Here is a 57,671-nt window from a genome sequence, read left to right as displayed (position 1 = left end):
GCGGGGCGAGGTCACCAAGTTACGGGCAATCTGCAGGCGCTGGCGCATGCCGCCGGAAAAAGCGCGCGGCTGGTCGTCGATGCGGTCGGCATTGATCTCGACGCGTCCGAGCCAGTCAATGGCGGTCGCGCGGATATTGCCGTAGTGGCGATCGCCGACGGCCATCAGCCGCTCGCCGACATTAGCCCCGGCTGAAACCGTCATGCGAAGTCCATCGGCCGGGTTCTGGTGCACAAAACCCCAGTCGGTGCGCATCAGGAAGCGCCGCTCGGCCTCGTTCATATGGAAGAGCTCGCGGTATTGCCCGTCGCGCATGTGGTACTCGATGCTACCGGTGGTCGGCATCAGTCGGGTCGATAGGCAGTTCAGCAACGTCGTCTTGCCGGAACCGGATTCCCCGACGATGGCAAGCACTTCGCCCGGCCAGAGGTCGAACGAGACATTGCGGCAGCCGATGCGGCTCCCATAGAATTTCGAGATGTCCTTGACCCTGAGGAGTGGCGTCTCGGTCATGGCTTTACCTCCGCAGCGTCGCTTCTATGTGCAGGGAAAAGAGAGTGCCTCATTCCGCGGCCTCCTTGGCGGGTGCCAGCATCTCGCCGACATGCCCATGGGCCCGGCGATCCTCGCAATGGTCGGTGTCGGAGCAGACGAACATCCGCCCGCCCTTGTCGTCGAGGATGACCTCGTCAAGGTAAACGTCCTCCGCGCCGCACAGTGCGCAGGGCTTGTCGAAGCTCTGGATCTCGAAGGGATGATCCTCGAAGTCGAGGCTGACCACGTCGGTATAGGGCGGCACGGCATAGATCCGCTTCTCGCGACCGGCGCCGAATAGCTGCAAGGCTTCCGACTGGTGCATTTTCGGGTTGTCGAACTTCGGCGTCGGCGACGGGTCCATGACATAGCGGCCCTGAACCTTGACCGGATAGGCATAGGTCGTGGCAATCCGGCCGTTTCGGGCGATGTCCTCGTAGAGCTTGACGTGCATCAGGCCGTATTCTTCCAGCGCATGCATCTTGCGCGTCTCGGTCTCGCGCGGCTCCAGGAAGCGCAATGGCTCCGGCTGCGGCACCTGGTAGACCAGCACCTGATTGGGTCCGAGTTTCTCTTCAGGAATGCGGTGGCGGGTCTGGATGATCGTCGCTTCGCTGGTGCGGGTAGTGACGGCAACATTGGCGACCTTCTGGAAGAAGGCTCGGATCGACACGGCATTGGTCGTGTCGTCTGCGCCCTGGTCGATGACCTTGAGAACGTCGTCAGGGCCGATGATCGACGCCGTCACCTGCACGCCGCCGGTGCCCCAGCCATAGGGCATCGGCATTTCGCGCGAGGCGAACGGCACCTGGTAGCCGGGGATCGCAATCGCCTTGAGGATGGCGCGGCGGATCATCCGTTTGGTCTGTTCGTCGAGATAGGCAAAGTTGTACGTTGCAAGTGCGCTCATTCGGCAGCCTCCTGAAGGGGTTCCTGGCCGGCCTTGCGTGCCTTTTCAAAATCGCTGCGCATGCGGCGGACGAGATCGAGCTCAGCCTGGAAGTCGACATAGTGCGGCAGCTTGAGATGCTCGACGAAGCCGGTAGCCTGGACATTGTCGGAATGCGAGATGACGAATTCCTCGTCCTGCGCCGGTGCGGTCACGTCCTCGCCGAGTTCCTCGGCCCTCAGCGCCCGGTCGACCAGCGACATGGCCATCGCCTTGCGCTCGCTCTGGCCGAACACGAGGCCGTACCCGCGCGTAAACTGCGGCGGCGCCTTGGCCGATCCCTTGAACTGGTTGACCATCTGGCATTCCGTGACCTGGATGGTGCCGAGCGAGACCGCGAAGCCGAGTTCCGGCACGTCGAGTTCGACCTCGACCTCGCCGATGCGGATCTCGCCGGTGAACGGATGGTTGCGGCCATATCCACGCTGGGTGGAATAGCCGAGCGCCAGCAGAAAGCCCTCGTCGCCGCGTGCCAGGGCCTGCAGCCGAAGGTCGCGCGTCATCGGGAATTCCATGGGCTCGCGCGTCAGGTCGCCGGTCTCGTGGTCTTCCGGCATGTCGCCATCTGCTTCGATCAGGCCTTCTTCCGCAAGGATTTCCGATACCCGCATGACGCGGTCATCTTCGGCCTGGCGCTGCGCGCCTTGCTCGACTGCTTCGTCTCCCAGCAGCGAGGGATCGAGCAGGCGATGGGTGTAGTCGAAGGTAGGCCCGAGCAACTGGCCGCCCGGCAGATCCTTGTAGGTCGCCGAAATACGCCGCTCTATCTTCATCGCGGCGGTATCGATCGGCTGTGAATAGCCAAAACGCGGCAGCGTCGTGCGGTAGGCGCGCAGGATGAAGATCGCCTCGATCATGTCGCCGCGCGACTGGCGGACGGCCAGCGCTGCCAGGGTCCGGTCGTAGAGCGAGGCTTCGGCCATGACGCGATCGACGGCGAGCGAAAGCTGCGCGACGATCTGGTCTATGCCGATGGCCGGCAGCGTGCGGTCACCTCGACGGCGGTCGGCGAGCAGCCGGTGGGCATTGGCGATGGCGGCTTCGCCACCCTTGACGGCAACATACATCGGTCAGATCTCCGTTGCAGTGATTTTGGTCGTACGCGGCAGGCAGACGAAATGCTTGCCCGCTGTCAGGACGATATCGGCGCCGCGCGGGAAAATGGCGCGGTTGTCATTCCAGAGCCGCAGGAAGCTCTCGGGAAGACCGATAGGTGCAATCGTCGCGATTCCCCTGATGCCTGGCCCGGAAAGAGCGAGCGGTCGTCCGCCCTCCAGAGCCTTGACTTCCAGCACGATGGTTGCCGAGCGATCCGGATATTCCTGGCTGCCCGATGCGAACTGGCTGAAAGACGACAGCATCGTGCCGTCCTCCAGGAAGACAAAGCGCGCTTCCAGCTTGTCTCCGAGCGAAGCGCCCGTGTTGAAGGCCAGCCAGGCTGGCAGCGCAGACCGTGCGAGGGATGCCGACAGCCAGACGGGCGTCTCGTGATCGCAGAGCGTCAGCGCAATTGCGCCCGCAGCAATACCAAGCGGAGCGGGTGGGGCAATCTCCGGGCCGATCGTCTGGATCGTGCCGGGGCGCGCCATGCCGTCCATGATCGCCTTGAAGACGCTCTGGCTTTCGAAAACCGGGTTGGCAAAGCCGCCGCTGAATGTGTCGGGATTGACGCTCATTGATCTTCTCCGCGCACCATGGTGAAGAAATCGACGCGCGTTGCTGCAGTTTCCGCCGCCTTTTGGTGGTCGGCCGCTGCAATTCGCTCCGCAACAGGCGTCAGGATCGCCTGCTCGACGAAATCCCTCGTATCGGGCTCCTGCCACAAGGCGTCGAAGATCGCTGCCAGCCGCGCCCGCTCCATGTCGGTGCCGAGCGCCTGTGCATGACCGACGGTCCCGGAGGGGAGCCTGAACGTCGCCCGCGTGACGGTTACTTCGCCAAGGTTGAACATGGCGCCGCCGCCGCCGATGCGACCGCGGACCATCACAAGCCCGGTTTCGGGCCCGCGCACGGCAGTTGCCACCGGCTTTTGGGCCAGTGTTTCCCAGACGGCTTCCAGCTCTTCGCCTTCCGCCTTGGCCAGCAGGTCCGTGACGCGCTTGCGGGTGCGGAGTTCCCGGGCGGCCGCCTCGTGTCTTTGCGCCGAATTCATCTCTCGTCTCCAAATGTCTATTGATATAGACAACCATACAAGCTATTTGTAGCTTTAAGGGCGCGGGATGACAAGCGTGTGACGGGATGGGGAAGAATGGCAGTTCAGAAACAGGTGCAGCGGCAGACCGGAGTGGCCCTTTGGCGGCAGATTGCCGATCGCATCAGAGCGTCGATCAATCACGGAGATTTCGATGATTCCGGCATGGTGCCGGCGGAAACGGCGTTGGCCTTGCAGTTTGGTGTCAACCGCCACACGGTGAGAAGCGCGCTTGCGGCGCTGGCGCAGGAGGGTGTTGTGCGCGCCGTGCAGGGACGCGGTACGATGGTCGAGCGCAAGGAAAAGCTGAAATTCCCGATATCCCGCCGCACCCGATTCTCGCAAGGGGTTGGAAATCAGGCAAAGGAAGCGCGCGGCGTGCTGATCGACGTGGCCTGCGAGACCGCCGGCGCCGACATCGCGGGCTGGCTGAAAATTAAGCCGGGGACCCCCGTTGTTCGGCTGGAAACGCTGGGCACCGTGGACAAGCGGCCCGTATCGCGCTCCACAAGCTGGTTTCCTGCGGATCGTTTTGCCAATATCGGCGAAGCCTATCGCCGGACGGGCTCGGTTACGCGATCATTTGCGGAGATGGGCCTGGAGGACTACGTCCGTGCCATCACCGAAATCACCGCCATGCATGCAGAAACAGCCGATGTCGCCGATCTCGAATTGTCGCCGGGCGCAATCGTCATGATAACGCGAGCCCTCAATACAGAACTCGGCGGCGCGCCGGTCCAGTATTCCATCACCCGCTTCGCAGCAGATCGTGTCCAGTTCACCATAGAAAACTAGGGTTCTGCGGCGTTGAGTCGGGTTTTCAGGCATCCCCCGATGGGGACGCCTGGTTTTTAACTGACTTTAGTGAGCGGCAGACATATCGCCGAGAACTTCTTTCGACGCGACCGTCGAGTCGGCCTTCAGCTTGTAGACCATAGGGACCCCGGTCGCGAGGTTGAGCGCCAGGATCTGCTCCTTGCTGAGGCGATCGAGCACCATCACCAGCGAACGTAGCGAATTGCCGTGGGCAGCAACCAGCACCTTCTGGCCAGCCAGCACGCGCGGCAGGATTTCGGTGAGATAATAGGGCCAGACGCGTGCGCCGGTGTCACGAAGGCTTTCGCCACCGGGTGGCGGGATGTCATAGGAACGGCGCCAGATATGCACCTGCTCTTCGCCCCACTTGGCGCGCGCATCGTCCTTGTTGAGGCCGGAGAGATCGCCGTAGTCGCGCTCGTTCAGGGCCTGGTCGCGGATCGTTTCCAGGCTGGGCTGGCCGACCTTGTCGAGAATGAGCTTCAGTGTGTGCTGGGCGCGGGTGAGGGCCGAGGTGAAGGCGACGTCGAAGGTGATGCCATAATCGGCCAGCGCCTGTCCCCCAGCCGTGGCTTCCTCGATGCCGAGCGCCGTCAGATCGGGGTCTTTCCAGCCGGTGAAAAGGTTCTTCAGGTTCCAGTCGCTCTGGCCATGGCGAACGAGGACGAGGGTACCGCTCATATTTTATTCCTCCGTAACAGTATCAGCGTGAAGAAAGCCCGAGCACGTCGAGCATGGAATAGAGATCAGGTTTCTGGTCGCGCGCCCACAGCGCCGCCTTGACGGCGCCGCGCGCAAAGATGGAGCGATCCCCCGCGGAATGCGACAGGGTGACCATTTCGCCTTCCCCGGCGAGGATGACGGAGTGGTCGCCGATGACCGAGCCGCCGCGCAGCGTCGCAAAGCCGATGCTGCCACTCGCCCGCGCTCCGGTGTGCCCGTCGCGAACCCGGACGGAATTGTCGGCAAGATCAATCCCGCGCCCGTTGGCGGCCGCCTTGCCGAGCAGCATCGCTGTGCCTGAGGGAGCGTCGACCTTATGCTTGTGGTGCATCTCGAGGACCTCGATGTCCCACTCGTCGGCCGGCAAGGCATGCGCCGCCTGTTCGACGAGAACACTGAGAAGATTGACGCCGAGGCTCATATTGCCGGACTTGACGATCCGGGCGTGACGCGCAGCAGCTGAAATCTTTGCCTCGTCGTCCAGAGAACAACCGGTGGTGCCGATAACATGGACGACGCGCGCCTGCGCGGCGAGACCAGCGTAGACGATCGTCGTTTCCGGCCGTGTAAAGTCGATGACGCCGTCGGCGTGCAGGAAGGCGGTTAGCGGATCGTCGGTCAGCAACACGCCGACCGGACCGAGCCCGGCGATCTCGCCGGCGTCCTTGCCGAGAAATGGAGACCCCTCGCGCCCGACGGCCGCGTGCAGCGTTGCACCTTCGGTGGCATGGATGATGCGGATCAGCGCCTGGCCCATTCGGCCTGACGCCCCCACCACAACCAGTTTCATGGCCTGTTCGCTCATAGGATCGATTTGCTCTGCGTCTTGCGGGTCCGTGTCCGCACCGGTGCTTTCACAGGCGCCTGGAGATTGTTGAGGCGAGCGTAAAGGCCCTCCGGCGATTTTGCCAGTGTCTCGTGATTACCTTCCTCGACGACGCGGCCCTGCTGCATGACCACGATTTTTGCGGCCCGCACGACAGTCGAAAGCCGGTGAGCGATCACCACCACGGTGCGCCCGCTCATCGCTTCATCCAGCGCCCTTTGGACAGCCGCCTCGGACTCGGTATCGAGTGCGGAGGTAGCCTCGTCGAGCAGGAGGATCGGAGCATTGCGCACGAGCGCGCGGGCAATCGAGACGCGCTGGCGCTGGCCGCCGGACAATGTCACGCCGTTTTCACCGACCGGCGTATCGTAGCCCTGAGGCTGCGCCATGATGAAATCGTGCGCGTAGGCAAGCCGTGCCGCCTGTTCGACCTCGGCATCGGTCGATTCCGGCCGGCCGTAACGGATGTTGTCGCGGATTGTACCCTCGAAAAGGTAGGGCTGTTGGGAGACGTAGGCGAGGTGCTGGCGCAGCGACTGCTTGGTGATGTGGCTGATATCCTGCCCATCGATGAAGATTTGCCCGGCAGCGGGGTCGTAGAAGCGCGGAATGAGATTGATGACCGTCGATTTGCCAGCCCCGGAAGGACCGACCAGCGCCGTCGTCTTGCCACCCTCGGCCACGAAGTTAACCTTGTCGAGAACAGGCTTGCCATTCGCATAACCGAACGTCACATCGCGAAACTCGATCCGCGCCTCGGTGATCGTCAGTTGCTTGGCGTCGGGCAGGTCCCGCTGGCGGGTCTCCATGTCGAGCAGTTCGTAGATCATGCTCGCATTGACTACGGCACGCTCCATCTGCACCTGCAGCTTGGCCAACCGGCGCGCCGGATCATAGGCCATGAGCAAGGATACAACGAAGGAGAAAAATGCGCCTGGAGGGACGTTATAGTAGATCGCTCGATAGGCCGCATAGGCGAAGATGCTGCCGACTGCCACACCGGCAAAGGTCTCCGTCAGTGGTCCGTTGCGCTCCGAAAGCCGGGCAATGCGGTTCTGACGATGTTCGGCCGTAGTGATGAGCTTCTGGATCTTGCGTTCCAGTTGCTCCTCCATGGTGAATGCCTTGACGATGGCAATCCCCTGGATCGTCTCCTGCATGGCGCCGAGCACGTGGCTGTTGAGATTCACAGCCTCTCGCGTTGCCGACCGCAACCGCTTTGACACGTAACGAAGAGCGTAGAGAAGCGGCGGTGCCATGACAAACACGGCAAGACTGAGGATCGGGTCCTGGTAGACCATATTGGCGAGCAGGGCGACGAATGTCAGCAGGTCGCGCGCTGTCGACGTGATCGTCAGGTTCATGACGTCGCGGATGCCGGACACGTTCTGGCTGACCTGCGCCGCAACCTTGGCAGACCTCGCCTCGCTGAAATAGCCGACCGAGAGCGTCATCAGGTGCGCGTAGATCCGACGCTGGTATCGGGCAATGATGTTATTGCCGATCTTGCTCAGAATGACCGACTGGAAATAGCCGGCGAAACCGCGCACCAGGAACGCTGCAAAAATGCCGACGCAGACAAGCCAGACGATATCGGCGTTGCGATCGACAAATGCCTGGTCGATGATGATCTTCATGATGAAGGCGATAAAGCCCGTGGATACAGCGACCAGGATCAGGCAGATGATCGCGATCGTGTAGCCCTTGATATGATCCCGACCGTTTTCTGCGATCACCCGCTTGAGAACGCCGGTCACAGTCTCGCTGTTAACAACAACTTTTTTGGTCTCGGGCGATTTCAAAAATCGACTTCCTGTCTGAACCGAGCGAGCGGCTGATGCCCGCACTTCGGGCGGTTCTATAAAGCGTTCGGCTGGGTTTGGCTAGCGCACTCAGCGGCGCCAGCGACGCCCTTCCGTCGAGAGGCCGAACTTCTGGGGCATGCGGGCATAGGAGGAAAGGCCCTCGAGGGCGGCCAGCGGATGGGTTACGACATAGGTCGGTATGGAGCGAAGCATGGCGCTGTGCGGCGCCTTGTCCTCGAAGGCTGCACGGAATTCCGGCTTCTTCAGCGCCGGAATGATCTTCTGGGAAATGCCGCCCGACAGATAGACGCCACCGCGTGCCATGAACAGCAGCGCGATGTCGCCAGCCAGCCTGCCGAGGTAGGTGACGAACAACGTCAGCGTCTCCACAGCCAGCCGATCGCTGCCGGCAAGGCCGTGGTTGGTGATATCGGCCGGTTCCTTCAGCGTCGGCTCGACGCCCTCGACATGGCAGAGTGCCCTGTAGAGGTTCTGCAGGCCACGACCGCAGATGATCTGCTCTGCCGAAATGCGGCCTTCGATGGCCTCGAGATGCGGCCAGATCTGCAGGTCGCGCTTGCTGCGGGGCCCGATATCGATATGGCCGCCTTCGCCAGGCGCTGGGATCCAGGAGTTCTTGGCGTGGATAAGGCCCGCGACACCGAGGCCGGTGCCCGGTCCAAGCACGGCGCGTGACGCAATCAACCCGTCGCGGGCGGCGCCGATAGGCTCGCGGCCGTCGTCTGCGAGGTTGGAGATGGCCAGCGCCTGGGCTTCGAAGTCGTTGATGATCAGCACGTCTTCCATGCCGAGATCGGTGATCATTGTCCGAGGGCGAACGATCCAGTCGGAATTCGTGAGCGGAATTTCGTCGCCATTGATCGGGCCGGCAACGGCAAGGATCGCCGAGCGTGGAACGACGGTGCTCTTCGATAAAACACCCTCACGGATGGCATCGTCGATCGTTGCGTAATCGGCGGCATGCATGATCGGAAACGGCTTCGCCTCGCTGTAAGCATCCACCTGAATGGAGAAACGAGCATTGGTGCCGCCGATATCGCCCATCAGAACGGGAAAGGGCAGGGGAACATCACTATGGTTGAGCTTAGGCATGGGCCCTATCCGTGGTCAGCCGCCGGCAGGCGGATTGGTCAAAGGGTGGCTATCAGTCGTTCGGCGGTGGCTTCGTTGAGTGCCATCGGAATGTCGTAGACGATGGCAAGGCGCATCAGCGCTTTCACATCGACATCATGCGGCATCGGCGTCAACGGGTCGACGAAGAAAATCAGCGCGTCCACCTCAGCCGTTGCGATCATGGCGCCGATCTGCTGGTCGCCGCCGAGCGGACCGCTTTTCAGGCGGATGACATCGAGGTCAGGACAGGCCGCCAGCACGCGCGCTCCGGTCGTGCCGGTGGCAAAGATCTGCCATTTTGCCAGCATCGATTCGAACCGCCGGGCGAAGTCTGCCATGGCCGTTTTTTTCTCGTCATGCGCAATCAGCGCGATGCGTTTAACTTCTGCCATGACATGCCTCCCGCCACGCCTTAAATCGATTTGCAGCTTTCCTATACCATGCCAGTGCTCATTGAAAGTCTTGGCGAAAGACGTTGCCCGCAGATTTTCCCGGTAGTCATTGTGCAGCCGGCAAGGCGTCCGGCTCGGCCCCACTGGGCGCTGCACTGCCGGGGGCGGTGGTCCGTGCGGAAGACACCGGCGGCGCCGCCAACGTCGCTTTGCAGGCGGCCGGCAGGTCTGCCACCATGATTTCGCGCGGCTTCACCGGCACTGCATTGGGCTTCGGGACAGGCTTCGCCCACGGTGCCGGCGTGAACCACCAGGCAAGGCTCTTGTCGCAACCGTCCCCCGCCTTCACCGGTGCCTGCGCCGTGCAGCCGATATCCCCGGCGGGGCAGCGCAATCGTATATGAAAATGCGCATCGTGGCCGTATTCCGGCCGCAGCTTGCCGAGTGCGGTTCGGTCGCCGGTCCAGGTCTCGCACATCTTCTTCTTGATCGCCGGATTGACGAAGATCCGCTCGACCTCGGGGTAGCTTGCGGCGCGCATCAATAGTCGTACACGGGCCTGCGTCCAAAGGCCGGGATCGACCGTCAGGAACTTGTCCTTGGCCAGCATGCTGGTGAACGGCATGGTTTCGCGCTCGGCTGCTGTCAATGTCCGCTTCGGCATCGGCATCAGCCAGATATCGGCGTCAAGGCCGATCTGGTGCGAGGCGTGGCCGCTGAACATCGGTCCGCCGCGAGGCTGCGAGATATCGCCCACCAGAAGCCCGGGCCATCCGTCGAGCCTTGCTGCGTCCTGGGACAGCCGTTCGATCACGGAGATGGTCTCGGGCCTCCCCCAGCGTCTGTTGCGCGAAGGCCGCATTACCTGCCAGGTCGGACCATCCGTCGGCAGGGCGACTGCCCCGGCCAGGCAGCCCTTCGCATAAAACCCAATCGACTGCGGCGGGCCCAGTGTCGGCAGCGCGACGGCGCCGAAGAGAGCCTTGGCACTGCCGGGCGTCGGAACTGCTGGCTCTGCGGCAGCGCCGCCGAGTGTAGCGGCAATGGCGATCGTTGCGACCATGACGGCGCTGCAGAAGGTACGAAGTGTCCGGGCCGGGCGAAAAGTCATGCAGTTCCTTGGGTTGGGTCGGCCGATGCCGATGTGATTTGCGATTGAGCCTAGCGCGAAAAGCCCGCTTGGTGAATCGATCTTTGCGCAGAGGCATTCCCATATCGAAAGGTTCGTACAGCAACCACCAACGGGACTTGCGGATGGTACGACCACGACGAAATCTCTCAGCACCTATATTTCGCCTGTATTTCGCCTATCCTGCGGTCATCGCGAATCTTGGGGTATGTGAATGGCATTGTCGTTGTCGAAGACGGGTTCGGTTTTTCTATTGATTTCCCTGCTGGCCTTGCCGGTTGTCTCCCGCGCCGAAGACGCCCAGTTCCGGATCGGCACCGCCATTCTCGGCGACCTGAAATACGCCCCGGGCTTCAAGCATTTCGACTACGTCAATCCCGATGCGCCCAAAGGCGGCGATCTGAAGCTGTCGGCAGACGGCACCTTCGACACGTTCAACCCGCTGTTGAAGAAAGGCGAGACGGCCGCAGGGCTCTCGCTGGTCTTCGATACGCTGCTGAAACATTCGAGCGACGAAACTGGCTCGGCGTACGGCTTGCTGGCAGAAGGCGTCTCCTATCCGGACGATATGTCTAGCGCGACCTTCAGGCTGCGGGCCGAGGCTAAATGGGCCGACGGGACACCGGTAACACCGGATGACGTGATTTTTAGCTTCGACAAGGCCAAAGAGTTGGACCCACTAAACATGAGCTACTACGCCCATGTCACGAAGGCTGAAAAAACCGGCGATCGCGACGTGACGTTTTCGTTCGATGAAAAGAACAATCGCGAACTGCCGCAGATTCTTGGAGATTTTGCGATCGTCCCGAAGCTTTGGTGGCAGGCGAACGGCGCCGACGGAAAACCGCGCGATATCTCGCGCACGACCCTCGAACCGGTCATGGGGTCTGGACCCTACAAAATAGCGGCCTTTTCGCCGGGCTCGACGATCCGCTACGAACTGCGTGACGATTATTGGGGCAAGAATCTCCCAGTCAACGTCGGCCAGGACAACTTCCGGACCATCACCTACACCTATTACGGCGACCGAGATGTCGAGTTTGAGGGTTTCCGCGCCGGCAACGTCGATTACTGGCAGGACAACCAAGCCAGCCGCTGGGCGACCGGCTACAATTTTCCAGCCGCCAAGGATGGCCGCGTCAAGCGGGAGGATCTCCCGAACCCACTGCGCGCCGTCGGTATCATGCAGGCATTGGTGCCGAACATGAGGCGCGAGCAGTTCAAGAGCCCCTATGTCCGCGAGGCGCTGAATTACGCCTATGACTTCGAAGAACTGAACCGCACCGTATTCTTCAACCAATACAAGCGGATAAACAGCTATTTCTTCGGCACGGAACTGGCATCTTCGGGGTTGCCGGAGGGCCGGGAGCTGCAAATCCTGGATGGCGTCAGGGACAGGCTGTCGCCCACGGTCTTCACCACACCCTATACAAATCCGGTGAACGGCGACCCACAGAAGTTTCGCGATAACCTTCGCCATGCCATCGAACTCTTCAAGCAGGGCGGATACGTCCTGAAGGGCAACCAGATGGTCGACGCCAAGACCGGCCGGCCCTTTGCATTCGAAATCCTCCTGAGTAGTCCGATGCTGGAAAAGGCTGTACTGCCTTACGCGCAGAACCTGAAAAAGATCGGCATCGATGTCCGCGTCCGCACTGTCGACCCGTCGCAATACAGTAACCGCGTCCGAAGCTTCGACTACGACATGATCTGGAATGTCTGGGGCCAGACCCTCAACCCGGGCAACGAGCAGGGGAATTTCTGGGGATCCGCCTCGGCCGATCGACAGGGTTCGCAGAACTTTGCGGGAATAGCCGATCCCGCGATCGATACGCTGATCAAGCAAGTCGTCCTTGCCAAGGACCGGGAAGAAAAGAACGTCGCCACCAGAGCGCTCGACCGGACGCTGCTGGCGGGCCATTACGTGATCCCGCTCTACTACGCGTCCAGCGTTCACATAGCCTATTGGGACAAGTTCGACCGGCCCGCCAGCCTGCCGGAATATTCGGTCGGCTTTCCGGACGTCTGGTGGTCGAAGTCGGCCGCAAAATGAGCGGCTCTTGCATTGGCGGAGCGGCTGGGGTCCAAATGGCCCTGACCGAATCAGCAGGATTTATGCTTGGCGATGACGGGTTTCGACCGGCGGAGCGCCGGTCGCGAAGGGACGATGCCTTGATCGAGATAGCAGCGCAGGACAGTCAGAAAAACGCCGGCAGAACCGGGGTTGTGGCCTGATGGGCGCCTATATCCTGCGCCGGCTTCTGCTGATGATTCCGACCGTCATCGGCATCATGGCGATCTCCTTTACCGTCGTGCAATTTGCCCCCGGCGGACCCGTCGAGCAGGTCGTGGCTCAACTCACCGGACAGAGCGACAGCGCCTCCGACCGCCTCTCCGGCGGTGGCGACCAGATGGCTCAGCAATCCTTCGATGACGGCAATTCCCGCTATCGCGGCGCGCAGGGGCTCGATCCGGAACTGATCGCCAAATTGGAGAAACAGTTCGGTTTCGACAAGCCACCGCTTACCCGCTTCCTCGACATGATGTGGAACTACATCCGCTTCGATTTCGGCGAAAGTTTCTTCCGCAACACATCGGTGATCGACCTCATCATCGACAAGATGCCGGTGTCGATTTCTCTGGGCCTCTGGATCATGTTGTTTTCCTACACGATCTCTATCCCGCTCGGCATCCGCAAGGCGGTGAAAGACGGCTCCAGTTTCGACGTCTGGACCTCTGGCATCATCATCGTCGGCTACGCAGTCCCGAGCTTCCTGTTCGGCATCCTCTTGATCGTCGTTTTTGCCGGTGGTTCGTTCTTCGACTGGTTTCCCCTGCGCGGCCTCGTCTCCGACAATTTCGCCGATCTTCCCTGGTGGCAGAAGCCGCTCGACTATTTCTGGCACCTGCTGCTGCCATTGGTTTCCCTGTCGCTCGCTGCCTTTGCCACGACGACGCTGCTCACCAAGAATTCCTTCATCGAGGAAATCAAGAAGCAATATGTGACGACGGCGCGCGCAAAGGGTCTCACAGAACATCGCGTGCTCTATGGCCATGTGTTCCGCAACGCCATGCTGATCGTCATTGCCGGTTTTCCCGGTGCCTTTATCTCCGCCTTTTTCACCGGCTCGCTGCTCATCGAAAACATATTCTCGCTCGATGGCTTGGGCCGTCTCGGCTACCTTTCCGTCGTCAATCGCGACTATCCGATCGTCTTTGCGACGCTCTATATCTTTTCACTGATGGGCCTATTCGTCGGACTTATTTCCGATCTTCTCTACACCTGGATCGATCCTCGCATCGATTTCGATCGGAGGGATATCTGAGATGGATACACCGATCTCCACTGCCGCAGCCACTCCCGTCAGGCCGCCGCGCAAGGGCCTATTGTCGCCGCCGAACCTGCGCCGATGGGAAAATTTCAAGGCAAACCGGCGCGGCTACTGGTCGTTCTGGCTGTTCCTGCTGTTGTTCGTTCTGAGCATGGGCGCTGAATTCCTTGCGAACGATCGCCCGATCGTCGCTTCCTACAAAGGCGAGATTCTGTTTCCGATCTTCGTCAACTATCCGGAGGACAAGTTCGGCGGGTTCCTGGCCCAGACCGACTATCGCTCCTCCTTCATCACAGACGAAATCGAGGCACACGGCTGGATGCTCTGGCCGCCCATTCGCTATTCCTATCAGACGGTCAATTCCAATATACCGCGCTCGGCGCCGACGCCGCCTTTTTGGCTGATGAGCAAAGATGAGCGCTGCGCCGCCTATCCGCAGAAGGCTGCCGATCCCGATTGCCGGCTTGGCAACATGAACTGGCTCGGCACCGACGACCAGGCCCGCGACGTCATGGCGCGGATGATCTACGGCTTCCGTGTTTCCGTGCTGTTCGGCCTCGCATTGACCATCTGCTCGGCAATTGTTGGGGTCACGGCCGGCGCCGTCCAGGGCTATTTCGGCGGCTGGACCGATCTGCTGCTGCAGCGTTTCATCGAGATCTGGTCGTCGATGCCGGTGCTCTACATCCTGCTGATCATTGCCGCCATCCTGCCGCCCGGCTTCTTCGTGCTGCTTGGCATCATGCTGCTGTTTTCCTGGGTCGGCTTCGTCGGCATCGTCAGGGCTGAATTCCTGCGCGCCCGCAATTTCGAATATGTCCGGGCCGCCCGCGCGCTCGGCGTCAACAACCGCACGATCATGGTCCGCCACCTGTTACCGAACGCGATGGTGGCGACGCTGACCTTCCTGCCCTTTATTCTCTCCGGCTCGATCACGACGCTCACGTCACTCGATTTCCTCGGCTTCGGCATGCCGCCCGGTTCGCCGTCGCTCGGCGAAATGATCGCGCAGGGCAAATCCAACCTCCAGGCCCCGTGGCTCGGCCTGACGGCTTTCTTCACGATGTCGATCATGCTGTCATTGCTGATCTTCGTCGGCGAAGCCGTGCGCGATGCCTTCGATCCGAGGAAGACGTTCAGGTGAAGGCTTGGGCTCGTCATCACGCTCCGATCGGGTTAGGATCTTGTGTCCACTGCATGGAAAGGTTGAACCATGAACAAGCTCGTGCGTGACCATTATCCTGTATCGAAACTGCCGGAAGATCTGCGAGAGGGCTTCAATCCGGTAGGGACTGTCCGCGTGGTCATAGAGGTTGAAGATCGCGTTCCCGCTCTGCACGTCGAAACAAAGCCGATGACCGGCAAAGACGTTGCCGAAGCCATCAGAAGTTATAAAGCGCTCGGTAGGCCATCCGTGACGACCGAGGAGGCCGTCGCACGTATCCGCGCATTGCGCGACGAGTGGGATGATTGATGGCGTTCGGGACGATCTATCTGGATACCAATATTTTCGTCATAGCTTTCGAAGCTGAAGATGAAATCAGTGAAAAGCTGTCAGAGATTTTTGGCAATATCGACAGCCGGCCGGGTGCGCGCTTTGCTACCAGCGAGCTCACATTGTCCGAACTTCTTGTTCGGCCCATGAGAGACAACGACCCTCAAGCAGTCTTGCGCTATGAAGCACTCATCAGACCAAGTGCTTGGATGGAGGTGATCCCCGTTCGAAGGACCGTTCTTACCTCCGCGGCTTTTCTTCGCGCCCATAGCACTTATCTGAAGCTGCCGGACGCGATCCATGTTGCGACGGCCATGGAAGCAAACTGTTCGCATATCCTCACCAATGATCATGGTATCAAGGGTCAGTACGCACTTCCTGGCAGCGAAAACGTACTGGGCCAAGCTGCACCGCTGCTCGACATTCTCCGCCCGGACGAACCCACCTTGACATCCCTCCTGCAAAGCCTGGCCTCATGACCGAACCGCTCCTGTCCGTCCGCAATCTCTCCGTCGCTTTCCATCAGGGTGGACGAACCACGACGGCTGTCGATGGCATATCCTTTGATATCCGGAAGGGCGAGGTGCTGGCGCTGGTCGGGGAATCGGGCTCCGGCAAGTCGGTCTCGGCCAATTCGATATTGCGCTTGCTGCCCTACCCGTCGGCAAGCCACCCCTCCGGAGAGATCCTGTTCAAGGGCATGGACCTTTTGAAAGCCACGGATAACCAGCTGCGCGCTGTGCGTGGCAACGACATCACCATGATCTTCCAGGAGCCGATGACGTCGCTCAATCCGCTGCATTCGATCGAGAAGCAGATCGGCGAGGTTCTGGCACTTCACCAGGGCCTGACGGGGCAGGCGGCCCGCGTCCGCATTCTCGAATTGCTCGATCAGGTCGGCATTCGCGATGCCGAAAAGCGGCTGAAAGCCTACCCTCATGAGTTATCCGGTGGTCAGCGCCAGCGCGTGATGATCGCCATGGCGCTCGCCAATCGGCCGGAACTGCTGATCGCCGACGAGCCGACGACGGCGCTCGACGTCACCGTCCAGGCGCAGATCCTAAAGCTGCTGCGCGATCTCAAGGGGCAGCACGGCATGTCGATGCTGTTCATCACCCATGACCTCGGCATTGTCCGAAAGTTTGCCGACCGGGTCTGTGTCATGACCAATGGGCAGATCGTCGAAACCGGGAGTGTCGAAGATGTCTTCAGCCGCCCGCAGCATGACTATACGCGCCATCTTCTGGCAGCCGAGCCACGCGGCGAGCCGCCCTTGGCGGATGCCAGCAAGCCGGTGGTCATGCAGGGGTCGGATATCCGGGTCTGGTTTCCGATCAAGTCAGGACTGATGCGCAAGGTCGTCGATCACGTCAAGGCGGTGGATGGCATCGACCTGACCTTGCGCGCCGGCCAGACGCTTGGCGTCGTCGGCGAGTCCGGTTCCGGCAAGACGACGCTCGGCCTCGCACTGGCGCGGCTGATTTCCTCGAAGGGTCGTATCAGCTTCGTCGGTCGTGATATCGAGGCCTATTCCTTCACGGAGATGCGACCGCTGCGCAACCAGTTGCAGGTCGTCTTCCAGGATCCCTATGGCTCGCTCAGTCCGCGAATGTCGGTCGGCGACATCATCGCCGAGGGATTGAAGGTGCATGAGCGCGGCCTCAGCTCAGATGAACGGGATCAGCGCGTCTGCTGGGCGTTGGAGGAGGTCGGTCTCGACCCGCTAACCCGCTGGCGTTTCCCGCACGAGTTTTCCGGCGGCCAGCGGCAACGTATCGCCATCGCCCGCGCTATGGTGCTGAAGCCCCGCTTCGTCATGCTGGACGAACCAACATCGGCACTCGACATGAGCGTCCAAGCCCAGGTGGTCGATCTCCTCCGCGATCTCCAGCGCAAGCACGACCTGGCTTACCTGTTCATCAGCCACGATCTGAAGGTGGTCAAGGCGCTGGCCAACGATCTTATCGTCATGCGCTCCGGCAAGGTGGTGGAGCAGGGCGCATCGGCAGATGTATTCCGCAATCCGCAGCACGAATATACACGTGCGCTGCTCGCCGCTGCATTCGATATCGAGGCTGTGCCGACGCCAGCTTTGCAGCACTAGGGCCGGCCGATCCTTGCACGGGTGGAACCTTCGGCAGGAACGTCCGTTCTGTGTTGTTTAGGGCAGCGCAGGGCGGCAGCGCTTCGTCAACTAAAGGAGGAGAGAATGGCAACCATCGATCCAAAGAACCGCTGGCAGGAGCCGGAAAGCTCAAGCGTACCCGAAGGCGGGCTTCCCGCCACAAAGGCGCGGCAGGGTCGCGTCGGGCGCCGAGTTCTGACTGTTCTCGTGGCAGCTCTCGTCCTCTCCTTCATCGTCTGGATCCCCGTCGAGATCTGGGGCAGCCACAAGGCCGAACAGGCATCTCCTACAACGACAACAGAGACCCAGTCACCCACCGCCCCGGCTAAACCGGCACCATAGCCGCGCTACGAGCAGGAGCTTGGCACGGTCGGTTGGTCAAAACTTCAGCAGCCCTGCACGCGAGAAAAGCGGCAGGGCACGAATTTGCATCAATCTTTGTTCTGCGACTGGACTCTTCCGCAGCATTTTTTGATAAGAATAGCCGCGACCCCGACCTGCTTTGCTTAACGCCTGCAGCGGGGACGTGCAGAGCAGCATGCAGTGATACGGGACGAGCAGCATGACCAAGACGGATATCGCCAACCGCGTCTACAATCACGCCTGGAAACTCGATCCGATCATCCGCAGCCTGATCGATACCGACTTCTACAAATTGCTGATGCTGCAGATGATCTGGAAGCTTTATCCGGATGTTGATGCCACGTTTTCGCTCATCAACCGTACCCGCACAGTGCGCCTCGCCGACGAGATCGATGAGAACGATCTGCGTGAGCAGCTCGATCATGCGCGCACCCTGCGCCTCTCCAAGAAAGAGATGATCTGGCTCGCCGGTAACTCGTTCTACGGTCGCGCGCAGATCTTCGAGCCCGAATTTCTGACCTGGCTGTCGCACTTTCAGCTTCCTGAGTACGAGCTGACGAAAAAGGACGGCCAATACGTCCTGAATTTCCACGGTTCGTGGAAAGAGACGACGATGTGGGAAATCCCGGCGCTCGCCATCATCAACGAACTGCGCTCGCGTGCAGCCATGAAGGCGCTTGGGCCCTTCACGCTCGATGTTCTCTACGCGCGCGCCAAGGCCAAGATGTGGGGCAAGGTCGAGCGCCTGCGCGAGTTGCCAAACCTGCGGATTTCCGACTTCGGGACGCGGCGGCGTCACAGCTTCCTGTGGCAGCGTTGGTGTGTAGAGGCCTTGAAGGAAGGTGTGGGGCAAGCTTTTACCGGCACTAGCAATGTGCTTTTGGCCATGGACTCGGACCTGGAAGCCGTTGGCACGAATGCCCACGAATTGCCGATGGTGGCGGCAGCACTTGCGCAAACCGACCAGGAGCTGGCGAATGCGCCCTACAAGGTACTGCGCGACTGGAACCGGCTCTATGGCGGAAATCTTCTGATTGTCCTTCCCGATGCCTTCGGCACGGCCGCGTTCCTTCGCGATGCCCCTGAATGGGTGGCGGACTGGACCGGCTTCCGTCCGGATAGCGCCCCTCCCATCGAAGGCGGCGAGAAGATCATTGCCTGGTGGGAAAAGATGGGCCGCGATCCGCGCCAGAAGCTGCTGATCTTTTCAGACGGCATGGATGTCGATGCGATCATCGACACCTATCGCCATTTCGATGGACGGGCACGCATGGGCTTCGGCTGGGGCACCAACCTCACAAACGACTTCGCCGGCTGCGCCCCGACAGAGATCCGCGGCCTTGCGCCCATTTCTGTCGTCTGCAAGGTGATCGAGGCCAATGGCCGCCCCGCCGTAAAACTCTCCGACAATCCGCAAAAGGCGACCGGCGAACCTTCCGAAGTCGAGAGATACCTGAAATTCTTCGGAACTGAGGAGAGGGTCGAGCAGCCGGTCCTCGTCTGAAGCTACATGGCTGTAAAGCCGTTGTCGACGAACAGATGGGCGCCATTGACGAAGTTGGAGTCGTCGCTCGCAAGGTATAGCGCTGCCCGAGCGACATCCTCGGGCTCGCCGATGCGGCCCTGCTGGGCAGCGATTGCCGCATCCGAGACATCGACGCCGAGGGCCTGCAATTCGGCAACTTCCTTCAAGCCATGGGGGGTGCGGATGAAACCGGGGCAAACAGCATTGCAGCGGATATTTCGGTCGCGAAACTCCACCGCAATCGCTCTTGCAAACATGTGCACAGCCCCCTTCGTCGTATCGTAAAGTACCTCCATAGGCGTCGCTGCCACGGCAGAAATCGAGGAGGTGCAGACGATGGAGCCGCCGCCGGCTGCGAGCATCTGCGGCAGCACGGCTTTCGTCATCAGAAACATCGAGCGGACGTTGACGGCATGCAGCCATTCCCAGTCCTCGAGCGTCGTTTCCAGAAACGGTTTGATGACGATGGTGCCGGCATGGTTGAAAAGGACCGTCGTCGGCCCGAAGGCTTTTTCCACGGCTGCGACGGCAGCGTTAACCTCTGCCTCCTGAGAGACGTCGGCAGTCCAGTGATCCGCGATGCCTCCCCGTCTCCGGATATCTGCGACGGTTTCCGCTGCGGCATCGCCATTGCGGTCGATGATCGCCACTTTGGCGCCCTCTGCAGCAAAGAGCCTCGAGGACGCTCCGCCCATGCCGGTCGCGCCTCCCGAAATGATCGCAACCTTGTCCTTCAGCCTGCCCGCCATTCTTGCTCTCCACCATTCGAGATGTCCTAGACGACTACGATAGTGATCCCACCTGGCTTGGCAACGCAATCGAACGCCGGAGAACGTTTATTGGTTCACATATCGGGGGGAGCGCGAGTTAGCTCAACGAGAGCCAACCGCTAAGCGCATAGCGCATAGCTGCCCTGCGAATTTCTGCCTAGGTTTTGAGCAAAATATCGGTATAGTCATTTTTATCGAAGCAATGCACCTCCTCCCGCAAAGCTTCGATGGTACGGAAAGCCTACTCCTCCTCCCAGGGTTTTCCGTAGGATCGGCAACACTCCTCCTCCCAGTTGTCGATCGGTTCTTTTCGAAAGCCTGCCGCACCTCCTCCCGCGGCAGGCTTTTTCGTTTTGGGATGATCAATTTTCGCTAGGCAACTGCCTTCTCAGGCAAAAAGATCAAAGACGTATCGAGCGGCTTTACGTCTGTCTTGGGGTCTCCGGGATGACCCAGAAATACGTAGCCAGCCGCGACGATGCAGGCCACGGCAAAAATCACTGCAACAAAGACCTTGAACCGGCCACGAACCATATTGCCACGAACCATGATGTACTCCTTGTAAGGTTATGCCCGTCAAACCGTTTGAGCGGCTAATCGGTTCCCGTTTACGCGGCATTGTTTTCGTTCGCTTCTTTCCATTGCGCCTGCGTGGATCAACATTCGTGCCTGTCCTCCTTCTTGCGCAGGCGCTGCCGGCACCCCCGGCGAGCGGGCGGCCCGGCCTTGGGTCTCGGAACAAATTTCGCTCTCAGCCAGTTAGGCGACCAAACCTTCCTGATGCGTTTGTATGTCTTGAGAGAAAGTACGCCTGTGAGCCTCGCCCATTTCGGCCCCGTCTTTACCGCCAGCGGCATGCTTTTCCGTCTATGGGCGCCCCGCCAACAGGCTGTATCCCTGCGAATAGGCGATGTGGCGCCGGTCCCCATGGCTGCCGGTGTCGATGGCTGGTTCAGCGTCAACATAGATGGCGCCGGGGACGGCACCGCTTACAAGTTCGTTCTCGAGGATGGCCTGGAAGTTCCTGACCCCGCGTCCCGGTTTCAGCCTGACGGCCCGCATGGCCCGAGTGAGGTGGTCGACCCCAAATCTTATGTGTGGAGATCAACGGGTTGGGCCGGGCTGGCGTGGGAAGAGGCGGTTGTCTATGAACTGCATGTCGGCACATTCACGCAGGAAGGCACGTTTCGAGCTGTCATTGATCGTCTGGACCACCTTCAGTCACTCGGCGTAACGGCGTTGCAGCTGATGCCGGTCAATGATTTTCCGGGCGAACGGGGCTGGGGCTATGACGGCGTCCTTCCCTATGCGCCGCATGGAAGCTATGGACGCCCGGAGGATCTGAAGGCGCTGATCGATGCCGCCCACGAGCGCGGCATCTGCGTTTTTCTCGACGTGATCTACAATCACTTCGGCCCGGACGGAAACTATCTCCCGTCCTACGCGCCGCTCTTCACCGACAAGCACAAATCGCCATGGGGGCAGGGCATCAATTATGATGGCGAGGGATCGCAGTTCATTCGCGAATTCGTCATCCAGAATGCGCTCTACTGGCTCCAGGAGTTTCGCGTCGATGGTCTCCGATTCGATGCCGTTCACGCGATTGTCGACGACAGCCGCGAGCATCTCCTGAAGGAAATGGCGCGTCGCATCCGCAGCGAAATCTCCGGCCGGCACATCCACCTCATTGTCGAGAACGAGGACAACAACAGCGCGCTGCTGTTTCGCAACAACTATGGCAAGCCGGAGCTCTATACCGCTCAGTGGAATGATGACATGCACCACGTGATGCACGTCGCGGCGTCGGGCGAGGATTTTGGCTACTACGCAGACTACGCCGACGATCCCGCCAAGATCGGACGCGGACTGGCCGAGGGCTTCGTATTTCAAGGCGAGCACATGCCCTACCGTGGGGCGGCGCGAGGCCAGCCCAGTGCAGCACTGCCGCCGACAGCCTTCATATCCTTCATCCAGAACCATGATCAGATCGGCAATCGTGCCTTCGGGGATCGTCTCAACGAGACAGCGTCGCCAGAGGCTATCGAAGCCATGGCCTCGATCTACCTCTTGGCACCGCAGATCCCGATGCTGTTCATGGGTGAGGAATGGGACGCAAGGCAGCCCTTCCCGTATTTCTGCGACTTCAACGACGAACTGAACGAGATCGTCCGGAAGGGTCGAAGGGAGGAGCTCTCGCGGCTGCCCGGCTTCGACGATGACGTTGCGGATGTGCCGGACCCGACGCGGCGTGAAACGTTCCTGTCTGCGAAACTCGACTGGCAGGATGTGGAAAAAGAAGCGGGCGCCGCGCGGCTGGCTCTCTACCGCGACCTCCTTGAGGTAAGGCGTCAGGAAATCATTCCCCGCCTTTCGAGCATTGTCAGTGCTGGCGGCGCGCACAGTGTCGAAGGCAAGCTGGTGGCGGTCAGTTGGTCGCTCGTCGATGGCACCTCGCTACGGCTGCTTGCAAACGTCGGTGCCGAGGAGCTGCGCCATGGAGAGGCGTTGCAAGGCCGGGTCATCTGGAACCAGGGCAGGTTTGCCGATGGTATCTTGGCGCCTTGGTCGGTCATCTGGTCGATAGGTTAGGCCTCGGAAGGCTCGCCATCCCTCACATCCACAGTCTTAGGCCGGCGCCGGAACGACCAGCGGCGGTGCAGCTTGGCGAGCATGATGTAGATGATCGGCGTTGTATAGAGCGTCAGGACCTGCGAGATCACCAGGCCGCCGACGATGGTAATGCCCAGCGGCCGGCGCAGTTCGGAGCCCGGCCCGGTGGCGATGATCAACGGCACGGCACCCATGATGGCGGCCAGTGTCGTCATCAGAATGGGCCGGAATCGCTGCAGACAGGCCTGGAATATGGCTTCTTCCGATGAGAGACCGCGCGTTCGCTCTGCTTCCAGGGCAAAATCCACCAGCATGATGCCGTTCTTCTTGACGATGCCGATCAGGAGCACAATGCCGATAAAGGCAATGATGCTCAGCTCCGTTCCGCTGATTTCCAGCGCCAACAAGGCGCCAAGCCCTGCCGATGGCAGCGTCGAGATGATGGTCAGCGGATGCGCTAGGCTCTCGTACAAAACCCCCAGCACGATATAGACGGCGACCAACGCGGCCAAAAGCAGGAGTGGCTGGCCACCGGACGATTGCGCGGCGCTTGCAGCATCCCCGGCGAAGTCGGCATGCAGCGAATCCGGAAGGTGCAGATCGGCGACGGCGCGTATCACGCTGTCATTGGCGGCTTGCAGCGTGCCCCCGGGCGCAAGGTTGTATGAAATGGTGACGGCTGGAAATTGCCCCTGGTGGTTGACAACCAATGGCGCCAGTGTGCGCTGCACCTTGGCAACGCTGCTGAGGGGTACCTGGGTGCCATCCGCAGCCGGTACGTAGAGATTGGTGATCGCTTCCGGATCAAGCGCATAGGTCGGATCGGCTTCGAGAACGACGCGATACTGGTTGCGCTGGGTGTAGATCGTCGAGATCTGCCGCTGGGCAAAAGCATTGTTGAGAGCGCTGTCTATCGACTGGATGCTGACGCCAAGCCGTGCCGCCTCGCTGCGGTCGATGTTGACGGTCGCCTGAAGCCCGTTCGGCTGGCGGTCGGTGGCGACATCCGCAAGCGCCGGTTCTGCCTGCAGCGCCGTCAGCACCTTTGGTGCCCAGGCAACGAGTTCGTCGTAATTGGAGTCCCAAAGGGTAAACTGGTACTGCGATTGTGACGACCGCGCGCCGACGCGAATGTCACTGGGGGAGAAAAGGAAGGTGCTGAGCCCCGGCACCTTGGCCAGTTGCGTCCGCAGCCGGGCGATGACCTCGTCGGTCGAAACGCGTTCCGCCGCAGGCTTCAGCGAAATCAGCAATTGCCCCCTGTTGATCGAGCTCGAAAAACCGCCGCCACCAACGGATGATCCAACGCCGGAAACGGCTGGATCGGCGCTGGCAATCGCTGCCGCCTTCTGCTGCAACAGCACCATGGCGGGATATGAGATGTCCGTGGAGGCTTCGGTGCCGCCCTGAATGAAGCCGGTATCGTCCTGCGGAATGAAGCCCTTCGGCACTTTCACATACAGAAGCGCCGTGACGGCGATGCAGCCGAAAATAACGACAATAGCCATCGCGCGGTGGTGGAGAACAGCCTTCAATGTGCGCCCGTAGAAGCAGACAACGGCGTCCAGCGTCCTTTCGACTGTGCGGGCGAAGAAATTCGGCGGCGCTTCGTTGTCGTGAGCCCGCAGCCAGTGGCCACAGATCATCGGTGTTACAGTTAGGGAGACGACGGTCGAGACGACGATCGCAAACCCGAGCGTCAGCGAAAATGCCTGGAAGAACCGGCCGATGATCCCGCCGAGGAAGAACAGCGGTATGAAGGCTGCCAGCAGCGACAGGCTGATCGAGATGACTGTGAAGCCGATCTGTCGCGCGCCTTCTTTTGCCGCCTCCATCGGTCGCATGCCTTTTTCGAGGTTTGCGTAGATGTTCTCGATCATGACGATGGCGTCGTCGACCACGAAGCCGACGGAAACGACCAGCGCCATCAGCGACAGGTTGTCGATCGACAGCCCCCAGGCCCACATCAGCGCGAAGGTGCCTGCCAGCGACAGCGGCACGGTCACCCCGGCGGCCAGGGTCGGCGTCGTCCGTTGCAGGAAAACGAAGACCACCGCCATGACGAGGAAGACGGTTGCGAGCAACGTCCACTGCATGTCATCGACGCTGGCGTTGATGGTGGTTGTCCGGTCGGAAAGAATTGCGATGTTGATGCCGGCGGGAATGGTTTTCTGCAGTTCGGGGATCAACGCCTTTACCGCGTCGACGGTTGAAATGACGTTGGCGTCCGCTTGCCTTGTGATATTCAGCAGCACCGAAGGCTTGCCGTTGTACCAGGCATCGGAGCGGCTGTTGCGGACGCCGGGCTCGACGGTGGCTATATCGGACAGGCGAACCGACGTGCCATCGCCGCTTCGGATGATGATGCGGCCGAAAGCCTCCGGCGTCTTCAACTGTGCATTCATGCTGATGGCGAAGGCTGCATCCTTGCCATCGATGGAGCCGATGGGTCCAAGCGTATTGGCATTGACGATGGCGGTGCGTACTGCATCGAGTGAAAGCCCGATGGCCGATAGCCGGTCGGGGTTAAGCCGAACGCGTGCCGCTGGTTGGTCGGCGCCGCTGGCGGTCACTTCGCCGACACCATCGACCTGTGAAATCTGCTGCACCACCACCGTGTCGGCAGCATCGTAAACGGCACTCGGTGCCAGATTGTCGGAGGTCATTGCCAGGATGAGCACAGGTGCTGCGGCCGGATTGACCTTGCGGAACGACGGCAGTGTCGGCAAGTCAGCCGGGAGGTCGATGGCAGCAGCGTTGAGTGCCGCCTGCACGTCCTGCCCGGCGCCATCGATACTGCGGGAAAGGTCGAACTGTATAGCAATGCTGGTCGAGCCGAGCGAACTCACAGACGTCAGTTCGGTGACGCCGGCAATCGTGCCGAGATGCCGCTCGAGCGGTGCTGCGACGCTGGCCGCCATGCTGGCAGGATCGGCGCCCGGCCGGCTGGCCGACACGATGATGGTGGGCAGATCGACGGCCGGAAGACTGGCGACCGGCAGGAAGAAATAGGAGACGAAGCCGAGGATCATCAGCCCGATCGACAGGAGCACCGTGCCGACAGGCCGCTTGATGAACGGCTCGGAGATGTTCATGCCCGGCCTCCCGCTCCGCTCGCCTCTGGTGCCGGGGTGCCTGTCGGCCGGCCGACGATGCGGCTGCGCAGCCGCTCGAAGGCGAGGTAGATCACTGGCGTGGTGTAGAGTGTCAGCAACTGGCTGAGCACAAGTCCGCCGACGATACTGATACCGAGTGGTGTGCGCAATTCCGAACCCGTGCCGGTTGCCAGCGCCAGTGGCAGCGCGCCGAAGAGAGCTGCCAGCGTCGTCATCATGATCGGCCGGAAACGCAGGATCGACGCTTGTAGGATCGCCTCGCGCGGTGGCAGCCCGCCGCTGCGCTCTGCCTCCAGCGCGAAGTCGATCATCATGATGGCGTTCTTCTTGACGATCCCCATCAAAAGCACGATGCCGATCAATGCGATCAGCGACAGGTCCTGGCCGAACAGCATCAGCGCCAGAAGCGCTCCGACACCGGCCGACGGCAGGGTGGACAGGATGGTGATCGGGTGGATGGCACTTTCATAGAGCAGTCCAAGAACGATGTAGATGGTCACGACCGCCGCCAGGATGAGCCAGGGCTCGCCGGCAAGCGATGACGAAAACTCCTCAGCATCCCCCGAATAAGCCCTCTGGATGCTGTTAGGCACGCCGATTTCGTTTTCGGCTGCCGTTACCGCGCTGACGGCATCGCTGAGCGACGCGCCGGGTGCGAGATCGAAGCTGAGCGTCACCGATGGAAACTGCGCGTCGTGACTGATGACCAGCGGCGCAGTGGTGAAGGTCGCGGTTGAGAAGGCATTAAGTGGTACCTGGACATCGCCGGTGCCGGCTACATAGAGCTTGTCGAGCGATTTCGGGTCCGCCTGAAACTGCGGTGCCGCCTCGACGATGACGCGATACTGGTTCGACTGCCCGTAGATCGTGGCAATCTGGCGCTGTCCGAAGGCATCGTTCAGCGTGTCGCTGACCGCTTGCATCGAGACACCGAGGCGCGACGCCGTTTCCCGGTCGACATCGACAAAGATGCGTCCGCCGCCCGTCTGAACTTCCGAGGAGACATCCACCAGGGTCGGCGCCTTCTGCAATTGGGTCGCCAGTTTCTGCGCCCAGTCGACGACGACAGCGGTATCGGTGCCGGTCAAAGTGTACTGGTAGGGCGCACGGCTCGACCGGGTGCTGATGCTGATGTCCCGCACGCTCTGGAAGGTCACATGAACCCCCGGCATTCCGGCGACCTCGTTGCGCAACCGGTCGATGATCTCTGTCGAGGACGCGGCGCGATCGCTGCGCTGGCGGAGCACAAGGCTGAGAGTACCGGTGTTGAGCGTCAGGTTGTTGGCGCTGGCCCCGACCACCGAGACGATGCCGGTGACGTCCTTATCGCCACGAAGCCGCTCCGTCACCAGCGCCTGCGTCCGCTTCATGGATTCGAAGGACGTCGTCGGCTCCGTTTCAATGACTGCGGTAATGAGGCCAGTATCCTGCGGCGGCAGGAAACCCTTTGGAATGAAGATGTAGAGGCCGATGGTCGCAACCAGCGTCACTACGGTCAGAAGCAGCATCAACGGGCTGCGATCGATGGCCCAGACGAGGCTGCGGCGATAGCCGCCAATCAGGCGGTCCATCATCCGGTCGGCGCCGGCGAGCATGCCGCGGCGACCCTCTGCCGGCTTGCGCAGGATACGGGCGCACATCATCGGCGTCAGCGTCAGCGAGATGATTGCCGACACGACGACGGCAATTGTCAGCGTCAGCGCGAACTCGCGAAACATCCGCCCGACGATCCCGGTCATGAACAGCAGTGGAATGAAAACCGCGACCAGCGAGAAGGTCAGAGAGATGATCGTAAAGCTGATTTCGCCTGCGCCCTTCAGCGCCGCGTGCATCGGGTCGTCACCTTCCTCGATGTGGCGGGCGATGTTTTCGATCATGACGATGGCGTCGTCGACAACGAAGCCGGTGCCGATCGTGAGTGCCATCAGCGAAAGGTTATCGAGACTGAATCCGGCAAACCACATGACGCCGAAAGTGGCGATCAGCGAAAGCGGCAACGCCACAGCAGCGATGATGGTGGCTGTGATAGTGCGCAGGAAGACGAAGACAACGAGAATGACCAGCCCGACGCTCAGCGCCAGCGTCCATTGCACGTCGTGGATCGAAGCGCGGATGGTTTCCGTCCGGTCATTGACGATATCGAGGGCAATGCCGGCCGGCAGAGCTTCCTTCAGTTGTGGCAGCTGTTTGAGGACATCGCCGACTGTCTTGATGACGTTTGCGCCGGGTTGGCGCATGACATCGATGATGACCGCCGGCTTGCCCTGGTAACAGGCGCCAACGCGCGTATTCTCAAGTCCCTGCACCACATCCGCAACATCCTTCAGCAGGATGGGCGCGTTGTTGCGGTAGGCGACGATCACTGATTTGTAGGCCTCAGGATCGACGATCTGGTCGTTCGCGGCAAGCGTGAAGGACTGGTGCGTGCCGTCGAGCGCACCCTTCGCACCGGCAACGCTGGCAGCGACGATGGCGCTGCGGATGTCCTCGAGCGCAAGCCCGTAGGAGGCGAGGCGAGGCAGGTTTGCCTGGATACGGATCGCCGGCTTGACGCCGCCCTGGATCGTGACATTGCCGACGCCACTGACCTGGCTCAGTTTCTGGGCCATCATCGTATCGGCGAAATCGCTGAGATCGCGGATCGAATAGCTAGAGGAACGCAGCGCCAGCGTGATGATGGGCGTGTCCGCTGGGTTCACCTTGGAATAGGTCGGCGGATACGGAAGGGTTTTCGGCAATGTCGACCCGGCGGCATTGATAGCAGCCTGCACGTCCTGCGCAGCACCGTCGATATCGCGGCCGAGGTCGAACTGCAGGGTGATCTGGCTGATGCCGAAGGCGCTCGACGAGGTCATCGAGGCAAGCGAGGGGATCTGGCCGAGCGGTCGCTCGAGCGGTGCCGTCACCAGCGACGCCATTGTATCCGGATCGGCGCCGGGAAGCTGCGTCGTCACCCGGATCGTCGGGAAATCGACTTGCGGCAGCGGCGCCACCGGCAGCTGCGCATAGCCGAGCAACCCTCCCAGCAGTACGGCTACTGCCAGCAGGGATGTCGCAATCGGGCGGTTGATGAAGAGCGAGGAGACGCTCATTGCGCCGCTGCCGGCGGGTTGGCCGGCGCCGCTCCATCGTTTGCGGGCTTGTCGCCGCCGTCGCTGTTGTGATGCCGGCGCGGCTTTCCATCGGCTCCGGTTGTTGTCGCCGGTTTATCGACAGCCGGCTTCGAAGGATCGGAGACCTCGACCTTGGAGCCCGTCTGCAGCCTTGCAAATCCTGTCGTCACGACGATGTCGCCGGCGGCGATACCGTCGGTGATCACGGCCTGGACATCGTCCTGCTGTCCGACCTTGATCGGTTTCATAAGCACGGTCTGGTCGGGCTGGAGGAGATAGGCGAAGGTTCCGTTCGGGCCGCGCTGGACGGCTGCGGTCGGCACGACGATTACGCCCTTCATCGTCTCGATCAGCAGGCGTGCGTTGACGAAAGCGCCGGGCCAGAGCGCCAGTTTTTCGTTCGGGAAATTGGCTTTGAGCTTAACCGTGCCGGTGGTCACGTCGACCTGGTTGTCGACGACTGCCAGCGTGCCGGTATCGACAACCGCCTGGTCGCCACCCGCAAGGGCCTGGACGCTGAGCGTGCCTGCTGCACTGGCCGCATTGACCTTGGCCAGCTGCTGCTGCGGCACGGAAAAGACGACGGAGATTGGCCGGATCTGGGAAAGCGTGACGATGCCAGTCGTATCGGTCGAGCTGACGATGTTGCCGATGTCGACATTGCGGATACCGGTGCGCCCGTCGATCGGTGCCTTTATGGTCGTATAGTCGAGCGTCGCCTGCGCACTCTCGATGGCCGCCTGGTCGGATTGCACCTGCGCCTGGTACTGGGCAACCTGAAATTTTGCCGTATCGACCTGCTGCTGCGTGCCGGAATTCGATTGCAGCAGCCGCTGGTAGCGCTCGAAGTCGTTCTGGGCACTCTGCAGCAGTGCCTGGTCCTGGGCTTTCTTGCCGACAGCCTGGTCAAGCGTGGCCTTGTAGACGGCATCGTCGATACGGGCGATCACGTCGCCCTTCTTGATGTCCTGGCCTTCCTCGAAATGGATCTCTACCAGCTCGCCGCTGACCTGAGGCCGCACGGTGACGGTGTTCAACGGCTTCACCGAGCCGACACCGTCGATATAGACAGGCACATCCGCCGCCTTCGCCACGGCTGTCAGCACTGCCGTCGGGCCCGTCGATTGCGCCGCCCCGCGTCGTCGGCCGCCGCCGCGCGTTCCGCTTGCCTGCTGGGTGTTTGCAGCTTGACCTACGCCAAGCATGCGCTCGGCCGGTTCCAGCCAGCTGTCGCGAAGGACGTAGGCTCCGACGCCGATGGCGGCGACCATTACGACCGATATCAAGACCCGAGAAGTCCGAGCCATTTATTCACCTTCTTTCGCGATTCCAGACAAGAGCCGTCGGTCACGACCTTATCGTGCAGCGGGCGCAGAAGGAATTTGTAGCGGAATTAAATTTTGTCCACGTGGACGGGCAAAACAGCAGTGCTCGCAGCAGTTTAAGGCGTGACAACCGCCGGTGCGACCGGCTCATTGGCAAACCCGGCTGAATCGAGTGCGCGGCGGACCAGTCCCGATCGCTTGGCTTTCTCCATGAACTCGCTGACAATCGAGAGAGCCATGGGTTTCTCGCGGCCGACAGCAATGGCGATGCCCGTTGACTGGAAGCCGCCATCGAGAATGCGCGCGCCGGGGAGCAGCGGCAGCAGCGTTTGGAAGGCATCCCGCGACAACGCCAAAGCATCGGCATTTCCCGATCGCAGGCGTTCGACGGCCTCCGCAATCGTCGAAACGGCAACGGGCGCCGTATGACAAAGGGTCCGCGCCGCACTGCGAATGGTCGTCGTATTGGCAATGCCGACGACCCGCACTCGGTCGTGGTCGACGCCGGTCAAATCGACGATGCCTGAGGCATGGCTGACGAGATAGGTGCTTTCCAGGATGTAATAGGCCGGCCCGAAAGCGACGCGCCTGCTTCGCTCATCATCAACCGGCATGAAGCTAACGTCGATCCTGCCGGTTTCGAGGGCTTGCGTACAATCACCGGAGTTTGCAAATCCGGTGATCTCCAACGGGCTGTGCATTTGCCGGGCGAGTTCGGTGACGAGATCCACCGTAACACCCTTATATATTCGGCTAGCCTCGTCGAGTGTCACGAACAGTGCCGATGGCGCAGGTGCTGCTACGACGCCGGCCCTGAGGGTGCCGGTGGGAAGAAGTTCGCGCCTTCCGGCATCGTCGGCGCTGCCGTATGTTCTCGAGCCTTCCAAAATCTAGGACCTGATGACGCGCGATGGCGCTTGCCGGTCTTCCAGCGCCGCCTGCGCCGCCGCGTCTATCACAGCAAATTTTTCGGCCTGATAATTCCAGTATTCTGCCACGAAACTGCGCGACAGCCAGAAGCTGCTCTTGCCGGGCGCCCCGGCCCAGCCGACGCTTCCCATGCCGGCGGCCTGTTTCAGAAGGCGTTTGAGGTGCGCATTTGAAATCATGAACTGCTGGTGGATATCGCGCATGGAAATAGGGCCGATCAGGATCTGGTCCGTATCTCCCTCCATCGTCTGTATACGGGAGATCAGGTAATCCATCACCACGCCACCGGAGTTGACCCAGTTGAAGAGCGCGAAACTCGGTCCGGGATTGCGGACCGCATCGCTGTTGATGATTTGCCTGGCAATCATCGGCTGCATGACCGCAATTGCGTCCGGATTGGCCATCATCTGTTCGATCCGCGAGCCACCGTCGAGACTATCGAGGATGAAGAGGTGCGTCTGCAGCCATCGGCCGAGATAGTCGACAGCGGTTGGTGTTGGCTCCAGCAGTCGTGTCCGCCGGTCTGCGCGGTCGGGAACAGCGGCCAGAAATCGGTAGGCCAGCATCTCCTGGAGAAAGGCGACGGCGGTGTTGCGACTGGCAATCTGATGCTTCAGCACGAGATCGACATAACGCGCCGCATAGAGGCCCGATCCGGGCTCGTCACGGTATCCGTAATGAAGCGCGAAACCCGCATGGGCAAGAAGCCAGCGTTGCTGCGCAGCGAAAATAGAAGCAATGCGTGGATTTTCACGATAGATTGCAATAAGCTCGGCGGCACAGCGAAGGATTGCGGTCAGAAAATGCTGGTTAGCGCTAAGGTCTTTGGCTTTAAACGTCATGAATTTTGCCTAAGTAATAAAGTGCCGGTGCGCCGCAACCGGATGCGTTTGCCTATCGTCTCGTTGGTCCCCTGAGCTCCGACTGAACAAAGAGCTTCGAGATTCTCAGTTTATTTTTATCGTCTCGCATCCAAAAGCCTATCGATGCGTTTTAATTCTATTACAAGGAGAACGTTATGATAAATGCTTCGACAATAAAAGAACACGCAGAAGTTATTGGCGCCGATGGCGTCCACGTCGGCACCGTCGACCATGTCGTCGGCAGCCGCATCAAGCTGACCAAGAAGGACAGCGGTGAAGGTTCGCACAAAGGCCATCACCACTTCATCGACCTGAGCCTCGTTGCCGAAGTCGAAGGCGAACGCGTGCGCCTGTCGGCAAACGCCGATGTCGCTGTGACATTCGAGGAAGAAGAAGGCGGCCAGCAGGCCTGATCCTTCACAGCTTCACAATCGGAGCCCCGCTAAATGCGGGGCTTTTTTGTGAGTTATAAACTCTAGCGCCAGATTAGCAGCCGAGCGCGATGCCGTCCTTGCGATGGTCGGAACCACCGAGCAATATGCCCCGCTCATAGTCGATGAGGATTGCTTGGGCGCCGCCGATCGGCTCGTCGGCCCACTCCGTGACGTGCCCTCGTCGATCGAGATCGGCCTTGACCTCTGGCGAAATGGTCGGCTCTAGCGACAGGGTGCCACCGAAATAAAAGCTGCGCGGCTGGTCGCTGGCCTGCTGCGGATCGAGATCTCGGTCGAGGATTTGGCTCAGCAGATGCGCGTGCCCGCAGGCCTGATATTGGCCGCCCATTACGCCGAAACTCATGCGCGGCCGTCCGCTTTCCATCAGCATGCCCGGAATAATGGTATGGAAAGGTAATTTGTTCGGACCGATTGCATTCGAGTGGCCCTCCGTCAGCACGAAACCAGCACCGCGATTTTGCAGCAATACGCCGCTGCGCGGGGCGTAGATGCCGCTGCCGAAGGGGAAGAAGACAGAGTTTATCAGCGAAACCGCATTGCCGTCGCGGTCGACCACCGAGACGTAGACGGTATCCTTGTGGGTCGGCCCTTCCCACGTGGAGGCAGCAGACGCACGATCGAGACTGATCTCGCGGCGCATGGCATCCACAGAACGATCCGACAGCAGTTCGTCGATATCGAATGTCAGGTGGTCGGGGTCGCTGATCAGTTGATCGCGGCGGGCATAGCCGGCCTTCGTTGCTTCGGCGAGCAGATGGATGCGGTCGGCCTCCGTCAGCTTCGGGTCGCGCAGGTCGAAGCCGTCGAGGATGCGGGTAATCAGCAGCGCTGCCAATCCCTGGCCGTTAGGCGGGCATTCCAGCAGGTCGAGCCCCCGGTATCGGCCCGAGATTGGCTTGGTCTCGAAGGCCTTGTAGTTCGCGAAATCGCTTTCTTCATGCAGTCCGCCAAGCGATTGCAGCAGCGTGGCGATCTCCTCAGCGACAGCATCCCGGTAAAACCCGTCGCGACCGCTCTTGGCTATCGCACGAAGGGTTGCTCCGAGTGCGGGATTGGTCATCCGCTCACCGGTTCGCGGCGCCCGGCCATTGCGCAGGAAGTAAGCGGCTGAGTCTGGAAATTTGGCAACGCGATCTGCGTAGCGCGTCCAGTCCAGTTCGACCCGGGGCGTGATGACATAGCCGCCTTCTGCTGCCGCGATAGCCGGCGCCAGCACGCGATCTAACCCGAAGGCTCCGTACCGCTCGATCAACTGGCACCAGGCATCGACCGCGCCCGGAATGGTTACCGCATGCGGGCTGTCGTCGGGAATGCTTGTCAGGCCCTTCTCGAGCAGGTGGCCAAGGTTTGCCTTCTGCGGCGAGCGGCCGGATCCATTGAGGGCAACAGGCGTTCCGCCGGCAGGGCAATACAGCGCGAAGCAATCGCCGCCGATGCCCGTCATCAGCGGATCGATGACCGATTGCAGTGCGACAGCGGCAACCGCGGCATCGACGGCACTGCCGCCAGCACGCAGGATATCGACGGCAGCAAGGCTTGCCTGCGGGTGCGATGTCGCCGCCATGCCACGGTCCGAAATTGCCACCGAACGGCCTGGCTTGAAGAAATCACGGGATTGCATGCTGTTTTCCTTATGCTTTACGGCAGTTTGCTGAAAATCATCGGCTATTGATGCGCGACAAGGGCGGCGCGATCAAGCCCCGCCGCTTCCCAGCCGTGTCAGCAGCATCGCCCAGGCGGTCAGCCCGATGCGGAAGTTTGCAAGCCGGAAGAACTCGTTCGGGGCATGATAATCCTCATCCGATGTCGAGAACGAGAAGAAGATCGCTTCCCGGTCCAGATGCTTGCGGAACGAGGCGCCAATCGGGATCGTGGCGCCCATCGCAACGCGCAGGGGCTTCTGGCCCAGCAGTTCCTCGAGCACGCCCTCGGCCACCGCCAGTGCGGGCAATTCGGGATCGACGAAGAATGCTTCGCTCCCGGGCCCGTGCCGGTGAATGTCGAGGATAAAGCCCGGCGGTAGCCGCGCCTGCAGATGCCGCGATACCGCCGAGAGGACGTGGTCCGGCTTCTGCCCGGCAATCAGCCGGCAGGTGATCTTGGCGCTCGCCGATGCGGGAATGACGGTTTTCGTGCCCTGGCCCTGGTACCCTCCGGAAATTCCGTTGAATTCCAGCGTCGGCTCTAGCCACTGGCGGATCAGCAGATCCCGGCCGTCGGCGATCGGCGCCTGTCCCTGAACCCCGATGTCGCGATAATATCCGCCGGCGTCGAAGTCTGCTGCTTCGATGGCGGCGATAATCGTCGGATCAGCCGGCGTGGTGCCGTCGAGAAAGCCGTCGACGGACACTCGCCCGTCATCCCCGTGCAGCGACGCAAGCAGGATGGCAAGCGCCCGGATCGGATTGGGAGCGCTGCCTCCGTGCCGGCCGGAATGTAGATCCTTCGAGGCGCCGGTGACGGAGATATCCATGGCCACCAGACCACGACTGGCAACGGTCATCGACGGCCGGTCGGGCCGCCACATCGCACCATCGGCCGAAATGACCAGATCGCAATCGAGCCTGTCGCGGTAAGTCTGCAACGTCGCTTCGAAATTCGGACTGCCTGACTCCTCCTCGCCCTCGATCAGCACCTTGAGATTGACCGGCAGGCGGCCCGCAGTCTTCATGAAAGCTTCGGCGACAAGGATGGGGATCAGCAGAGGCCCCTTGTCGTCGGAGACGCCCCGCGCATAGAGCCGCCCGTCTCGTTCGCTCGGCTCGAAGGGCGGTGTCTGCCACTTTTCCAGCGGATCCGGCGGCTGCACGTCGTAATGGCCATAGACCAGGAATGTCGGGAGCGAGGGATCGCTGATCAGTTCTCCGTAGACTGCCGGATGGCCGCCGGTTTCGAGCAGTTCGACGGCAGCAAAGCCGGCCTGCGTCATGCGTCCGGCAACGAACCGGGCCGCCTCGGCGATACCATAGGCATAGGCCGGATCGGTGCTGACGCTCAAGATACGGCAGAAGGCCTTGAGGTCTTCCAGCGCCTCAGCAAAATGCGCGTCGAGGTAGCTCTCCATTTCGCTCATTTGCCACCATCCACGCTGATGACCTGTCCGCTAATCCAGTTGGCAAAATCCGAAGCGAAAAACATGACCATCGCGGCGATGTCATCCGGCACGCCGAGCCGTTTGAGGGCGATGTTCTGCAGGAGCTTGGCTTGCCCCTCGTCGCCCATCGCATCCCATTGTCGTTCCGTCGTCGGATTGGAGCGCACGAAGCCGGGCGCCACATTGTTGACGGTGATACCCCACGCTCCGAGCTCGTGGGCAAGCTGTCGCGTCAGGCCGATCTGGCCGGCCTTGGCGCTGGCATAGGCCTGGATACCGGTCAGCGATATGCCGAGGCCAGCACCACTGGAGATGTTGACGATCCGGCCGTAGTTCTGCCTCTTCATGCCGGGCGCCACGGCCTGTGCCATGAAGAAGGCGCCGGAGAGGTTCACGTCGAAGATCGATTGCCAGTCCTGTTCGGAAATCTCCTCGATCGGCCGTCCAGTCTGGCCACGCACGCCGCCGGCGTTGTTGACGAGGATATCCACCGTCGCACCGTCTGTTTCGATGGCGGCGATCAGCCGCTGGCAAGCACTGCGGTCGCCGACATCGAGCCGGTGGGTCCTGACGGCGTCGCTGAGCGCAGCCGTGTCCGCAAGCCCGGCTTCGTTGACATCGCATGCGTGGACGATGGCTCCCCGGCTGGCGAAGGCCAAGGCGATCGCCCGGCCAAAGCCATGGGCGGCACCCGTGACGACAACGGTCTTTCCGGCAAAGTCGATATTCACGCCACGCTCTCCAGTTCGTCGAGATTTCTCAGCGAAAGAGGACGCTTGCCATCCTCGATCTCGTGGATCATTTCCACCAGCCGCGTGGCGATCGGGGTCGGGACGCCGAGCGAGCGACCGACATCGACCACCGGCTGGACCTGTGCGTCCACCTCGGTCTTGCGCTTGCGCACCGCCAGGTCCCGCCAGATGCCGGAGTGGGACTTCAGCGAGGTGCGGTTATGCGCAACCATCTCGTCGAACGACCGCTCGGTGTCGGCAGCGGTTGCCGTCGGCGAGAAGGCGGCGGGATCGAAGCCATTGAAAGCCTCTGGCTTGATGTTGTTGGCGCTGGCGACACGGCCGACTTCCAGCGCCAGCTTGGTCAGCACGGGCCGGTAGCGCGGATTGGCCAGCACATCGACGATGCTGTCGTCAGTCAGCGCCGTGCCGAACAGCAGCGCGCCGTAGACCAGCTTGCCCCACAGGAAGCCCCAGATATTGTCGGTAAGGATAGCCTTGGAATCGAATTCGTGCAGCAGACGGTGGATTGTTTCGATTCGCTCTGTCGTCTTGCCATCGAGTTCCCCGACCACGACCGCGCCGCGCCCGCTGTAGTGCACCACGCCCGGCGACAGATAATCGGCACCGAAATTGACGAAGCAGCCGATCACCCGCTGGATGCCGACGACCGGCGCGATGACCTGTTCGTTGAGGCCGTTCTGTGCCGAAACGACGTAACCGTCGGAGGCGAGATGATCCACAAGCGCATGGCTCGCCGCCTCGGTGTGGTGGGCCTTGACGCAAAGATAGATGCGCTCGTAGACGCCCTCCAGTTGCTCCGGGAGGTAGGCCTTTGCCTTGACGGTATCCTCAAAAATCGGCCCTTCGATCGTCAAGCCCCTGTCGTTTATGGCGGACACATGGTCTGCGGCATTGTCGACGAAAATGACCTCATGGCCGGCGCGGATGAAAGCGGCGCCCAAGGTTCCCCCGATGGCGCCGGCGCCCCAGATGACAATAGGCGTGCTCATGCCCAGCCTCCTTCGAGAAGCTCACGTGTTTCCGTCACCGCCACATCCCAGATCGCCTGCATTTCCTCATCCGGCCGCTCGTAGTAGCCGCCGAAGTTGCCGTCGCCGAGCAGGGCTTTGACACCTGCGGGGTTCATCGCTCGCATGTGGGCGAGATCGACCATCGGCTTCTGTTGGGTCGATTGGACGACGCCCGGCAGGCGCGTCCAGGGAAAATTCTCCATCCACGACGCATGCGAGGCGACGGTGTCGATCTCCTGCACCTTGGCAAAGGTCTTGGGTGCGTTCCACCAGTTGTGGAACTTGACCGATGTGTCGGGATTGTCGGCCATCCATTCGACCGCCAGGCTGCCTGCCGGCTGGTTGCCGCCATGGCCGTTGACGATGAGGATGCGCCGAAAACCCTGCAAGCGCAGTCCATCGAGGATATCGCGGACGATGCGGATGTAGGTCTCCTGGCGCAGGCTGATCGTACCGGGATAGGCCAGAAAATAAGGTGTAATGCCGTAGGCAAGCACCGGAAACACCGGAATACCCAGCGGCTCGGCCGCATCGAGGGCAATTTTCTCGGCCAGGATCGAGTCGACCGACAGCGACAGATGAGCATGCTGCTCGGTGCTGCCAAGCGGCAGGATCGCCCGGTCGTCGGTCTTCAGGTAGGCCTCGATCTGCTGCCAGTTGGTGTCGGAGATCTTCATGGTTATTCCTCTTTAGCTCTGAACGATCGGCGCCGGTGCGATGACGGGGGCTGGCGGGACTTCTGTCGGCGGCTGCGCGACGCCTGCGGTACGGATGATGGGCACGATGACCCGCTCGATATCAGCGGTATCGGGTGCATGGCGGTATTCGATTGCCTGTATGCCGCCCGGCGCGCGGCCGACGACACCCTCGGCACCAGAGGCGTAGATCACAACGCTGGAACGGCCAAGGAGCTCATCGAGCCCCGTCGTTTCCAGTGTCGCCGCAGCGATTTCTCCGACATGGGGCGCAAAGCGCTGCACGCCGCTCTTCATGATCGGCAGGAAATCGGGAAAACGGGAGACCACGGCAACCGATGCCAGCGAATCCAGCGCGGCGAGGGAGAGGCGCGTCTCCTCTGATGGCGTGAAGCTGATCGAAACCACCTTGGTGTTCGGCAAGAGGCCTGCGACTTCCCGATGTCGGTTGGCAAAGGTGATGGCGAGATCGGCAGAATTGGCGCGTGCCTTGGCACCCGTCTCCCGCTCGATGGCAGAAATGGTGAGCGGCTCGACAGTCACGCCGCGCCCCAGCCGCGCTGCGATGAAACGTGCATAGCTCGCCGTCGCCTCCGGAAAAAGCCCGACCATGACGATGCGCATCCGAGGGCCGATACTGTCTCGGTAGAAGATGCGCGAACTGATCATCGACACGAGTTCCGTCGCCCTGATGCCCAGCGAGTGGCTTTCGTCGATCAGCTGTTCGATCTGGCGATGCAGGTTGGCTGTGTCGTTGCGGCCTGCAAGACGCGACTGGCGGCTTTCAGTGACAAAGGTGCCCGAGCCCGGTCGCGCGTCGATCAGACCGGCGACCTTCAGGTCGGCGTACACCTGGCTCACCGTCATCGGCGCAACGCCGATTTTCTCTGCAAGCTCGCGCACGGACGGCAAGGTCTCTCCAGGCGTCAGCTCGCCACAGGCAATGCCATATTCGATAAGGCCGTGGAGTTGCGTCCTCAGCGGGACGGGCAACTCGCGATCGATGAAGAACTCCATGTCAAGGCACAATCTGGCTGTTATAGTGAACTATGACGATTATCCTGCTCCGGCGAAATTGCTGTGTCAACCGGCTGCTTTGCAATAGTTGAACCCTATAAGAAAGCGATTGACTCCGCAGAAAACGCATGAAATCGTTATACCCTATAAGAACACTTCATGCGTTTATCAGAGCAAGGGGAATTCAATGAAAACGATCGCCAAGGCGGCCCTCGCCGCCGGACTTCTTCTGGGCACCAGCTTGTCGGCCCATGCCGTCGAGCGCGGCGGCACCCTGAACTATGGCCGTTATGCCGACAGCCTTTTCCTGGAACCCGTGCTCAACGACGCCAATGTCGATATCTGGGTCCTGTCCAATCTCTATGACACGCTGCTGTTGCCGACCGACGACGGCAAGGGCGTTCAGGCCGGTCTTGCGTCCACCTGGAAGCTTGCCGATGACGGCCTCAGCGTCACACTGACGCTGCGCGACGGGATCAAGTTTTCCGATGGCACGCCGATCACCCCCCAGGACGTGGCCTGGTCGCTGAAGCGCGCCGCCAAGCCTGACAATGGCGAGTGGACCTTCATCGTCGGCTCCATCGGCGACGTGACGACGGAGGGCGACAAGACAGTTGTCATCAAGCTGAAGAACACCGATCCGGCGATCCTGACGGCGCTGACCGTCTTCAACACAGGCATCATGCCGCAAAAGGCATTCGAAGCCGCTGCCGGCACGACTGAGGCAGAAAAGGCGAAGGCCTTTGCCGAGCATCCGATCGGTTCCGGCCCGTTCATGCTGAAGTCCTGGGATCGCGGCTCGACCATGAAGCTGGTGCGAAACCCTTATTACTGGGGCATGGGCGAAGACGGTAAGCCGCTGCCTTATCTCGACGGCATCAACTTCGAAGTCATCCCGGACGATGCGACCCGCATCCTCAAGCTCAGCTCCGGCGAACTTGATGGCGCCGAGTTCATTCCCTATTCGCGTGTTGACGAGCTGAAGTCCGCCGGCAACCTGAACATGGAACTCTACCCTTCGACCCGCGTCGAGTACATCACGCTGAACACGCGGCCGCAGTTGAATGGTAAAGACAACCCGTTGTCGAACGCCAAGGTGCGCGAGGCAATGAACTATGCCGCCAACAAGGAAGCGATCATCCAGATCGTTACCCACGGCGTCGGCAAGCCGATGACTTCCTACATGTCATCAGCGACGCCGCTGCACACCGGCGACAAGCCGCTGTTCCCCTACGACATCGACAAGGCCAAGAGCCTGATGAAGGAAGCCGGCTTCGAAAGCGGCTTCTCGACGAGCCTGCTGGTTCTGGCCGGTAACCAGGATGAAATCGGCATCGCCACGGCCCTGCAGCAGATGTGGGCGCAGATCGGCATCAAGCTCGAGCTGCAGCAGGTCGACAATGCCAGCCGCACGGCGCAGTACCGGGCCGGCACGTTCGCCATGCGTGAATCCGCCTGGACCGACGATATCGCCGATCCGAACGAGATCACCTCCTACTTCGTCTACTCTCCGAATATTGGCGCGCTGCACACCGGCTGGAAGAGCGAAGAGGCCGACAAGCTGTTCGAGACTTCGCAGAAGGAAATCGACGTGACCAAGCGTGCGGCCGACTATGCCCGCATCCAGGCGATCTACAATGCCGAAGGTCCGATTGTGCCGCTCTACGAGACGCCTTATCCGGTGGCGCTCAGCAAGAAGGTCCATGGCTTCCTGCAGATCCCGCTGGGCAACAACATCTTCACCAAGACCTGGCTCGATAAGTGAGATTGCGATTGTCGCAGACTGCCCCGGCAGTCTGCGACATCCCTGATGTCACCTGGAATACGAGGGCGGCTCTTTGCCACTGTTCAGTTATATAGTCCGTCGCATTCTACAGATGATCCCGACCGTCGTGTTCATTCTGATCGTGACCTTCGTGTTGATCCGCCTCTTGCCCGGTGATCCCGCCAGCGCCATGCTCGGCGACCGCGCCCGGGATGCCGATGTCCTGCGCATCAATGCCAGCCTCGGCCTCGACAAGCCGGTTGTCGTTCAATTTTTCTACTTCGTCCGCCGCGTTTTCACAGGTGACCTCGGTGACTCCATCACGTTGAAGACGCCGGTGGTCGACCTGATCGCGCAGCGAATGCCCGTCACGCTGATGCTGATCGGCATGGCTGCGGTCATCGCACTGCTGCTCGCCGTACCGCTTGCCTTCGTCGCCGCCCTTCGCCGCGAGAAGACCGCCGATACCGTCATCCGCGGCACCTTCCAGGTCGGCCTCTCCATGCCGGTCTTCTATATCGGCATTCTGCTGCTGACGCTGTTTGCCGCAAATCTCAAATGGTTTCCGGTCGGCGGCTATGGCGACACGCTCAGTAGCAAGCTCTATCATCTTTTCCTGCCTGCCCTGACGCTGGCCCTGAGCTTCGCCGCCGTGCTGATGCGCAACCTGCGCACGGCGATCATCGGCGTCATCAATGCCGAGTATGTCGATTTTGCCCGCTCCAAGGGTCTAAGATCGCGCGTCATCCTCATCCGTCACGTGCTGCGCAACGCGCTGATCTCGACAATCACACTGTTCGGCCTGCAGATCGGCTCGCTGCTTGGCGGCGGCGTCATCACCGAGACGGTGTTTGCGGTTCCGGGTGCGGGACGCCTGATGATCGACAGCATCTACGGCCGCGATTATCCGGTGCTGCAAGGCCTCACCATCGCGCTCGCCGTGCTGGTGTCGCTGACCTTCCTGGTGACCGATATCGTCCAGGCCTGGCTCGATCCGAGGGTGGCCCAATGAGTGCCGTCACCGATGCCCCGCGCGCAAAGTGGCGATTGAAACCCCGCGCATGGCCGAAGACGCTGGTTTTTGGCGGCCTGATCCTGCTGATCAGCCTGCTTCTCGCATTCTTCCCATCGTGGTTCGCGCCCTACGATCCCATTGCATTCGACTACAACGCGCTGCTGAAAGGCCCGAGCTGGGCTCATCCCTTCGGCACCGACAGTTTCGGCCGCGATGTGCTGTCGCGCGTTATCCATGCCTATACGATCGACATGCAGATCGCCGTCTTTGCTACCACCGGCCCCTTCATCTTCGGGACCCTAGTCGGCGCCTTCGTAGGCTATGCCGGCGGGATAACCGAGATCATCTTCGGACGCATCGTCGATGCCGTCCTGACATTTCCGTTTCTGGTTCTGGTCATTGCCGTGGTTTCTGTCCTGGGGCCGGGGCTCGGCAACATGTATGTGGCGATCGGCGTCGTTGGCTGGGTGTTCTATGCCCGCATCGTCGCTGCCGAGGTCAAGGTTCAGAAGCGGCTGGATTACGCCGATGCCGGCCGGGTCATGGGCTACACGCCGACGCGCATCGTCTTCCGCCACCTGCTGCCGAACGCCATCACGCCGGCCATCGTCTACTGGATGACAGACATGGCGCTCGCCATCCTGCTCGGCTCCAGCCTCGGATATCTCGGTCTTGGTGCGCAGCCGCCGGCCTCCGAATGGGGCGTGCAGATCGCCGATGGCAAGAACTACATGACGACGGCCTGGTGGATCTCTGTTTTCCCGGGTGTTTCCATCGTCCTGACCGGCCTGGGATTCAGCCTCGCAGGCGATGGCGTCGCCGAACTTTTGAGGATACGCCGATGATGCCGGCAAGCGACAACAGCGGCCTGGTCGTCCGTGGACTGACCACCACATTCGACACCGCGCGTGGCACGGCAATCGCGGCAGCCGATGTCGATTTCGATGTCGCTCCCGGCGAGGTCGTCGGTCTGGTCGGCGAATCCGGCTCAGGAAAGAGCGTGACGCTCCGCTCCGTCATGCGGCTGATCCGTGAGCCGGGCAAGGTGACGGGACGCGTCGAATGGGGCGGTCGCGACCTGATGGCTATGTCCGACGAAGATCTGCGACGGGTTCGCGGCAGCGAAATTGCCATGATTTTCCAGGAGCCAATGACCGCGCTCAATCCGGTGCTGCCGGTCGGCCTGCAGATCGAGGAGAACCTGAGCGCTCATACCGGCCTCGACCGCCGCGCGCGGCGTGCCCGGGCGCTGGAGTTGATGACCATCGTCGGCATCCCAGACGCCGAACGGCGGCTGAACGAATATCCCCATCAATTCTCCGGCGGCATGCGCCAGCGAGCGATGATTGCTATTGCGCTCGCCTGTTCGCCGAAGCTGCTCCTGGCCGATGAGCCGACGACGGCGCTTGATGTGACGATCCAGGACCAGATCCTGAAACTGCTTCTCGACCTGCGCGACCGGCTCGCCATGAGCGTCGTGCTGGTTACCCACGACCTCGGCGTCGTGGCAGCCACTTGTGACCGGATGGCTGTCATGTATGCCGGACGGATCGTCGAAACCGGCACCGTTGTGGATGTGTTTGCCCAGCCGCGCCATCCCTATACCCGCGGCCTCCTCGGCTCCGTCCCACGCGGCCGTGCGGTGCGCACCATGCTGTCTTCCATCGATGGTACGCCGCCGAGCCTCACGGACCTGCCCGACGGCTGTGCCTTTCATCCACGCTGCAGCTTCGCCACGGAACAATGTCGACGCGAGCGTCCGCCTTTGGCACCGGTCGCGCCCGGCAGAATGGCCGCCTGCTTCCACCATGACCGGGTCGCAGCCTCGGAGGCCATCCTATGAACACGGCTAGGCCGATCATATCCATCGATGGCGTCACCAAGCGCTTTGCAGGCCCCCATTCGCTCGCGCGTCGACTGGCGGGCAAGCCGGCGCTTGCGGTTCATGCTCTCAGCGATGTGAACCTCGAGGTCAACAGCGGCGAGACGCTGGGGATCGTCGGCGAATCCGGCTGCGGAAAGTCGACGCTGGCGCGCTGCATGGTGCGCCTGCTCGATCCGGACGGCGGCGCTATCCGCTTCGAGGGCAAGGATATTGCTGACCTGAAACCGTCGGAACGGCGTGGTTTTAACCGCCGCGTCCAGATGATCTTTCAGGATCCCTACAGCTCCCTCAACCCGCGCATGACCGTCGCCCAGATCATCGGCGAGGCGCTCGGGGTTCACAAGATGCGGCCGAAGGCTGACATACCGGGTCGTATTGCCGAATTGCTCGAACTTGTGCGTCTACCGCAAGACGCCGCCGGGCGTTATCCGCACGAATTCTCCGGCGGACAACGCCAGCGCATCGGCATTGCCCGCGCGCTCGCGGTCGAGCCCGAGGTCATCGTTGCCGACGAGCTGGTCTCGGCTCTCGACGTCTCCGTCCAGGCGCAGGTGGTCAACCTCTTGCTGCAACTGCAGGAACAGCTGCAGCTCACCGTGGTTTTCGTGGCCCACGACCTGAGGCTTGTGCGTCACATCTCGCATCGCGTCGCCGTCATGTACCTCGGTCAGGTCATGGAGGTGAGCCCGTCTGAGGCGCTGTTCACCTCGCCTCGCCACCCCTATTCCAAGGCCTTGCTGGATGCGGCGCCCGAGCTAGACCCGACCCGCCGTACGCGTACGGCTGCCACCCGTGGCGAACTGCCGAGCCCGATGAACCTGCCTGTCGGCTGCCCCTTTGCCGGCCGCTGTCCCCATGTCTTCGAGCGCTGCCTCGTCGAGCGACCCGTGCTGACGCCTCGCGGCAACGGCCAGTATGCCGCCTGCCACCTGACCGGGTTCGGGGCTCCCCAAACGCTATCCAACGCCTAGAGGCATTCCCATGAGCTTTGCTGTCTTCGAGACCGAAATTGCCAGGATCAACGATATCCTCTGCGCCGTGAACCTGCTCACCTGGGATTCCCGCACGATGATGCCGGCCGGTGGCGTGGAAGCGCGCGGCCGGCAGATCGCCACGCTGGTTGGACTTGCGCGCGATATGGCGACAGGCGACGGTCTGCAGCGCGCCATCGAGACGGCGCGCGCGGAGCTGAGAGGTGCCTCATCCGATGACTTGCGACTCGTCGCTGTCGAGCAGGCGGCAGCCTCTATCGCCAAGCTGTCGCGCATTCCGGCAAAGCTCGTGGCTGCCTCGACGACCCTGAAGACGCAGGCCCAGGCGGCCTGGGTCAAGGCCCGTGCCGCCAACGATTTTGCAGGCTTCGCGCCCGTCCTCGAGCGCACCATGGAAATGCAACGAGAGATCGCCGGCGCCCTTGGCTACGAGGAGCATCCGTATGACGCTCTCGTCGATACCTACGAGCCCGGCATGCGCTTGTCGAAGCTGCAGACGCTTTACGGCCAGCTTCAGCAATCGCTGATACCGCTGCTGGCACAGGCGAAAGAGGCGCGGGTGCGCAGCGAAATCCTGGATAGATCCTATCCTGTCGAGACGCAGCGCCAGTTTTCGAGCATGATGGCTACGCGGCTCGGCTACGATTTCGGTCGCGGCCGGCTTGATGACGCCGTGCATCCGTTCGAAATATCCTTCACCCGCTCCGATGTCCGCATCACCGGCCGTTTCCGCGAAACCTGGCTGCCGGGCGGCCTGTTTGCGGTCTGGCACGAGGGAGGCCACGGTCTCTACGAGCAGGGCATCTCGGAGCAGTTTTCGCGCTCGACCTTCACCACGGATTTCGTCAATCTCTACGCTGTCGGCGGCGCCAGCTTCGGCATGCACGAATCCCAGTCTCGACTGCTGGAAAACCGTGTCGGCCGCTCACGCCGGTTCTGGGACCTGCATTTCCATGAACTCAAGGCCGTTTTCCCTGAGCAGCTGTCGGATGTCTCGGTCGATGATTTCTGGCGTGTGATCAATGCCGCCCGCCCGAGCCTCATCCGCGTCGAGGCCGACGAACTGACCTACGATTTCCACATTATGCTGCGCTCGGAAATTGAGGCAGGCCTGATTGCCAGCGAGACAAGGGTCGCCGATCTGCCGGAAATCTGGCGCGACAAGGTAAAGTCCTATCTCGGTCTCGATGTCTCCACGGATACGCTCGGCGTGCTGCAGGACGTGCACTGGTCATCCGGAATGGTCGGCTCCTTCCCGACCTACACAGTTGGCAACATCATGTCTTCGCAGCTGTTTTCCACGGCGCGGAAGGAGGCTGCCGTAGAAAAAGGCCTGGAAAGCGGTGACTACATGCCGCTGAAATCCTGGCTCCAGCACAATGTCCATCAACACGGGCGCTCGAAGAGCCCGGGCGATATCCTGGTGGCGGCCACCGGCTCGGACCTGTCGGCAGATGCCTATATTGCAGACCTGACCGCCAAGGTCGCCGACCTCACGGCCTGATCATCCAGAGGGGCGCCACGCATCAGGCGCTTTTCGCCAGTTCTTTGTCGAGCATGGAGAGCAGGCGCGGATCGTCCGGCGTGACATCCGGCGCAAAGCGCGCAACGACGCTACCATGCCGGCCGATCAGGAATTTCTCGAAATTCCAGAGGACGTCGCTGGCAGCGCCCGTGTCGACGCCGTAGCCCTTCAGCCTTTCGCGCATCGGGCCATCGCCGGTAGTCGGCACGGGGGAGGCTGTCAGCATTTTGTAGAGCGGGTGCTTGGCCGCACCCTTGACTGAGATCTTGGAGAAAACCGGGAATTGCACGTCGTAGGTCGATTGGCAGAAGGTCATGATCTCGGCGTCCGAACCCGGCTCCTGCTCCTTGAAATCATTGGCAGGAAAGGCCGCAATGGTAAATCCACGGTCGCGCTTCGCCTCATATAGTTTTTCCAGCGCTTCGTATTGGACGGTCAGGCCACATTTCGAAGCGACGTTGACGACCAGCAAGACCTGTCCGCGGTAGTCGTTCAGTGTTGCAGCACGGCCATCGGCTCGCTTGAGCGGGATATCGAACAGGGTTTCGGGCACTGGTCTCTCCATAAAGGATTCGTTCCGTCTTGCCCGCGATATGAGGGCGGCGACGGGGCGCTGTCAATCGCGGGCATCGATGTCCAAGAGGTCCCGCGACCTGTCGTCGGAAGCTGAAAATATGAAGTCTCCCTTGCTTTTGTCCGGCTTGCGATCTTGACTTCGAGACCAGGAAATATTCAATGCCCTACACGTTCTGGCAGGCCTGTTGACGAGGAGATTCGCCTGCCTATCCTCCTATTAAACTACCGAAAAATCCATTGTGAACGCGATGCCGTAGACAGGCTGACCGCCTTGTTCATCCGGACGTATGCGTGAGAAAGGAATGTCGATGAGCGACTTCGTCGATCCATCGAAACGGCCGCTGGTTGTCGGCGCCATCGTGCTTGCGACTTTCATGGTGGCGATCGAAGCGACCATCGTCGCCACCGCGATGCCGCGCATCGTCGGCGAGTTGGGCGGCTTCACCTACTACAGCTGGGTATTTTCGGCCTTCCTGCTCGCCCAGTCCACGACAACGATGATCTATGGCAAGCTGTCGGATATTTTTGGCCGCAAGCCGATCCTGATCGTTGGTATCCTGATCTTCCTCCTTGGCTCCGCGCTTGCCGGTTTCGCCTGGTCGATGACTTCGCTGATCGTCTTCCGGCTTGTCCAGGGTATCGGTGCCGGCGCCATCCAGCCCGTGACCACGACAGTTGTCGGCGATCTCTACAAGCTCGAGGAGCGTGCCAAGGTCCAGGGCGTGCTTGCCAGCGTCTGGGCGATCTCGGCTGTGGTCGGACCTCTTGCCGGTGGGCTCATCGTCGATCATCTCTCCTGGGCTTGGATCTTCTGGATTAACCTGCCGCTCGGCGTGCTGACAATTGCCGGGTTCGTGCTTTTCCTGAAGGAGAAGATCGAGCCTCGCGTGGTCCACATCGATTATCTCGGCACGGTGCTGTTTTCTGTTTCCATCGTTTCGTTGCTGTTTATCCTGACGGAAACCGATGCCAGCGCCGCCGTCCTCGGCGGCTTCGGCCTGCTGTTCCTTGTCTCTGGCGTGCTGTTCCTGCTCCAGGAGGGACGGGCGCCTGAGCCGTTGATTTCGATCGCCCTGTGGAGCCGGCGACTGATCGCCACCAGCAATGCCGCGACGCTGCTGGCCGGCATGGCGTTGATCGGGCTCACGACGGTGCTGCCGATATACGTCCAGGGTGTGCTCGGCCGCTCTTCACTTGAGGCAGGTTTCACGCTGACGATGCTGATCGTCGGCTGGCCCCTGGCGGTGGTGATGTCGCCAAAACTGTTTCGCGCTTTCGGTATCCGCCGCACCTTGAGAGTCGGCAGCCTGCTGTTTCCGTTCGGGGCGATATTCCTGCTGTTCCTGACCCCCGAAAGCACCCCCATACCCGCCGGTGTCGGCGCTTTTTTCATGGGCTTCGGAATGGGATTGATCAGCCTCACCAGCATCGTTCTGGTGCAGGACAGCGTCGACTGGTCGGAGCGCGGCAGTGCAACGGCCTCGATCCTGTTTTCACGCAGCCTCGGCAATACGCTTGGCGCCACCGCGCTAGGTTCGATTCTCAATCTCGGCATTGCCCACTTCGGCAGCGGAGCGCTGGCCGAGAAGCTTCATGACGTCTTGAACCAGCCAACCGGCCTCTCCGATCTTTCCTCCAATCCTGCCATCAGGGCCGTTTTCAATTCGGCGCTGCACTGGAGTTTCTGGGGGGTCTTCGTGGTCGCTGCTTTGACATTTCTAACCACCTGGCTCATTCCGGTCAGCCATCGCGCCGGTGGCGCAGCGGCGAAGGTCGATGCGAAGGAAGCGATGTCACACTGATCGGCAAAGCCGGCCCGGAGTTGTTGAATGGCAGACGTATCGACGCGGCAAAAGACCGATCTCGCAGAAGCACCGAAAGCACGGTCGCTGCTGCTTGCACTGCTGGTCGCCGGCGCGTTCTTCATGGAAAACCTCGATGGCACGGTGATCGCCACTGCCCTGCCGCAGATGGCCACGTCCTTTGGCGTACGGCCCGTCGATCTCAATATCGGCATGAGCGCCTACCTGTTGACGCTCGGCATCTTCATTCCCATCAGCGGCTGGATCAGCGACCGATTTGGCGCGCGGCTGGTGTTCTCATCCGCCGTGGTCGTCTTCACGCTGGCATCCGTTCTCTGCGGATTTGCGGAGGGCATCGGGACCTTCGTTGCCATGCGGATCCTGCAAGGTATCGGCGGTGCGATGATGGTGCCGGTGGGCCGGTTGCTCGTGCTCAATAACACGCCGAAAGAAAAGCTGATTTCGGCCATCGCGACGATTACCTGGCCTGCGCTGGTGGCCCCCGTGCTCGGCCCGCCGCTTGGCGGGTTCCTCACCGATCATGCCAGCTGGCGCTGGATCTTCTTCCTCAATCTGCCGCTCGGCATCCTTGCCTTCGTCTTTGCCTTGATTCTGATCCCCAAGGGGCAGCATCAGGAGAAGCGGCCCTTCGACTGGACCGGCTTCGTCGCCAGCGGTTTTGGCCTGGCGTCTGTGATGTATGGTCTGGAACTGATTGGACGCGCAGAGCCGGAATGGCTGTCTGCAGGCACTTATCTGGCGGTAGGACTCATTCTGCTGACCGTGGCAATTGTCCATTTCCGTCGGAGCGCCCATCCGCTGATCGATTTTTCAGGCCTGAGCAAACCGACATTTGCGGTCGCGTTGTGGGGCGGTTCTTTGTTTCGCATGGCCATCGGCGCGGTTCCGTTTCTGCTGCCGCTGATGTTCCAGGTCGGGTTCGGGCTTGGCGCCTTCGAGGCGGGGATGATGACACTTGCGGTCTTTGCCGGCAATCTCCTGATAAAGCCCGCAACGACGCCGATCCTGCGACAATACGGCTTCCGCCGTGTGCTGCTGGTCAACGGTGTGCTCAATGCGCTCTTCATCGCCGCCTGCGCGCTGTTCTCGCCGACATCGTCGTTGGTGTTTATCATCCCCGTCCTGTTTATCGGCGGGATGTGCCGCTCGATGCATTTCTCGGCTCTCAATACTATCGCCTTCGCAGATATTCCCAAGCCGCAGATGACTGGCGCCAACACGCTGTTCAGCACCGCCTTCCAGCTGACGATGGGCATGGGCATTGCACTCGGTGCCATCGGTATTCGCATCGGTCAGGTCCTGGCACCTCCGCTGGGTCTGGCCCTGCCGGCCATCGAGTTTCGCCTTGCCTTCGTCCTGCTTGGTCTCGTGGCGCTATCGGCCACCGTCGACTGCTGGCGTCTCGCTCCTGATGCCGGGGCAAATGTTTCCAGGAAACCGGCGCCGGGCAAGTGACGATCGATCTTGCACTGTCTTTGCGGGGCATAGGCAGATAATCGGATGATAATTGCTGCGCCGTCGCTCGGAACAAGCCTGCGGCAAGCTTGCGGGCGATAGGGTCCGCCACCGATCAGTTCACGCCGAAATCTCTGGACGCATGATGAAAAGCCACCACCGTCTGCTCGCCATCTTGAGCGTTGCCATCTCCTTGTCCGCCTGCGTAGATCATATCGGCAAACCCCTCCTGCTGCCGGTCGGTACCCCGGCGCAGTTTCCCGGGGTGGTGCATGTCATGTGCGTTGGCGATGCCGACGCTGCCTACGACCGGCAGAAGGAAGAATTTGCCTACCGCGCCCGCATGAATGGCCCAGGAGTGTTGCCAAGCGAGGTGCCGGCCCAGGAAAGCCAGGCAGAGGCTGCGGCACGCATGAAATATATGTCCTGCGTCTCGAGCCAGGGATACCGCGCCGTCTTTAACTGACGCCTGTGGCTGGAGGCACGCTCAGGTTCACGAGAGTGGATTTGCCGGAAAGCGCATGGTGAATGCGGTTCCGTTCGCATTCTCATAGGAAAAAGTACCATTGATCTGGGCAACGAAACCAGTGATCAGCCGGCTGCCCATGCCCTTGTGCGTCAGTTCCGGATCGATGCCGGGCCCATCGTCACGCACTGTCAGAACTGCCATACCGTCGCTTTCGCTTTCCAGTTCCACAACGAGATGCCCGTCGGAGCGGCCGATAAAGGCGTATTTGAAGGCGTTTGAGACCACCTCGTTGATGATCATGCCGATAGGGAGAGCCTGGTCACGGTCCACGGAAATTGAGGTAAGCCGTGTTTCGATCGTGACCGCCGCGTCGTAGGAGGCGGCGATCTCCCCGACCAGTCGCTCCGTATAGGGGGCGACATCGACACGGTCGAACTGGTCCGTCTGGTAGATCTGTTCGTGAACCGCAATCATGGCTGCGATCCGCCGTTCCATATCGCCGCGCGCCTCCTTGGAGATAGGCTGAAGGCGGATCAGCGCCGATACGGCCTGCAGGTTGTTCTTCACGCGATGATGAATTTCCCGGAACAGAAACTGGTTGCGCTCCAGCAGCCGCTCGAGAACGGCGTTGCGTTCGGCGAAGGCATTCAGCAAGGCGACAATCCAGATGGCGCTCGCGATGATCATCAGGATGATCGGCAGCCCGAATATGAGTTGCGTGTCGAGGCCTGACCAGAACATCTGCAACGTCTGCGCGGTATCTATACCCGCAGTGGCGATCAGCGGCCATCCATCCACATGCCAATAACCGACGATCCGCGCCACGCCATCCACCGGCGAGGCGTCGCTGCGATAATAGCCTTGCGGACTTTTCGGGAGGTGGACCATGAAAAGCGGAGTCTGGCTGAAATCCATCGGCTTGTCGAAGGTCGGGTGGCGCGCCACCAGCCATCCGTCGGAGCGGATCACGCCGACGCTCGATTTCGGTCCGAGTTCCATGGAGTTCCAGAACTCGTCAAGCTTCTCGGTCGGAATGGCAATGCTCGCCACGCCGTGGAACTGCCCGTTGCGCTCGATGCGTCTTGCAATGATGAAAACCTGCTTCCCACTCAGCCGCTCCTGCAACTGCTCGGAAATGACGACTTCCCGACCGGCCTTCAACTGCTGGAAATAGTCGCGGTCGGCCACCGTGATGCCCGTTGCCTGCCTTACGCTCGAAAGACGCAGCGCGCCGTTTTGATCGTAGACGGAATATTGAAATCCGGAGGGCAGATCACCAACCGCCTGCGAGATGTCGGAAATCGTATTGGCGTTGGACTCGATCGGTTGCTCGTCGAGCTTTGCATCGATGCGCCTCAGCGCCTGGTCGCTGGCTTCAATCATCCATTGCAGATGAGCGGCAACCACGTGGGCAGAGGATTGCGCCCGAGCTTCGCCGGCCGCTATCGTGGCCTTGTAGTTTTGCCAGATCATGAGGCCGGAGAGGCTCAGGACGGCAACAAGAAACAGGCTGACGAGCACTACGGCCGACTTTGACGTCAACCGAGCTATCCGTCGCTCAGGACCATCCACTCCGCGAAATCTCCCCGTGCAAATCGCTTGCTGGAACGTTCTAACACGCGACGTCACAGGGCTGGAAGAGCAAGTTAAGTTGAAACATGTTTGAAGTTCTGGCCGCCTTTGCCAACCTGGCGATGACGCCACGCCTTGGCAGACGCCAAGGTTAGAAAGCGGAAAATCGACCGGCGGCGGGCACCTCTTCGAAGCGCGAATGCGGCGAAGGATATCATGACGATGTACCAGCAAAGGATAATGGCAAACAGATCGAAATGCTCGTTGAGGGCGATTGCAATGCCCGCGAAGCCGACGAACCCGCAGGCGAGGAAACCGATACCAATGAACGGGAGGTTTGACAAAGTCATAATGAGCACTCCTCAAGACTGTAATAATGCAACGCTTGCATCCTGAGGTAGTTCGATGTGGTCTGCTTTCTTGGTAAGTAAAGAGTAAACAGGCGAGCATCCAAAGCTGCGTCTTTGGTTGTCAAGTTGCCACCAGAGAAGGGCCAATTTTGGATACTGGCCCTTTCTGAATCAGCGGATTCCGTGGGGCAACCTAGTTCCTCAGATACGCTTCGAGGCTGTCGTCCATGGCCTCGATCCAGGGCGTGTGGTGCTTCGGGGCCATATTTCCGGTCATCAGCGAGCGATAGCCGTTGTCACGGAAGCCCATGATGCTTTCTGCCTTGTGATGCTCCCATTCCATGAAAGTCCGGTTGACGCCCTCGATATCGAAATCGGGGTAATCTGTGGCGGCAAGCAGCTCCTTGACGTAGTCGCCCTGGAACCAGATCATCTGCTCGGCGTCCTCGAGCCCTTCCTCGCGGGCACGCCATGTGTCGAAATGCGCTTTCATCCCGTCTGCGTCCGGCAATGCGATGCGGCCGAGGATAACGTCGCGAGCGTACCAAGCCTGCGCGTCGAACATGTTGAACGTGTAGAACTGGTCCTGCATGCCGATGTAAAAGAGTTGCGGGTTCTTCTCATAGACGATGCCGTTGTAGAGATCGTCGGCCCACAGGCGGTTTGCAGTCTTCAGGCGCAGGCTGTCGGGCAGGAACGGAAAATGGTGAAGGTAGCCGGTGCATAGGATCAGCGCGTCGACTTCCTTCGTGGTGCCGTCCTTGAAATGTGCTGTCTTGCCGTCCAGCCTCTGTAGCAGCGGCCTCTCTTCGAAACGCTCCGGCCACGCAAAGCCGATGGGCTTGCTGCGATAGCTGACGGTGACCGATTTGGCGCCATATTTCCAGCACTGCGAGCCGATGTCCTCGGCCGAATAGCTGCGACCGACGATGAGGATATCCTTGTCCTTGAACTCCAGCGCATCGCGAAAGTCATGGGCGTGCATGACACGACCACCGAAGCTGGCGACGCCCTCGAAATAGGGGACGTTAGGCGTCGAGAAATGGCCCGACGCCACCACGACATAGTCGAAGACCTCGTCATATATCCGGTCGTTGACGCGGTCATGGGCTGTCACCGTGAATTTTTTACTCGCCTCGTCGAAGGTCACCATCCGCACGGGCGTGCTGAAACGCACCCAGTCGCGGACACCGGCCTTCTCGACGCGACCCTTGATATAGTCCCAGAGCACGGCGCGCGGCGGGTATGAGGCGATAGGCTTGCCGAAGTGTTCCTCGAAGGAATAATCGGCAAACTCCAGGCATTCCTTCGGGCCGTTCGACCATAGATAGCGGTACATGCTGCCGTGCACCGGTTCGCCATATTCGTCGAGCCCGGTGCGCCAGGTGTAATTCCACAAGCCGCCCCAATCCGCTTGCTTCTCGAAGCAGACGACTTCGGGGATTTCTGCGCCTTTCGCTGCGGCCGACTGGAACGCTCTCAGTTGCGCCAGTCCCGATGGTCCGGCGCCGATCACGGCAACTCTCGTCATGTCAGTTCCCTCGTTTTTATTGATCTGCTTGGTATGATCGGCCGGTCAGTCCGGAAAAATGCCGGGGCTGGTCGGCGCTCCGTCATCGTAGGTGCTGAGCCAGTCGATCATGATCGGGCGATTGCGCGTCAGACCCTTGTAGTCGATGATCTCGGGCGGCAGGCTCGCCAGCACACGCGGCAGGCGGCGTGCCCATTTAGGCACGGTGACCAGTTCATCGAGGCTGATGAGATAGCAGCGAATCACGAACAGGATTGCGTTGGAGCGGGGCAGGCGCCAGAGGCTCTGCAGCTCGACGCGAAGATGCATTTTCCAGCCGACGTTTTCCGGCGTGACCGTCAGGCGGTCAGGCCCCCATTTGTGGTAATTCTCCGGGCTGGTGTCGAGGCGCGGGTTGACCGTCATCGTCCAGTTCAGCCGCCGCGTCGGCTTGCCCTGCTGCAGGTTCAGGAGGAACTTCAGCGCCCGCTCGAAGACGCCGATCTGGTGGGCCAGCGGCACCGGGCCATGCCATTCCATGAAGTTCATGCCGATGTCGAAATCGAGCGACCAGTCGGCCTGCGTCGTGACCATGCCGGCATCCATCCAGAGATTGCCGTCGCGCTGATCGACAATGCAGAAATCGCCCTGCGCCTGGCGGGTGATATATTCCATCGGCTGATAGGGGAGGGTCGAGGCATCGCCGAAGGTGAAGCTGTCATCGATGCCGAGCGGCCGATTTATCCAGCGCCACTTGTCACCGTCTTTGGTGAGGGAGAAATGCTCCGGATAATCGGAGGCCTGGTGCTCCATGATCAGTTCCAGCGTATCCCACTGGGCCGTCATCATATGCGGCAGTGCCTGGCACCGCAGCGGATCCTCCTTCAGCACCAGCGCCCGGTCATGCATCTCGGCGACGTAATGTTCGTCGACGTCGATCAGGTTTTCAAAGACGCTATTGGCCGGCCCTCGCACGTGCGGTTCCATGTTGACCGCGTACATGTAGGCGTCCCGGTCGAAGGGAAATGGAAATCGGCGAATGTTTTCCGGGCTGTTGCGAAAGGTGAAATCGTCCCGGAATGTTTCCTGCCTGAACTTGATGGTCATCCGTCCGATCCTTCCTCGAGGCTAAAGTTGAAGCAACAGTTGCTGGCCCTTGAAGCGCGACACGCAGATCATGATTTTCCGCCCCTCGGCCTTTTCCGCGTCCGAGAGGTAGACGTCGTTGTGCTCGAGTTCGCCATCGCTGGAGAGGACGACGGTTTCGCACTGCCCGCAGGCCCCGCCGCGGCACATGTAGGGCGCCTCGCAGCCAGCAGCCTCCACCGCCTCGAGGATGCTCTGATGCTCACCGACCGTGATCGCCCGATCCGCCTTCGCCAGCATCACCTGGAACGGCAGGCCGGCAGGAGGTGCAAGAAAGCGTTCCGCATGCAGGTTTTCCTTCGGCCAGCCGGCCTCCAGCGCCGTCAGCAGCACACCGTCGATCATGCCGGAGGGTCCGCAGACATAGAGATGCGTGCCGAGAGGCTGGTTATCGACGATCGTCTCCACCGGAATGAGTCTTTTCTCGTCGTCGAAGTAGAGTTTGACCTTGCGTGGTCCGTAGCGCTCAAGCAGTTGCTGCCAGTAGGCACCGTGTTCGCGGGAGCGCATGGCATAGTGCAGTTCGAAGGCGGCGTCATCGCGCGTAAACTGCTCCATCATCGCCAGAAACGGCGTGATGCCGATGCCGCCGGCAAACAGGATATGCTTGCGGCCGCGATGATCGACGGGAAAGAGGTTGACCGGCTGGCTGATCGTGAGCTGGTCGCCTACACGAAGCCTGTCGTGGAGAAACGCCGAGCCGCCGCGCGAATTGGCTACCCGCAGCACGCTTATTTCATACCCCGATGTATCGTCCGGTGACGACATCAGCGAATAGGGATTGCGCCGCAGCTGCTCGCCGTCGTTCATCGAGACGACGATATGCGAACCGCCCGAAAACACCGGCAAAGGGGCGCCGTCGGGCCGCGCCAGTCGGAAGGTTTTGACCGCTGCCGCCACTTGGGTCACAGCCGTCACTCGGACGGTCATCTCTGTATTGATGCTCACAGGAAAATCTCCTCCGGCTCCGGCGCAGTGCCCGGCTCTTCGGCATCGACGTTGACGCCTTGGAAAGCGCCGAGCCGTCGCGAATAATGGTCGCGAACGAGAAGCTTCAGGCCGCAGTGCGAGCAGACGAAGGGTGTCGTGGTGACGTTGTCGGTCACGCCCTTGCAATGGACGCACTGCACACGCCGGGCCAGCGATCCCCGATGCTCCGTCCTCAGCGAGTTGAAGTCGACGCCGAAATCGAGGGTCACCTGGATCGCCTGGCCGATAAAGCCTTCGGTCCCGGCGATGTAGATCCGCATCCCCATGGTCGCATTGTCGAGGCAGACGCGAAGACGCCCCAGCAGCGGCTGCAGGCCGGCGGCCGTCCAGGTGATATCGGCGCCAAGTGCTGCGAGATCGGCGACGTGGCTCTGGCCAGCCGAGCCACCCGGCAGATAAAGGATTTCGGCCCTCGGTAGAAATGCGCCGCCATCGCTCCCGGCGCGATCGAGAAGAGCCAATGCGCCTTCGCCCTCAAGCACAAAGAGGTGGCGCTTCGCATGGGGGTCGATGTCGAGCCCCTTATATTCCGGTCTGCTCTTGATCCCTGCAACCAGCATCGGGCTTGCCCCTCAATCTTTCGCCGTCCGCTTCTTTTTCTCCGGATCGTCGAAGGTGATGGTGTGGGCAATCGCCGGCGCATTGACAGTCTTGCCCTTGACCTCGAGCTTGACGCCTTGCGACGCGTAAGGCACTTCGACGCGCATGATCGCCATGGATCGGTTGGTCAGCTTGGAATAGCTGGGGCAGGTTATGACCCCGACCTTGCGACCGTCGGCCCAGACCTCGTCGCCGAGATCGGTCGGGCCATCTGCATCGACCAGCAGGCCGAAAATCTTGAACCTCTCCTTGCCCTTGAGACGCGCATGCTCCTCGGCGCCTCGAAACCCCACCTTGCCGGGGCTGACGGTGAAATCGAGCCCCAGCTCCCACAGGCTGTCGCCCGGCTGCTCGTTGTCGAACGGGTACATCTGCGAATTGTCGTAGGGGAAGAACAGCAGGTAGCTTTCGACACGCAGCATGTCGAGAACACTAAAGCAGCAGGGGATGATGCCCATCTCCTTGCCCTCGTCGACGATCCGGTCCCAGATCATCCCGGCATCCTGTCCGCGAACGAAAAGCTCATAGCCCCGCTCGCCTGTATAGCCGGTGCGAGAGATCATCACGGGCGCCCCGAACAGCGTCGTCTGCATGTGGTGGAAGTATTTGAGCTCGCGGATGCCCGGCACATATTTCGACAGGTAGTCGACGGCAAGCGGCCCCTGCAGCGACAGGTCGTGGAGGTCGTCGTCGAACAGCACAGCGCAATTGCGGCCTGCGGCCTGTTTCGTGATCTCTTCGTGACCGGTTCCCGAACCGTGCACCAGCATCCAGGAGTTCGGGCCGGTGCGATAGACGATACAGTCGTCTGTGAAATGGCCGCGATCGTTGAGCATGCAGGCATAGACCGAGCGGCCCGGATAGATTTTGCTCATGTCGCGGGTGGTGATGTATTCTAGCACTGCA

Annotated in this window: 52 protein-coding genes (2 of these 52 cut by a window edge); 20 read left to right on the top strand and 32 right to left on the bottom strand. The window is 61.0% G+C overall.

The features are described 5' to 3' along the window. The 5 genes in view from phnK to phnG are tightly spaced (at most 49 nt apart) and all read right to left on the bottom strand, a layout consistent with a single transcriptional unit that may run on beyond the window. Positions 1-513: the 5' portion of a phosphonate C-P lyase system protein PhnK gene (gene phnK, locus J5278_RS00520; protein WP_111215949.1), read on the bottom strand. It extends 264 nt beyond the left edge of the window; only the first 513 of its 777 coding nucleotides appear in the window; its start codon is at positions 511-513; its stop codon lies beyond the left edge, outside the window. A 49-nt stretch (positions 514-562) separates the two neighbouring features. After that, a complete protein-coding gene (locus tag J5278_RS00515) occupies positions 563-1,444 on the bottom strand; it encodes an alpha-D-ribose 1-methylphosphonate 5-phosphate C-P-lyase PhnJ (RefSeq protein WP_142830078.1) in 882 nt (293 codons plus the stop codon). Beyond that, the gene (locus J5278_RS00510) at positions 1,441-2,550 is read right to left on the bottom strand and encodes a carbon-phosphorus lyase complex subunit PhnI (RefSeq protein ID WP_209182373.1); all 1,110 of its coding nucleotides are present in this window, start codon (positions 2,548-2,550) and stop codon (positions 1,441-1,443) included. Before J5278_RS00510 ends, J5278_RS00515 begins: the two co-directional genes overlap by 4 nt. A gap of 3 nt (positions 2,551-2,553) precedes the next feature. Further along, positions 2,554-3,159 carry a phosphonate C-P lyase system protein PhnH gene (gene phnH, locus J5278_RS00505; RefSeq protein WP_209182375.1) on the bottom strand — a complete coding sequence of 202 codons (606 nt, stop codon included), beginning with the start codon at positions 3,157-3,159 and terminating at the stop codon, positions 2,554-2,556. Continuing rightward, positions 3,156-3,635, bottom strand: coding sequence for a phosphonate C-P lyase system protein PhnG (phnG, locus tag J5278_RS00500; RefSeq protein ID WP_209182377.1), 480 nt, complete (start codon positions 3,633-3,635; stop codon positions 3,156-3,158). Before phnG ends, phnH begins: the two co-directional genes overlap by 4 nt. A gap of 96 nt (positions 3,636-3,731) precedes the next feature. On the opposite strand from phnG, the gene phnF reads away from it, so the two are divergent. Then, positions 3,732-4,469, top strand: a complete 738-nt coding sequence (phnF, locus tag J5278_RS00495) for a phosphonate metabolism transcriptional regulator PhnF (RefSeq protein ID WP_209182378.1) — start codon at positions 3,732-3,734, stop codon at positions 4,467-4,469. 66 nt (positions 4,470-4,535) lie between these two features. On the opposite strand, the gene J5278_RS00490 is transcribed toward phnF, so the two are convergent. From J5278_RS00490 to mepA, 6 genes are all read right to left on the bottom strand, one after another. Then, a complete protein-coding gene (locus J5278_RS00490) occupies positions 4,536-5,171 on the bottom strand; it encodes a 2,3-bisphosphoglycerate-dependent phosphoglycerate mutase (protein WP_111215955.1) in 636 nt (211 codons plus the stop codon). Between the two features lie 22 nt (positions 5,172-5,193). Next, on the bottom strand, positions 5,194-6,018 hold the full coding sequence (gene dapB, locus J5278_RS00485; protein WP_209182379.1) for a 4-hydroxy-tetrahydrodipicolinate reductase: 825 nt from the start codon (positions 6,016-6,018) through the stop codon (positions 5,194-5,196). Then, entirely contained in the window at positions 6,015-7,841 is a 1,827-nt protein-coding gene (locus tag J5278_RS00480; RefSeq protein WP_209182380.1) for an ABC transporter ATP-binding protein, read from the bottom strand. Before J5278_RS00480 ends, dapB begins: the two co-directional genes overlap by 4 nt. Before the next feature lie 90 nt (positions 7,842-7,931). Next, on the bottom strand, positions 7,932-8,957 hold the full coding sequence (locus J5278_RS00475) for a glucokinase (protein ID WP_209182381.1): 1,026 nt from the start codon (positions 8,955-8,957) through the stop codon (positions 7,932-7,934). A 38-nt stretch (positions 8,958-8,995) separates the two neighbouring features. Beyond that, complete coding sequence (locus tag J5278_RS00470) at positions 8,996-9,370, bottom strand: methylglyoxal synthase (RefSeq protein ID WP_209182382.1); 375 nt, start codon at positions 9,368-9,370, stop codon at positions 8,996-8,998. A 106-nt stretch (positions 9,371-9,476) separates the two neighbouring features. Then, positions 9,477-10,481, bottom strand: coding sequence for a penicillin-insensitive murein endopeptidase (mepA, locus tag J5278_RS00465; RefSeq protein ID WP_209182383.1), 1,005 nt, complete (start codon positions 10,479-10,481; stop codon positions 9,477-9,479). A gap of 232 nt (positions 10,482-10,713) precedes the next feature. Here mepA and J5278_RS00460 point away from each other — a divergent pair, with 232 nt between their 5' ends. The 8 genes from J5278_RS00460 to pncB all read left to right on the top strand — a co-directional run bounded on the left by J5278_RS00460 (position 10,714) and on the right by pncB (position 19,318). After that, the gene (locus tag J5278_RS00460) at positions 10,714-12,552 is read left to right on the top strand and encodes an extracellular solute-binding protein (protein ID WP_209182384.1); all 1,839 of its coding nucleotides are present in this window, start codon (positions 10,714-10,716) and stop codon (positions 12,550-12,552) included. A 181-nt stretch (positions 12,553-12,733) separates the two neighbouring features. Continuing rightward, positions 12,734-13,825 (top strand): microcin C ABC transporter permease YejB, encoded by a 1,092-nt coding sequence (locus J5278_RS00455; RefSeq protein WP_209182385.1) that lies wholly within the window; start codon positions 12,734-12,736, stop codon positions 13,823-13,825. A 1-nt stretch (position 13,826) separates the two neighbouring features. Beyond that, positions 13,827-14,975: an ABC transporter permease gene (locus J5278_RS00450; protein WP_209182386.1), complete on the top strand. Its 1,149-nt coding sequence runs from the start codon at positions 13,827-13,829 to the stop codon at positions 14,973-14,975. Between the two features lie 69 nt (positions 14,976-15,044). Beyond that, complete coding sequence (locus J5278_RS00445; RefSeq protein ID WP_209182387.1) at positions 15,045-15,305, top strand: hypothetical protein; 261 nt, start codon at positions 15,045-15,047, stop codon at positions 15,303-15,305. Continuing rightward, positions 15,305-15,805, top strand: a complete 501-nt coding sequence (locus J5278_RS00440; protein WP_247748940.1) for a type II toxin-antitoxin system VapC family toxin — start codon at positions 15,305-15,307, stop codon at positions 15,803-15,805. Before J5278_RS00445 ends, J5278_RS00440 begins: the two co-directional genes overlap by 1 nt. After that, positions 15,802-17,430, top strand: a complete 1,629-nt coding sequence (locus tag J5278_RS00435) for an ABC transporter ATP-binding protein (RefSeq protein ID WP_209182389.1) — start codon at positions 15,802-15,804, stop codon at positions 17,428-17,430. The genes J5278_RS00440 and J5278_RS00435 overlap by 4 nt, the downstream gene beginning before the upstream one ends. A 105-nt stretch (positions 17,431-17,535) precedes the next feature. After that, the gene (locus tag J5278_RS00430) at positions 17,536-17,793 is read left to right on the top strand and encodes a hypothetical protein (protein ID WP_142830110.1); all 258 of its coding nucleotides are present in this window, start codon (positions 17,536-17,538) and stop codon (positions 17,791-17,793) included. Between the two features lie 220 nt (positions 17,794-18,013). After that, positions 18,014-19,318, top strand: coding sequence for a nicotinate phosphoribosyltransferase (pncB, locus tag J5278_RS00425; RefSeq protein WP_111215975.1), 1,305 nt, complete (start codon positions 18,014-18,016; stop codon positions 19,316-19,318). 2 nt (positions 19,319-19,320) lie between these two features. Here the strand turns inward: pncB and J5278_RS00420 are convergent, their stop codons facing one another. Beyond that, positions 19,321-20,088 carry an SDR family NAD(P)-dependent oxidoreductase gene (locus J5278_RS00420; protein ID WP_209182390.1) on the bottom strand — a complete coding sequence of 256 codons (768 nt, stop codon included), beginning with the start codon at positions 20,086-20,088 and terminating at the stop codon, positions 19,321-19,323. 393 nt (positions 20,089-20,481) lie between these two features. Then, the gene (locus tag J5278_RS00415) at positions 20,482-20,658 is read right to left on the bottom strand and encodes a hypothetical protein (protein WP_209182391.1); all 177 of its coding nucleotides are present in this window, start codon (positions 20,656-20,658) and stop codon (positions 20,482-20,484) included. 231 nt (positions 20,659-20,889) lie between these two features. Here J5278_RS00415 and treZ point away from each other — a divergent pair, with 231 nt between their 5' ends. Beyond that, positions 20,890-22,698, top strand: coding sequence for a malto-oligosyltrehalose trehalohydrolase (gene treZ, locus J5278_RS00410; RefSeq protein WP_209182392.1), 1,809 nt, complete (start codon positions 20,890-20,892; stop codon positions 22,696-22,698). Here the strand turns inward: treZ and J5278_RS00405 are convergent. From J5278_RS00405 to J5278_RS00385, 5 genes are all read right to left on the bottom strand, one after another. Continuing rightward, positions 22,695-25,814: an efflux RND transporter permease subunit gene (locus J5278_RS00405; protein WP_209182393.1), complete on the bottom strand. Its 3,120-nt coding sequence runs from the start codon at positions 25,812-25,814 to the stop codon at positions 22,695-22,697. The genes treZ and J5278_RS00405 overlap by 4 nt on opposite strands. Further along, entirely contained in the window at positions 25,811-28,927 is a 3,117-nt protein-coding gene (locus J5278_RS00400) for an efflux RND transporter permease subunit (protein WP_209182394.1), read from the bottom strand. The genes J5278_RS00405 and J5278_RS00400 overlap by 4 nt, the downstream gene beginning before the upstream one ends. After that, on the bottom strand, positions 28,924-30,255 hold the full coding sequence (locus J5278_RS00395) for an efflux RND transporter periplasmic adaptor subunit (protein ID WP_209182395.1): 1,332 nt from the start codon (positions 30,253-30,255) through the stop codon (positions 28,924-28,926). Before J5278_RS00395 ends, J5278_RS00400 begins: the two co-directional genes overlap by 4 nt. A gap of 134 nt (positions 30,256-30,389) precedes the next feature. Beyond that, positions 30,390-31,160, bottom strand: a complete 771-nt coding sequence (locus J5278_RS00390; RefSeq protein ID WP_209182396.1) for a transporter substrate-binding domain-containing protein — start codon at positions 31,158-31,160, stop codon at positions 30,390-30,392. A 3-nt stretch (positions 31,161-31,163) separates the two neighbouring features. Beyond that, positions 31,164-32,045 (bottom strand): hypothetical protein, encoded by an 882-nt coding sequence (locus tag J5278_RS00385; RefSeq protein ID WP_209182397.1) that lies wholly within the window; start codon positions 32,043-32,045, stop codon positions 31,164-31,166. A gap of 176 nt (positions 32,046-32,221) precedes the next feature. On the opposite strand from J5278_RS00385, the gene J5278_RS00380 reads away from it, so the two are divergent. Next, positions 32,222-32,479: a DUF2171 domain-containing protein gene (locus J5278_RS00380; RefSeq protein WP_202617168.1), complete on the top strand. Its 258-nt coding sequence runs from the start codon at positions 32,222-32,224 to the stop codon at positions 32,477-32,479. Between the two features lie 73 nt (positions 32,480-32,552). On the opposite strand, the gene ggt is transcribed toward J5278_RS00380, so the two are convergent. From ggt to J5278_RS00350, 6 genes are all read right to left on the bottom strand, one after another. Continuing rightward, positions 32,553-34,142 (bottom strand): gamma-glutamyltransferase, encoded by a 1,590-nt coding sequence (ggt, locus tag J5278_RS00375; RefSeq protein WP_209182398.1) that lies wholly within the window; start codon positions 34,140-34,142, stop codon positions 32,553-32,555. Between the two features lie 72 nt (positions 34,143-34,214). After that, positions 34,215-35,594, bottom strand: a complete 1,380-nt coding sequence (locus J5278_RS00370) for a dipeptidase (RefSeq protein WP_209182399.1) — start codon at positions 35,592-35,594, stop codon at positions 34,215-34,217. Further along, positions 35,591-36,346, bottom strand: a complete 756-nt coding sequence (locus J5278_RS00365) for an SDR family NAD(P)-dependent oxidoreductase (RefSeq protein WP_142830128.1) — start codon at positions 36,344-36,346, stop codon at positions 35,591-35,593. Before J5278_RS00365 ends, J5278_RS00370 begins: the two co-directional genes overlap by 4 nt. After that, on the bottom strand, positions 36,343-37,359 hold the full coding sequence (locus J5278_RS00360) for a ketopantoate reductase family protein (protein WP_209182400.1): 1,017 nt from the start codon (positions 37,357-37,359) through the stop codon (positions 36,343-36,345). The genes J5278_RS00365 and J5278_RS00360 overlap by 4 nt, the downstream gene beginning before the upstream one ends. Continuing rightward, positions 37,356-38,057 (bottom strand): creatininase family protein, encoded by a 702-nt coding sequence (locus J5278_RS00355; RefSeq protein ID WP_209182401.1) that lies wholly within the window; start codon positions 38,055-38,057, stop codon positions 37,356-37,358. The genes J5278_RS00360 and J5278_RS00355 overlap by 4 nt, the downstream gene beginning before the upstream one ends. A 12-nt stretch (positions 38,058-38,069) precedes the next feature. Continuing rightward, positions 38,070-39,092 carry a GntR family transcriptional regulator gene (locus tag J5278_RS00350; protein WP_209182402.1) on the bottom strand — a complete coding sequence of 341 codons (1,023 nt, stop codon included), beginning with the start codon at positions 39,090-39,092 and terminating at the stop codon, positions 38,070-38,072. A gap of 187 nt (positions 39,093-39,279) precedes the next feature. Here J5278_RS00350 and J5278_RS00345 point away from each other — a divergent pair, with 187 nt between their 5' ends. From J5278_RS00345 to J5278_RS00320, 6 genes are all read left to right on the top strand, one after another. After that, positions 39,280-40,857: an ABC transporter substrate-binding protein gene (locus tag J5278_RS00345; RefSeq protein ID WP_209182403.1), complete on the top strand. Its 1,578-nt coding sequence runs from the start codon at positions 39,280-39,282 to the stop codon at positions 40,855-40,857. Between the two features lie 112 nt (positions 40,858-40,969). Beyond that, positions 40,970-41,869: an ABC transporter permease gene (locus tag J5278_RS00340; RefSeq protein ID WP_247748941.1), complete on the top strand. Its 900-nt coding sequence runs from the start codon at positions 40,970-40,972 to the stop codon at positions 41,867-41,869. Then, positions 41,866-42,717: an ABC transporter permease gene (locus J5278_RS00335; protein ID WP_209182405.1), complete on the top strand. Its 852-nt coding sequence runs from the start codon at positions 41,866-41,868 to the stop codon at positions 42,715-42,717. Before J5278_RS00340 ends, J5278_RS00335 begins: the two co-directional genes overlap by 4 nt. Beyond that, entirely contained in the window at positions 42,717-43,715 is a 999-nt protein-coding gene (locus tag J5278_RS00330; RefSeq protein ID WP_143123052.1) for an ABC transporter ATP-binding protein, read from the top strand. Before J5278_RS00335 ends, J5278_RS00330 begins: the two co-directional genes overlap by 1 nt. Continuing rightward, positions 43,712-44,728: an ABC transporter ATP-binding protein gene (locus tag J5278_RS00325; protein ID WP_209182406.1), complete on the top strand. Its 1,017-nt coding sequence runs from the start codon at positions 43,712-43,714 to the stop codon at positions 44,726-44,728. The genes J5278_RS00330 and J5278_RS00325 overlap by 4 nt, the downstream gene beginning before the upstream one ends. Before the next feature lie 10 nt (positions 44,729-44,738). After that, on the top strand, positions 44,739-46,253 hold the full coding sequence (locus J5278_RS00320; RefSeq protein WP_209182407.1) for a carboxypeptidase M32: 1,515 nt from the start codon (positions 44,739-44,741) through the stop codon (positions 46,251-46,253). 22 nt (positions 46,254-46,275) lie between these two features. Here the strand turns inward: J5278_RS00320 and J5278_RS00315 are convergent, their stop codons facing one another. Next, the gene (locus J5278_RS00315) at positions 46,276-46,827 is read right to left on the bottom strand and encodes a glutathione peroxidase (RefSeq protein WP_257623380.1); all 552 of its coding nucleotides are present in this window, start codon (positions 46,825-46,827) and stop codon (positions 46,276-46,278) included. A gap of 331 nt (positions 46,828-47,158) precedes the next feature. Here J5278_RS00315 and J5278_RS00310 point away from each other — a divergent pair, with 331 nt between their 5' ends. From J5278_RS00310 to J5278_RS00300, 3 genes are all read left to right on the top strand, one after another. Next, positions 47,159-48,652, top strand: a complete 1,494-nt coding sequence (locus J5278_RS00310; RefSeq protein WP_209187292.1) for an MDR family MFS transporter — start codon at positions 47,159-47,161, stop codon at positions 48,650-48,652. Between the two features lie 27 nt (positions 48,653-48,679). After that, positions 48,680-50,128 (top strand): MFS transporter, encoded by a 1,449-nt coding sequence (locus J5278_RS00305; protein WP_209187293.1) that lies wholly within the window; start codon positions 48,680-48,682, stop codon positions 50,126-50,128. Positions 50,129-50,273: 145 nt separating this feature from the next. Further along, complete coding sequence (locus tag J5278_RS00300; protein ID WP_142830151.1) at positions 50,274-50,594, top strand: hypothetical protein; 321 nt, start codon at positions 50,274-50,276, stop codon at positions 50,592-50,594. Positions 50,595-50,621: 27 nt separating this feature from the next. Here J5278_RS00300 and J5278_RS00295 read toward each other — a convergent pair whose 3' ends face one another. The 7 genes from J5278_RS00295 to J5278_RS00265 all read right to left on the bottom strand — a co-directional run. Further along, positions 50,622-52,139 (bottom strand): sensor histidine kinase, encoded by a 1,518-nt coding sequence (locus tag J5278_RS00295; protein ID WP_209182411.1) that lies wholly within the window; start codon positions 52,137-52,139, stop codon positions 50,622-50,624. A 104-nt stretch (positions 52,140-52,243) separates the two neighbouring features. Further along, positions 52,244-52,519, bottom strand: a complete 276-nt coding sequence (locus tag J5278_RS00290) for a hypothetical protein (protein WP_209182412.1) — start codon at positions 52,517-52,519, stop codon at positions 52,244-52,246. Between the two features lie 193 nt (positions 52,520-52,712). Further along, positions 52,713-54,050: an NAD(P)-binding domain-containing protein gene (locus tag J5278_RS00285; protein WP_219258296.1), complete on the bottom strand. Its 1,338-nt coding sequence runs from the start codon at positions 54,048-54,050 to the stop codon at positions 52,713-52,715. Between the two features lie 45 nt (positions 54,051-54,095). Continuing rightward, positions 54,096-55,136 (bottom strand): DUF3445 domain-containing protein, encoded by a 1,041-nt coding sequence (locus tag J5278_RS00280; RefSeq protein WP_209182414.1) that lies wholly within the window; start codon positions 55,134-55,136, stop codon positions 54,096-54,098. Between the two features lie 21 nt (positions 55,137-55,157). After that, a complete protein-coding gene (locus J5278_RS00275) occupies positions 55,158-56,123 on the bottom strand; it encodes a PDR/VanB family oxidoreductase (protein WP_209182415.1) in 966 nt (321 codons plus the stop codon). Continuing rightward, entirely contained in the window at positions 56,120-56,725 is a 606-nt protein-coding gene (locus J5278_RS00270) for a dimethylamine monooxygenase subunit DmmA family protein (protein WP_209182416.1), read from the bottom strand. The genes J5278_RS00275 and J5278_RS00270 overlap by 4 nt, the downstream gene beginning before the upstream one ends. 12 nt (positions 56,726-56,737) lie before the next feature. Continuing rightward, positions 56,738-57,671, bottom strand: the 3' portion of a protein-coding gene (locus J5278_RS00265; RefSeq protein ID WP_142830165.1) for an aminomethyltransferase family protein. It continues 200 nt past the right edge of the window; 934 of the gene's 1,134 nt are visible here — the last part of the coding sequence; its start codon lies beyond the right edge, outside the window — the gene reads right to left on this strand; the stop codon is at positions 56,738-56,740.

The organism is Rhizobium sp. B21/90, assembly GCF_019355815.1.
Taxonomy (GTDB): domain Bacteria; phylum Pseudomonadota; class Alphaproteobacteria; order Rhizobiales; family Rhizobiaceae; genus Rhizobium; species Rhizobium rhododendri.
Note: the sequence above shows the minus strand (reverse complement) of the source record. Positions and strands in the feature narration are given on the sequence as shown.

Coding starts and splice junctions, on each gene's coding strand:
- J5278_RS00515 (WP_142830078.1), bottom strand. CDS start 1,444: ATGAGCGCACTTGCAACGTACAACTTTGCCTATCTCGACGAACAGACC.
- J5278_RS00510 (WP_209182373.1), bottom strand. CDS start 2,550: ATGTATGTTGCCGTCAAGGGTGGCGAAGCCGCCATCGCCAATGCCCAC.
- phnH (WP_209182375.1), bottom strand. CDS start 3,159: ATGAGCGTCAATCCCGACACATTCAGCGGCGGCTTTGCCAACCCGGTT.
- phnG (WP_209182377.1), bottom strand. CDS start 3,635: ATGAATTCGGCGCAAAGACACGAGGCGGCCGCCCGGGAACTCCGCACC.
- phnF (WP_209182378.1), top strand. CDS start 3,732: ATGGCAGTTCAGAAACAGGTGCAGCGGCAGACCGGAGTGGCCCTTTGG.
- J5278_RS00490 (WP_111215955.1), bottom strand. CDS start 5,171: ATGAGCGGTACCCTCGTCCTCGTTCGCCATGGCCAGAGCGACTGGAAC.
- dapB (WP_209182379.1), bottom strand. CDS start 6,018: ATGAGCGAACAGGCCATGAAACTGGTTGTGGTGGGGGCGTCAGGCCGA.
- J5278_RS00475 (WP_209182381.1), bottom strand. CDS start 8,957: ATGCCTAAGCTCAACCATAGTGATGTTCCCCTGCCCTTTCCCGTTCTG.
- J5278_RS00470 (WP_209182382.1), bottom strand. CDS start 9,370: ATGGCAGAAGTTAAACGCATCGCGCTGATTGCGCATGACGAGAAAAAA.
- mepA (WP_209182383.1), bottom strand. CDS start 10,481: ATGACTTTTCGCCCGGCCCGGACACTTCGTACCTTCTGCAGCGCCGTC.
- J5278_RS00460 (WP_209182384.1), top strand. CDS start 10,714: ATGGCATTGTCGTTGTCGAAGACGGGTTCGGTTTTTCTATTGATTTCC.
- J5278_RS00455 (WP_209182385.1), top strand. CDS start 12,734: ATGGGCGCCTATATCCTGCGCCGGCTTCTGCTGATGATTCCGACCGTC.
- J5278_RS00450 (WP_209182386.1), top strand. CDS start 13,827: ATGGATACACCGATCTCCACTGCCGCAGCCACTCCCGTCAGGCCGCCG.
- J5278_RS00445 (WP_209182387.1), top strand. CDS start 15,045: ATGAACAAGCTCGTGCGTGACCATTATCCTGTATCGAAACTGCCGGAA.
- J5278_RS00440 (WP_247748940.1), top strand. CDS start 15,305: ATGGCGTTCGGGACGATCTATCTGGATACCAATATTTTCGTCATAGCT.
- J5278_RS00435 (WP_209182389.1), top strand. CDS start 15,802: ATGACCGAACCGCTCCTGTCCGTCCGCAATCTCTCCGTCGCTTTCCAT.
- J5278_RS00430 (WP_142830110.1), top strand. CDS start 17,536: ATGGCAACCATCGATCCAAAGAACCGCTGGCAGGAGCCGGAAAGCTCA.
- pncB (WP_111215975.1), top strand. CDS start 18,014: ATGACCAAGACGGATATCGCCAACCGCGTCTACAATCACGCCTGGAAA.
- J5278_RS00420 (WP_209182390.1), bottom strand. CDS start 20,088: ATGGCGGGCAGGCTGAAGGACAAGGTTGCGATCATTTCGGGAGGCGCG.
- J5278_RS00415 (WP_209182391.1), bottom strand. CDS start 20,658: ATGGTTCGTGGCAATATGGTTCGTGGCCGGTTCAAGGTCTTTGTTGCA.
- treZ (WP_209182392.1), top strand. CDS start 20,890: ATGCGTTTGTATGTCTTGAGAGAAAGTACGCCTGTGAGCCTCGCCCAT.
- J5278_RS00405 (WP_209182393.1), bottom strand. CDS start 25,814: ATGAACATCTCCGAGCCGTTCATCAAGCGGCCTGTCGGCACGGTGCTC.
- J5278_RS00400 (WP_209182394.1), bottom strand. CDS start 28,927: ATGAGCGTCTCCTCGCTCTTCATCAACCGCCCGATTGCGACATCCCTG.
- J5278_RS00395 (WP_209182395.1), bottom strand. CDS start 30,255: ATGGCTCGGACTTCTCGGGTCTTGATATCGGTCGTAATGGTCGCCGCC.
- J5278_RS00385 (WP_209182397.1), bottom strand. CDS start 32,045: ATGACGTTTAAAGCCAAAGACCTTAGCGCTAACCAGCATTTTCTGACC.
- J5278_RS00380 (WP_202617168.1), top strand. CDS start 32,222: ATGATAAATGCTTCGACAATAAAAGAACACGCAGAAGTTATTGGCGCC.
- ggt (WP_209182398.1), bottom strand. CDS start 34,142: ATGCAATCCCGTGATTTCTTCAAGCCAGGCCGTTCGGTGGCAATTTCG.
- J5278_RS00370 (WP_209182399.1), bottom strand. CDS start 35,594: ATGAGCGAAATGGAGAGCTACCTCGACGCGCATTTTGCTGAGGCGCTG.
- J5278_RS00360 (WP_209182400.1), bottom strand. CDS start 37,359: ATGAGCACGCCTATTGTCATCTGGGGCGCCGGCGCCATCGGGGGAACC.
- J5278_RS00355 (WP_209182401.1), bottom strand. CDS start 38,057: ATGAAGATCTCCGACACCAACTGGCAGCAGATCGAGGCCTACCTGAAG.
- J5278_RS00350 (WP_209182402.1), bottom strand. CDS start 39,092: ATGGAGTTCTTCATCGATCGCGAGTTGCCCGTCCCGCTGAGGACGCAA.
- J5278_RS00345 (WP_209182403.1), top strand. CDS start 39,280: ATGAAAACGATCGCCAAGGCGGCCCTCGCCGCCGGACTTCTTCTGGGC.
- J5278_RS00340 (WP_247748941.1), top strand. CDS start 40,970: ATGATCCCGACCGTCGTGTTCATTCTGATCGTGACCTTCGTGTTGATC.
- J5278_RS00335 (WP_209182405.1), top strand. CDS start 41,866: ATGAGTGCCGTCACCGATGCCCCGCGCGCAAAGTGGCGATTGAAACCC.
- J5278_RS00330 (WP_143123052.1), top strand. CDS start 42,717: ATGCCGGCAAGCGACAACAGCGGCCTGGTCGTCCGTGGACTGACCACC.
- J5278_RS00325 (WP_209182406.1), top strand. CDS start 43,712: ATGAACACGGCTAGGCCGATCATATCCATCGATGGCGTCACCAAGCGC.
- J5278_RS00320 (WP_209182407.1), top strand. CDS start 44,739: ATGAGCTTTGCTGTCTTCGAGACCGAAATTGCCAGGATCAACGATATC.
- J5278_RS00310 (WP_209187292.1), top strand. CDS start 47,159: ATGAGCGACTTCGTCGATCCATCGAAACGGCCGCTGGTTGTCGGCGCC.
- J5278_RS00305 (WP_209187293.1), top strand. CDS start 48,680: ATGGCAGACGTATCGACGCGGCAAAAGACCGATCTCGCAGAAGCACCG.
- J5278_RS00300 (WP_142830151.1), top strand. CDS start 50,274: ATGAAAAGCCACCACCGTCTGCTCGCCATCTTGAGCGTTGCCATCTCC.
- J5278_RS00290 (WP_209182412.1), bottom strand. CDS start 52,519: ATGACTTTGTCAAACCTCCCGTTCATTGGTATCGGTTTCCTCGCCTGC.
- J5278_RS00285 (WP_219258296.1), bottom strand. CDS start 54,050: ATGACGAGAGTTGCCGTGATCGGCGCCGGACCATCGGGACTGGCGCAA.
- J5278_RS00280 (WP_209182414.1), bottom strand. CDS start 55,136: ATGACCATCAAGTTCAGGCAGGAAACATTCCGGGACGATTTCACCTTT.
- J5278_RS00270 (WP_209182416.1), bottom strand. CDS start 56,725: ATGCTGGTTGCAGGGATCAAGAGCAGACCGGAATATAAGGGGCTCGAC.